The organism is Pseudonocardia sulfidoxydans NBRC 16205 (assembly GCF_007989085.1).
GTDB classification, from domain to species: domain Bacteria; phylum Actinomycetota; class Actinomycetes; order Mycobacteriales; family Pseudonocardiaceae; genus Pseudonocardia; species Pseudonocardia sulfidoxydans.
In genome coordinates this window covers 115,344-171,466 of the sequence record NZ_BJVJ01000001.1, presented here as the reverse complement: position 1 = coordinate 171,466, position 56,123 = coordinate 115,344, and the positions used below count along the sequence as shown (strand labels likewise).

Here is a 56,123-nt window from a genome sequence, read left to right as displayed (position 1 = left end):
CGCTGATCGGGCCCCTGACCTCCGGTGACCCCCTCGCGCAGAACTTCGACGCGATCCTCAGGGCGCCCTCGGCGGGGCATCTGTTCGGGACCGACGAGCTCGGCCGCGACGTCTTCGTCCGCGTCGTCTTCGGTGGGCGGACGGCGCTCGCGATCACCGTGGTGTCCGCGGTCGTCGCGTCGCTCCTGGGGCTCGTGCTCGCCCTGGCCGGGGCGCTGTTCGGTGGCTGGGTCGACGCGGTCACGAGCCGGCTCGCCGACGTCCAGCTGGCGGTCCCGTCGATCGTGCTCGCGATCGTCGTGCTGTCCTTCGTGGGCAATTCCTTCGTCCCGATCGTGTTCGTCCTGGTCCTCGGCTCGTGGGTACTCACGTTCCGGGTCATCCGTGGGCACGCCCGCGCCGTCGTCGCGCAGCAGTACGTCGAGGCGGCCCGGGTCGCCGGGGCCGGACGGTTCGGGATCGCGTGGCGGCACCTGATCCCGAGCGTCCTGCCCCTGCTCGCCGTCGCGTTCACCATCAACGCGTCGTCGGCGCTGCTGCTGGAGTCGAGCCTCGGCTACCTCGGCCTCGGGGTCCAGCCGCCCGACCCCGACTGGGGTCAGATGGTCGCCACCGGCCAGGCACAGATCTTCACCGCGCCCTGGATCGCGCTGTTCCCCGGCCTGGCCGTGGTCGCGACGGCGGTCGGCCTGCAGCTACTGGGCGACGGACTGGCGGAGCGGTTCGTGGGTGGACCTGTCACCAGGAGAGGACTCGCACGATGACCGCCGCACCACGGATGATCACCCTCGCCTCCGAGCTGCTCGGTCCGGTGCCCGCCGACGAACATGTCCTCCAGGTGGACGATCTGACGGTTGGCCTTCGGCCGGTCGCAGGCGACAGCGCTGAGTCGATCGTCGACGGGGTGTCGTTGACGGTGGCCGCCGGCCGTGCGGTGGGGCTGGTCGGTGAGTCGGGCTCCGGCAAGACGCTGACCGCCCTCGCGGTGGCCGGGCTGCTCCCGTCGGCGATCCAGGTGGTCGGTGGTCGCATCGAGCTCGCCGGCCGCGAGGTGACGGGCCTGGGGGAGCGGGACGCCAGGGCCCACCTCGCCGCTTCCGTGGGCGTGGTCTTCCAGAACCCGACCGCGTCCCTCAACCCGAGGATGCGCATCGCCGCCCAGCTGCGCGAGGCGCTGCCGGCCGGGACGATCCGTCGTCGGGCCCGGGAGCGGTCGGCCGATCTGCTGCGGGCGGTGGGCATCGCGGACGTGCACAAGACCCTCGGTGCGTTCCCGCACGAGCTGTCCGGCGGGCTGAACCAGCGCGTCGTCATCGCCATGGCGTTGGCTCGCGACCCGAAGCTGCTCGTCGCCGACGAGCCCACGACCGCACTGGACGTGTCCGTGCAGGCCCAGGTCCTGGATCTCATCGACGAGCTGCGTGAGCGGCTCGGCCTCGGTGTGCTGCTCGTGAGCCACGACATCGGCGTCGTCTCCGACCGCACCGACCACGTCTACGTCATGTCCGGCGGCCGGATCGTCGAGTCCGGGCCGACCGCCGAGGTTCTGGGCGACCCACACCACGCCTATACCCGACGGCTGCTCGCCGCGACGCCGAGCAGGCTCGAACCCGTAGGCGTCGCGGAGCGCGGGCAGCCTGTCGTGGAGCCGGCGGCGCCCGTGGCCGACCAGCTGGAGGTCCGCGACGTCCGGCGCACGTTCACGGTGCGCGGAAGCGCAGGCCGCGCACGTCACGTCGCCCTCGACGGGGTCGACCTGTTCGTCACCAAGGGGCAGGCGATAGGGCTGGTCGGGGAGTCCGGATCGGGCAAGACCACGCTCGCGCGGATCATCGTGGGCCTGGAACGGGTCGACTCCGGCGTCGTGTCCTACGAGGGGAACCCGCTCGCCCGGCACACCCGTGCGCAGCGCAGGCAGTGGCGCCGCGAGGTCCAGTACGTGTTCCAGGACCCCTACAGCTCGCTCGACCCCCGGCTGACGGTCGACCGGACGCTGCGTGAACCCCTGGAGATCAACTTTCCCGGGCTCTCGCGCGGCGACGTCGCCGCGCGTGTCGACTCGCTGCTCGACGAGGTGGAGCTGCCGCGAGCCTTCCGCGACCGGCATCCGTCCGAGCTGTCCGGCGGGCAACGGCAGCGGGTGGGCATCGCGCGGGCGCTGGCGACCGAACCGTCGGTGATCATCGCCGACGAACCCGTCTCCGCACTCGACCTGTCGGTGCAGGCCCGCATCCTCCGGCTCCTCGCGCGGCTGCGGATCGAACGCAACCTCACCTACCTGTTCATCTCCCACGACCTCGCCGTCGTCCGCTACCTCTGCGAGGACCTCGTCGTCCTGCGGGAGGGCTCGGTGGTCGAACGAGGCCCCACCGAGGACGTCCTGGAGCGACCCGCGAGCCCATACACCCGGGCGCTCGTCGACGCGATCCCCGGACGCGCCCTCGTCCGCTCGTGAACGACCCGGACACACCCACCATCCCCGGCCCGCAGCCGCAGAAGACAGGGAAACCCGTGATCCACAGACCATCCGCCCGCCGCAGGCCCGTCGTCGTGGTCGCTCTCGCGATCGCGGCGGTGCTCGCGACCGTCCTCTCCGCCTGCGGTGGCGCGGCCGGCAGCGCCGACACACCGACGGTCGGCGACGAGCTCCGGCTCGGGCTCTCCCGCCAGATCACCGGCATCAACCCGCACAAGGGCGGCTCACCCGACTCCTCCGGCTCCATCGTCGGGTCCATCTACGAGTCGCTGACCCAGATCGCCCCCGACCTGTCGGTGAAGCCCGGTCTCGCGACCGCGTGGACCAGCACCGACCCGCTGACCTGGCGGTTCACCATACGCACCGACTCGAAGTTCTCCGACGGGTCGCCGCTCACGGCCGACGACGTGGTGTGGAACTTCCAGCAGCTGCTCAACCCCGACTACAAGGGCACGTCCGGGGCGCCGCTGCGCAAGTACCTGAAGTCGGTCACGAAGGTCGACGACTCGACACTGCAGTTCAGCCTGTCCCAACCCGCGCTCGACCTGCCGGGCCGGCTCTGGACGATCTTCATCGTGCAGCCGGCGTTCGCACAGTCGCACAACCTCGACAACGAGGCACTCGGCAGCGGCCCGTACAAGCTCGACGAGCTCGACCAGGAGAACGGCGCCACCTTGGCGCTGAACACGTTCTACGCGGGTCCGAAGCCGGCGTTCGCCCACGTGACGTACACGGTGCTCGCATCGGAGGCGCAGCGCGTCGCTGCCCTGCGAGCAGGTGAGCAGGACCTGATCCTCAACCTGGACCCGCTGGACCTCGCGCAGTTCAAGGACTCCGACACCTACGACACCATCCTCGGCGTCGGCACCCAGCCGTTGACGCTCGCGATCAACGAGCGCAAGACGGGCACGCCGCTCGCCGACCCCCGCGTCCGGCAGGCACTGAACTACGCCACCGACAAGACCACGATCATCAACAGCCTGCTGCAGGGAGCGGTCGAGCCGCTGCCGGGCCAGGTCGTCTACGAGCCCTACCAGGCCCAGGACCCGTCGGTCAGCGCCTACCCGTACGACCCGGAGAAGGCGAAGCAGCTGCTCGCGGAGGCGGGTCACGCGACCGGTCTGACGCTCACCGTCGCGCTGTCCAGCGGCACCTATGTCTCCCAGGACGCGGCGACCCAGGCGATCGTCGCCCAGTGGGCGAAGGTCGGCGTCACCCTGAAGATCACGCAGCAGCCGTTCCCGGCGTGGCTGCAGAGCCAGTACGGGCCGGACGATGCAGCCGCCGACTTCTACTACATCATGTGGGGCGGCTCGTTCCGCGGCGACGTCACAGGCAACTTCGGTCCGTTCCGCAGTGACCACATCCAGAGCCACCTGCGCGCACCGGAGTTCGACGACCTGACGACGAAGGCGCAGAACGCCGCCACCGAGGCCGAGAAGACGACGTATGTCGACCAGGCCGTCGAGAACGCCCACTCGCAGGCGCACGCGATCTTCCTCTACCCCTCGCCCTTCACCGGCGTCGTGTCCAAGGGACTGCAGTGGACACCCAAGCCGAACCGCTACCTCTACGCCCAGCAGGTCGGCCGCGCCGCGCAGCCGTAGCTGTCTCCCACCCCTCCGACGAAGGCGGCATCATGACCGAACGCCAACTGTTCCTCGGCGGCTACGTGTTGTTCCCGAGCGGCCACTACGCCGGCGCCTGGCGCCATCCCTACTCCACCCGCGACTGGCTGGGGCGTGACTTCCTGCACCAGACAGCCCGCACCCTCGAGGCCGCGAAGTTCGATCTCGCGTTCATCCCCGAGACGGTGAGCCACAACCCGGACTTCACCCGGCACGGGCACTCCAACTCCATCAAGCACGACCCCGCCCAGGTGGCCGGGCAGATCGCCGCGGTCACCACGCACCTCGGCGTCGGCGTCACCCTGTCCACCAGCTTCAACGAGCCCTACAACCTGGCCAGGACGCTGCTCAGCCTCGACCACCTCTCCGGCGGCCGGGTCGCGTGGAACGTCATCCAGTCCCACGGCCCCGGGAACTATCTGAACTTCCCGCACGTCGAGGAGCTCTCGGGTGCCGAGCTCTACGACCGGGGCGACGAGTACGTCGAGGCGGTCCTGGCGCTGTGGCGGGCCTGGGAGGACGACGCGCTCGTGCAGGACCAGGAGTCGGGGCTGTTCGTCGACCCCACGAAGATCACCGTCCCCGACTACCGCGGCAAGTACCTCGCGGTGCGCGGGCCGCTCAACCTTCCGCCCAGCCCGCAGACACACCCGGTGATCATCCAGGCCGGCGACTCCCAGCGCGGGCGCACGTTCGGCGCCCGGTGGGGTGACGTGATCTTCGCGATCGAGCGGACCCGGGCCGACATGCAGGCCAAGAAGGACGACCTGAAGGCCAAGGCCCGCGCGGCAGGGCGCGACGCCGAGCGGATCCGCCTGTTCGCCGCGGTGCAGCCGATCATCGGGGAGACCCGGGAGATCGCGCTGGCGCGGCGGGACTTCCTGAGGACCCGCATCACCCCCGAGTCCGGTGTCCGGTTCTTCAGCCACTTCGCCCGGGTCGACCTCGCCGGTGTCGACCTCGACGCCCGCTACGTCGACGTCATCGAGGAACGGGCGACCGACGGACAGGCCGAAAGCCGGGCGATCGTCCAGCTCGACGAGCTGCTCGGCGCCCGCCGCGACCGCGTGACGATCGGGGAGGCCGGGGTGGAGTTCTCCACGAGCGAGCTGACCCCGCAGGTGGTCGGCACCGGCGAGGAGATCGCCGAGGAGCTCGCGGCGTACTTCACCTCGGGCGCCGCCGACGGATTCCTGATCACGCCCACGCACTTCCCAGGATCCTTCGAGGAGTTCGGGCGGGCCGTCGTGCCGCACCTGCAGCGCCTCGGGGTGTTCCGCACCGAGTACGCGGGCACCACGCTGCGCGAGAACCTGGGGCTGGCATGACGACGAGGACCGACACCGAGCTCGAGCTGACGAGTCGCTGGGGCGGCCGGCTCGCCGCCACCTTCACCCCCGGCACGGGTGACAGCGCGGTACTGCTGCTGCACGGGTTCCTGTCCGACCGGCGTGCGGGCGGTCGTTTCGACCGGCTGGCCGACGAGTACTCGGCGCTCGGGCACGCGGTCCTGCGCATCGACCTCAGCGGGTTCGGGTCGTCGGAAGGAGAGGTCGTCGACGCCGACCGGCTGCTCGACGACGCGCACGCGGCGCTCGACCACCTGGACTCGCGAGGGCTGACCCGCCAGATCCTGCACGGGCAGAGCCTCGGTTCGGCGATCGCGCTGCGGGTCGCGCCGCAGCGGCCCCACGTCGAGACCCTGGTCCTGACCGGCGCCCTCACCGGCGCCGGCAACGGGGACACGGCCTACCCGTTCCTCGACGACGAGCAGCTCGCGGCCTGGTACCGCGACGAGGACGTGCGGCTGCGCGTCGACGGTTCGGTCGACCGCACCCACGTCGTCGTCAACCGGCGCCGTCCCAAGCTCGGTGCGACCGGCACCCAGGAGGAGCTCCTGGGTGCGGTCGGCGTCCCGGTGCTGGTAATCCACGGTGACACCGGCGACCAGGAGGAGGCCCTCGCCGCGATCACGGCGGCGGGGGAGCACCTGCTGCCGGCGGGGTCGCGTGTCGTCGTGATCCCGGGGGCGACGCACACCTTCTACGAGAGCCAGGACGCCGTCGCCGCGCTCGTGTCGGAATGGGTGTCCCGACGCGTACCGGTCGCAGTACCGGACGCGACCTGATCAGCCATCGGCATCGTCGCCGACACAGTGACCGTCTCGTCGGCGGCACGGCGCCGAGAACAGCGATCTTCACGCGACTCCATCCCGCACACCCGAGAGGCGCCCGCGGCACCGCGCAGCCGTGGCACCCCGACGTTCCTCCAGGAGACCACAATGCCTGCGCCGACCCCGTCGCCCGATTCCGACCGCGCCGTGCCGCCCACGGCGGCACGGAAGGTCGAGTTCATCAGCCAGTCGCACCTCAACCCGTCGACGGAGCTGAACCCCGTCCCGACGCGCGGGATCGACCCGGCCTTCTTCCGCACCTACGTCCGGACCCTGGAGGCGGCGGGCTACGACTACACGTTGCTGCCCTATGGTTCCGCCGGCCCCGACTCGTTCGTCGCGGCGTCCGCGGTCGGGCAGCTCACCGAGCGACTTCGCCCCATCGTGGCCGTCCGGCCCAACACGGCGTTCCCGCTCGTCGTCGCCCAGCAGCTCGCCACCCTCGACCAGCTCACCGAGGGCCGGGCCGTGGTGCATCTCATCAGCGGCGGCAACGACACCGAGCAGGCCCGCCAGGGCGACTACCTGCCCAAACAACGTCGCTACGCCCGCACTGCGGAGTTCATCGACCTGCTGCGCCGGGCGTGGACCGAGCCGGCGGCATTCAGCCACGAGGGCGAGTTCTACCGCTTCGACGACTTCGGTCCGGGACTGCGGCCCCACGGGGACAGCATCCCGATCTCGATCGGGGGCCAGTCGGACGAGGCGTTCGAGATCGGCGGCCGGCAGGCCGACGTCTTCAGCTTCTGGGGCGAGCCGCTCGCCGACATCCGCGCCCAGATCGACCGGGTGCACGCCGTCGCCGACACCGCGGGCCGCCCCCGACCGCGGATCTGGGTCACCTTCCGGCCCATCGTCGACCGCACCGACGAGCTGGCCTGGCGCAAGGCCTACGCCTACGCCGAACGGATCGGCCGGACCTTCCGCGAGGGCTCCTACGGCCTGCGCCCGTTGACCGGCCCCGGCACCCCGCAGAACGTCGGATCACAGCGGGCCCTGCACTTCGCAGCCGGAGCGGACGTCTACGACCGTGCACTGTGGACCCGTACGGCCGCCGCGACGAACGCCGGCGGCGCCTCGACCGCGCTCGTCGGCACGCCGGAGACGGTCGCCGCGGCGATCCTCGACTACGTCGACCTCGGTGCGGACCTGGTCTCGATCCGCGGCTACGACAACCTGGCCGACGCCCGGGACTACGGCACACACGTCATCCCCCTCGTCCGCCAGGAGCTGGCCCACCGCGAGGCGACCGGGCTCCGTGGCGGCCTGCAGGTCGACCACCAGGGCGCGTTCGCCCCCGGCTTCGACGCCGACGCCCTGGCCGGTGTCCGGTGACGGTGTCCACGGCGGTCGCACCTCTGACCCTCCCGGTGCCGGACCTGTCCGACGACGGCCTGGCCGCGGTCACGGCCGAGGTCGCCGTCACCGCGGAGGAGTACGACCGCAGCGGCGCCGTCCCCACCCGCGGGATCGAGGCGGCGCACCGGGCGGGGCTGCTCACCGCGACCGTCGCCCAGCGCGACGGGGGACCAGGCGCGTCCCCGCTCGACGTCGCACGCATCCTCGTCGCCCTCGGCGAGGGCGACCCCTCGGTAGCGCTCCTGGCCGCGAACACCCTCGCGACCCACGCCGGTCAGGCCACCGCCCGGCACTGGCCGGCAGCCGCCTACGCAGACCTGTTGCGGCGCAGCGCAGACGGGCCCGCGCTCGTCAACGCGATCCGGGCGGAGCCGGAGCTGGGCGCGCCCGCCCGGGGTGGGCTGCCCGCCACCGTCGCCCGCCGCACCGCCGACGGCTGGTCGGTGTCCGGGCGCAAGGCGTACGCGACGGGCGGCACGGCGCTGGCCTACCACGTCGTCTGGGCCGTCGCGGACGAGCCGCACGGCGACCCGGGCCGGCCGCGAGTCGGGCACGTCGTCGTCCCCGGAGGGGCGTCCGGGATCACCTGGATCGACACGTGGGACCACCTCGGCCTGCGTGCGTCGAACACCCACGACGTCGTCTACGACGAGGTGCGCGTCCCGGACGACGCGTTCATCGAGCTCCCACGCGTCGACGGTGTGTACCGCGACCTCGCGACCGCGACCAGCCCGACGAGCTTCGGCTACCCCGCCCTCTACGTCGGCGTCGCCCGCGCGGCCCGCTCCGCGTTCGTCCGGTTCGCCCGCGACCGGGTCCCGACGGCGCTGGGCAGGCCGATCGCCGAGACCGACCGCATCCAGGCGGTCGCCGGTGAGATCGACGCCCAGATCGCCCAGGCCGAGGCTCTGCTTTTCGGGACGTTGCTGCGGATCGAGACCGGCGATACCCGCCACCTTGCGCAGCTCTCCCTGATCAAGGTGCAGATCGGCCGCTCGGCCGTCGCCGCCGTCCAGACGGCGGTCGCCGCGCTCGGCAACCCGGCGCTGAGCCGGCACCTGCCCTTCGAACGCCATCTGCGCGACGTGCTGTGCGTGCGGGTCCATCCGCCACAGGAGGACGCCGCACTGCTCGCGGCCGGTCGTCGGCTGCTCGTCCCGACCGCAGGGGGTACCGCATGACCGCGACGGCCGTCGAGCTGCCGGAGCAGCGCGTGACGACACGACTGGGGTTCAACACCCGTGTCTCCTGGACCGACGACACCGGGCCGGGGCAGGGGCTGCGCGACGGCATCGCGCTCTATCGGGCCGCCGAGGAGCTCGGGTACCAGTCCGGCTGGGCCTACCAGCGTCACTTCGACCACTACCTGTCCTCGCCGCTGCCGTTCTTCGCCGCGGTCGGGCAGCACACCGAGCGGATCGCACTGGGCTCCGCGGTGATCCCCATGCGCTACCAGGACCCGATCCTGCTGGCGGAAGCGGCAGGCACCACCGATCTGCTGGTAGGCGGACGGCTCGAGCTCGCGCTGGCCACCGGGAGCCTCGCCGGGTGGGACCCGATCTTCGGCGGAGTGGCCACCGATGCGCGGACCGAGGCCCGGCGCCGGCTCGAACGGTTCCTCGCCGCCGTCGACGGGGAGACCCTGCACGTCGTCGACGGAGCAGGGCAGGGCGCTCCCGTCGGGACGCCCATCCGGGTCACGCCGCACAGCCCGGGCCTGCGTGGGCGACTCCGGCACGGCGCGGCGAGCGTCGGGTCGGCGGCGGAGGCCGCGCGGCTGGGGCTCGGGCTGATCGTCGGCACCGTGCTGCGTGGGCTCGAGCCGGGGGAGGGCTTCTCGCAGTACCAGGCCAGGGTGATCGAGACCTACCGCACAACGTGGCGGGCCGAGCGAGGCACCGAGCCGCCGCCCGTCGCCGTCGCGGCGTCGATCCTGCCCGGCACGACCGCGGCGCTGCGGGAGACCTACGCCGCCTACGACCTGCAGCGGCGCACCGACGGGATGGCGGCCTCACGCCCGCGAGGCGCCCTCGAACCGGTGATCTCGGCCGACCTGCCCGACGGCATGTCGATCAGCCCGGTCCACCACGGCGACCCCGACGGCGTCGCCGGCGCGGTGCTCGCCGACCCCGGTCTGGCCGCTGCCGACGAGATCGTGCTGTTCCTGCCGCCGGCGTTCGGCCTCGACGCCAACGTCCGGCTGATCACCGACCTGGCCCGCGAGGTCGCCCCGGCGCTCGGCTGGTCACCCGGCTGAACCGAACCGTCGAACGGGGAGCGCGCGCGGAACGGCGGCACGGGCCCCTCGTGACGGGTGAGTCGCACCGCCCCGGCCACTGTCCGAGACGAGTTCGCATCACGACCGATCAGTGCGCGTGATCGGTCGGGACCATCGCGTCAGGCTGGGACCAGGATCGTGCCGAGCGCCCGGGCCGCGGCGTCGCGCAGCCGGGGGTCGGACCCGGGCTTCGCACGCAGGTGCAACGGTTCCGGCCGAACCGGGGGGAGGTCGTCGCGCCGTTCGAGGCCCTCCGGGACGCTGCCCGAACCTGCCAGGAGGACGACGCCGAGACCGGCGCGCGCGGCGTTGAGGACCCCGGCGAGGTAGGCGGCCTCACCCACCACCGTCGCGGACAACGCGTTGTCCGCCAACGTCTCCAGGGCACGCCGCCGGATGGTGCAGGGGCTGTCGATCACGAGGAGCGGGATGGGCGACCCCGGCGCGGGCCTGCGCCAGCCCGGAGCCGCGTACCAGGTGAGTGGCAGGGAGCCCGCCGACACGCTGTCGGAACCGCGCACGTCGCCGATGTACATCGCGAGGTCGAGCGTGCCGCGCTCGATGGCGTCGTTGAGCCGGTCGCTGCGGTCGAGCCGGAAGCGCACCGCGGAGTCGGGGAAGACCTCGCTCACCGCACCGGAGACGAGGCCGAGGAGCTCGTCGGCGGCGTGCTCGGTGGTACCCAGCACGATCGACTCGCGGGTGTCGCCGACCCCGATGCGGCGCAACGCCTCGTCGTGTACCGCGATGATCCGCCGCGCCTCCCCGACGAGGGCCTCGCCCTCCGGGGTGAACCGGCTGTTGCGGCCGACGCGCTCGACCAGCGGTCTCCCGACGGCCTTCTGCAGGCGGCGGACGTGCTGGCTGACCGCCGGCTGGGACAGGACGAGGTGCTCGGCGGCACGGTGGAAGCCCCCGCAGTCGGCGACGGCCACGAGGCTGCGCAACGCGACGATGTCGAGAACGACGGTGGGGACGGCCATTCCGCGACGCTAACACCGACCGATCGCGTCTCGTGATCGATTGTGATGCGAATTCGTCGTTGGACATCGCGGCGGGCGTCGGGTTGGCTCGTCGTATGCGGAGCACGGCACCCACGAACGACACCCGGTCGCTGCCGGGCGTCGGGGTGTCGCCGGGTGCACCGGCCGGTCCTCGCACCGGTCGCCGTGAGGATCGTGACGGGCTGACGCAGCGCCGAGTCATCGACCACGGCACTGTGCACTCCGCGATCTGTCGGCCCGCTGCCGCGTGACCGCCCGACCAGCCGGTCCGCGACCTTCCTCCTGACGAACGCCGGCGTCGGCGCGCGTCCGTTCCCGTCCCCACTCCGTGGCACCGTCGCGCCGTGCCGCGCCCTCGCGCGTCCCGTGGCGGTCCCACCTTTCGAAAGAGGTTGATCCGAGTGACTGTTGCCGGAGCAGTACCGGTCGTCGCGTCGTGGCGCGAGCCCGACGGCATCGCGCCCCGCGGAACCGTCGTGGTGGTGCCCGGCCGCGGGGAGCACGCCGGGGTCTACGAGCGTTTCGGGCGCCGGGTCGCGGCCGACGGGTACCGCGTCTGGGCCGTCTCGGACCCGACCTTCGACGAGGAGCGGTCGACAGGGCAGATCCGGGCCCTGCTCGCGGCCGACCCGGCCGGCGAGGTCGGACCGCACCCGCGGGTGCTGGTCGGCTCGGACTCCGGGGCGCTCCACGCCGCCGGTCTCGCCGCGACGGGCGGGATCGGGACCGGGATCGACGGCGTCGTCCTCGTCGGGCTGCCGTCCCGTGACGACCCGGCGCTGTCCGGGAGCTGGGACGACGAGCTGGCGGCGCGGACCTCCTGCCCCACACACCAGGGCCGCCTCGGCAACGACGACGTCGTGCGCCGCGGAGCGCTCGCCGGGCGGATCCCCGCCTCGTGGTTCGACCGGGCGCAGAGCGCTTCGATCACGGTTCCCGTCCTGGGCCTGCACGGCGAGGCCGACGCGGTGAGCCCGTTCGCTGCTGCCGCGTCCTGGTACGCCGGGGCGCCGGCGGCCGAGCTGGTCGGGATCGCCGACGGCCGCCACGATGCCCTGAACGACCAGACCCACCGCACCGCCGCCGCGACCGTCGTGCTGTTCCTCGAACGGCTGCGCCTCGGTACCGACGCACCGGCGATCGCCCGGGGGGTGACGCTGCGATGACCACATCCGTGGAGGCCGCCCGGGCGGAGCGCCGGTACGTCGTGATCGGGGCGGGCGCGGTCGGTGCGACGCTCGCCGCCGAACTGCACACCGCCGGGATCGCCACCGTGCTGGTGGCCCGCGGCGCGCACCTCGACGCGCTGCGCGCGGGCGGGCTGCGCTACCTGCGCCCCGACGGCGAGCACGTCGTCGGCGTCCCGGTCGTGTCCGGCCCGGCGGAGGTCGACCTGCGCACCGGTGACGTCCTCGTGCTGGCCACAAAGGCGCAGGACGCCGAGTCGACGATCGCCGACTGGGCCTGGCGTGCGGTCAAGGGCGGGCTGTCAGCGGCCGAGTCGCTGCCGGTCCTGGTGCTGCAGAACGGTCTGGACACCGAGCTGGTGGCGTTGCGCCGCTTCGCCACCGTCTACGGAGCGGCCGTCTGGTCGCCGTCGACCTACCTCGTGCCCGGTGAGGTCGAGTCGCCCGCGGCACCGGCCGTCGGGATCGTCTGGGTCGGCAAATTCCCCGGAGGCCACGACGCCCGCCTTGACCCGATCGCGGACGACCTGCGCGCGGCCCGGCACCTGGTCGAGGTCGTCGAGGACATCCCGCGGTGGAAGGCGGGCAAACTGCTCGGGATCGTCGTCAACGCCCTCGACGCGCTGTACCGGCCGAGCCCGCTGCGGGACCGGGTCGGCGCGGCGCTGAGCGCCGAGGCGCGGGCGGTCTACGCCGCGGCCGGTCGGCTCGCCGCCGATCTCCCCGCCGACACGACGCTGGACCTGTCCCGGTTCGTCAGCCATCCCATCCCGGACCGCCCGCCGGCGGGCCGTTCGACCTGGCAGAGCCTCCAGCGTGGGGCCTCGCTCGAGTCGGACTTCCTCAACGGCGAGATCGTGCTGCTCGCACGCCTCCACGGTGTCGACGCCCCGCACAACGCTGCTGCGCTCGCCCGCATCCGGCGCGCCGAACGGGAGGGCACCCCGGCCGGTTCCCTCGGTGACGACGACCTGCGCGTGACCTTCCCACAGCTCGACGTGTTCACCGACGCCGCGGCACTGGCGGCCGAGCTGGCGGGCCCGCGCCCGCCCGTGCTCCTCGACGTCCGGTGGGCACTCGGCGACCCCCACGGTCGCGAGCACCACCGTGACGGGCACCTCCCCGGTGCCGTCTACGTCGACCTCGACACCGAGCTCGCGGCTCCGGTCGGGGACCCCCTCGCGGGCCGTCACCCGTTGCCGGACATCACGGACCTCCAGGCCGCCGCCCGCCGCTGGGGGGTGAGCGTGGACCGGCCGGTCGTCGCATACGACGCGACCGGCGGGCTCGCCGCCGGACGTGCGTGGTGGCTGCTGCGCTGGGCCGGGCTCACCGACGTCCGGATCCTCGACGGCGGGCTGGGCGCCTGGGTCGCCGGCGGGCTGCCCCTCGAGACCGGCGCCGTGCCGGACCCCGGCACGGGCGACGTCGAGCTGAGCCCCGGCCACCTGCCCGTCCTCGACGCCGACGGCGCCGCCGACCTCGCCCACAGCGGGCTGCTCCTCGACGCCCGCGCCGCCGAGCGCTACCGGGGTGAGACCGAGCCGATCGACCCGCGCGCCGGTCACGTCCCCGGCGCGGTCAGCGCCCCCACGGGCGACAATCTCGCTCCCGACGGTCGGTTCCGCCCACCCGCGGAGCTGCGGACCCGTATCGCGGAGCTGGGAGAGGGGCCGGTCGGAGTCTACTGCGGGTCCGGGGTCACCGCCGCCCACGAGATCGCCGCGCTCGCGGCTGCCGGCATCCCGGCAGCACTGTTTCCCGGCTCCTGGTCCGCGTGGTCGTCGGACCCGGCACGACCCGTCGCGGTCGGATCCGAGCCGGACGGGGGCTGAGGTGGCCGTCGAGTTCATCAGTGCCGTCCACACGACTCCGACCACCGAGGCCACCCCCGGCGGGCGTCGCCGCGAATCCTTCGATCCCGACTACACCCGCCGGTTCGTGCACGCCCTCGACGAGGGCGGGTTCGACTGGACGCTCGTTGCCTACGGCTCCTCGTCGGTCGACGCGAACCAGCTCGCCCAGTTCGTGCTGAACCATTCGGATCGGATCGCGCCGATGCTCGCGCACCGACCCGGCTTCGTCGCGCCGACCCAGGCCGCCAAGGTCTTCGCCACCCTGGACCGGATCGGCGGCGGACGCATGGGTGTGCACGTCATCTCCGGAGGCGACGACCACGAACAACGTCGCGAAGGCGACTACCTCGACAAGTCCGAGCGTTATGCCCGCTCCGAGGAGTTCATCCGTATCCTGCGTCAGATCTGGGCGTCCGACGGGCAACCCGTGAGCCACGAGGGCCGGTACTACCGCTTCGAGGACTTCGCCACCGACATCCTGCCCGTGCAGGACGCGCTGCCGATCTCGGTCGGCGGCTCGTCCGGACAGGCGTACCGCATCGGCGGCCGGCTCGGCGACATCTTCGGGCTGTGGGGCGAGCCCCTCGCGGAGACAGCTCAGCAGATCGCGGCGGTCAACGCCCACGCGGACGCCGCCGGCCGGCCGCCCCCGCGGATCTGGGTGTCGTTCCGGCCGATCGTCGCGGCCACAGGCGAGCTCGCCTGGGAGAAGGCCCACGATGTCCTGGGGGCGGTGCGCGCCAACGGGTCCGTCGAGAACTGGCAGCCATCGAACGTCGGGTCGCAGCGACTGAGGGCCGTGGCGGCCCGCGGCGAACGGCACGACCGGGCGCTCTGGACCCCGCTCGTCGACGCCACCGCGCAGCCGGGGAGCACGACCGCCCTCGTCGGCAGCTACGAGACCGTCGCGAAGGCCCTGCTCGACTACGTCGACATCGGCTGCGAGCTGCTGTCCATCCGTGGCTGGGACCCGCTCACCGACGCGATCGACTACGCCCGCCACGTCGTGCCGTTGGTACGTCAGGAGCTCTCGCACCGGGGCGCGACCACCGTGAAGGAGCCCGCGTGACGTCACTGCTGCCCGCAGGATGGACCACCGACCGGGCCGTCCTCGACGCCCACCGGCTCGACCGGTCCGGTTTCGACCCCGGTGGGCGCCCACGTGCGGTCGTCTTCGCGGAGTCCGCCGACGAAGTCGCCGAGGTGCTGCGGATCGCGAACGCCGACGGGTACCCGGTTGTCACGCGCGGTGCGGGGACCGGCCTGTCGGGCGGCGCGGTCGCGACCGACGGCTCGATCGTCGTGGACCTGTCGCGGATGAACCGGATCCTGGAGATCTCCGCGACCGACGAACTCGCCGTCGTCGAACCGGGAGTGATCACGGCGGACCTCGACCGTGCCGTCGGCAGGTACGGGCTGCGCTACGCCCCCGACCCGGCCAGCGTCGCGATCTCGACCATCGGCGGCAACATCGCCACCAACGCCGGCGGCCTGCGCTGCGCCAAGTACGGCGTCACCCGGGACTCGGTCCTCGGGCTCGATGTCGTGCTCGCCGACGGCAGACGGATCGCGACCGGTCGGCGGACCGTGAAGGGCGTCGCCGGCTACGACCTGACCGGCCTGTTCGTCGGCTCGGAGGGGACCCTCGGCGTGGTCGTGGGAGCAACCCTGCGACTACGCCCGGCCCCTGTCCGGACCGCCACCCTCGCCGCGTTCTTCCCCGACGTCGTCGCCGCGGCCGCCGCGGCCGCCGCCGTCACCGCCGCTCGCCTGCAGCCCGCGGTCGCCGAGCTGCTCGACCGGGCGTGCCTCGACGCGATCGACGACGCCGACGGCACCGCGTTCCGCACCCGGGGCGCCGCGTTCCTCCTCGTCCAGACCGACGGACCGGGGGCGGACGTCGAGATGGACGCGGTGCGCGCAGTTGTCGAACCGCTCTCCGAAGACGTCGAGGTCACCGTCGACCCCGTGCGCGCCGAGGCACTGCTGTGGACCCGCAGGGCGGCGCTGCCCGCCTTGCAGCGCCACGGGCGCGTCCTGATCGAGGACGTGGCCGTGCCCCGGTCCCGGATGGCCGAGGCGGTCGCGGCGATCGAGGATGTCGGCGACCGGTCCGGGATCCGGATCGCGACGATGGCACACGCCGGCGACGGCAACCTGCACCCGATCCTTGTCCTCGACCACGGCCGAGCGTTCGACGAGGACGTCTGGAAGGCCGCGGGCGAGGTGTTCAGAACCGCGCTCGACCTCGGCGGCACCCTCACCGGCGAACACGGGGTCGGCCTGCTCAAACGCCGGTGGCTCGCCGACGAGCTCGGTCCCGACGTCCTCACCGTCCAGCGCAACCTCAAGGCCGTCTTCGACCCGAACTCGATCCTCAACCCAGGAAAGAAGGTCTGACCGATGACCACCACCGCGCACGTCCTGGTGCACGACAGCGACAGTGAGCTCGTGGCCGAGCGCGAGCGCCGCAAGGTCGCGCTCGCCGCGACGCTGCGGCTGTTCGCGAAGTTGGGCTACGAGTTCGGCTTCAACGGCCATCTCACCGTCCGCGACCCGGCCTCCGACGACCTGTTCTGGGCCAACCCGTGGAAGGTCCCGTTCGGCCGGGTCCGGGTCTCGGACCTGCTGCTGGTCTCCGCATCCGACGATCCGGCAGGCCGGGTCGTGCAGGGAGCCGCGGACGCTGCGGTGTCCGGGTTCGCCGGCCAGCACATCCTGCACTCCGCGCGGGAGGACGCCGTCGCCGTCGTACACGTCCACTCCCCAGCCGGGTTCACGTGGGCGAGCCAACCGCAGGTCCTCGACCCGCTGACCACGGACTCGGCACTCATCCACGGTCTGCAGGCCGTCCACGAGGACTTCGGGCTCACCGGTGAGGGACACCGGACGACCGCCGACTCGCTCGGCCCGACCGCGAAGATCCTCGTCCAGCGCGGCCACGGTTTCATCACCATCGGCCGGTCGCTGGAGGAGGCGGCGTTCTACTTCATCGCAGCCGAACGGGCAGCCCACCAGCAACTGCAGCTCGAGGCCGCGGGGCGGGGCGAGCGGATCGACGACTCGCTGCTCGCAAAGTGGGCGTTGACTCCCGACCTCGCCGAGCAGCACTACTTCCCGCACCTGCAGCAGGTCCTCCACGACGAGGTGGACATGCTGCTTTGACGGCGCGTGAGCAGCGGCAATCGACCCGCAGGTACCGAACGCGCGCACCTCGTGGAGCCCGCTGGTTGCGTGGCGTCCTGACCCACCTGTACCGGTTGTAGGCCGGTGCCGGGTCTGCAGCATTTTGCCTGTTCACGAGAGTGGGGCGGGTGGGGCTCGAACCCACGACCTGACGGATTATGAGTCCGCTGCTCTGACCAACTGAGCTACCGCCCCGGCCGCGCCACACTATCGGCTCGCCCGGGAGCCGCGGCCGGGGCGTACGAGCCGGACGGGATCGGGTCGTCGGGGTGCGGGGGCGATCTGCTCGACCAGCTTTATGTACTCGAGGAACTCGGGGCGGTCGCAGGTGAACATCGGGCTCACCGTCGGACACGTGGTGGCGATCCCCCGGAGTCGAGGGGACGCTGGGGGCATGGACGGATCCGGTCTCGACCCTGCCGCGCGGCTCGCGGCCGCGCGTGCCGACATCGAGGCGCGGATCGGGGGGTTGAGCCGGCAGGTCGCTGCGCTGGCCGACGAGCAGGCTCTCACCACCCACGACGACGAGCACGATCCCGAGGGGGTGACGATCGGGTTCGAGCGGGCGCAGCTGCAGGGGCTGCTCGCGGGGGCGCGCCGCGACCTGGAGGGGGTCGACCGGGCGGAGCGCAGGCTCGTCGACGGCACGTACGGGCGGTGCGCGCGCTGCGGCCGCCCGATCCCGCCCGAACGGCTCGACGCGCTGCCCGCGGCCGGGACGTGCGTCGCCTGTGTACCGTCCCGGCGCCGGGTCAGTCGGTTGTGACGCGTGCCGTCGAACGTTCCGAGAGGGTGAAGTAGAGTCTCGCGATCTCGTCGAGCGGCAGTTGGTGGGCGGGTGCGGCGACCTCGACGACGTCGAGCAGTCCGTGGGCCGCGGCGAGCGTCGCGACCCGGTCGGCCAGGGTTGCCGGGACGCCGAGGCCGGTGAGGGCGGCGGCGCGGTTCGCCGTCGCGACGGACTCGGCGCCGCGCAGCATCGTCCCGAGGTCGGGAAGCAGGCGGTGCACTGCGCCGGTGAACCGTTCGATCTCGGCGGGGACGTCGAGCGGGCGCGGACGGCAGGTGAGCAGCCAGCGTGCGGCGACGTCGAGGAGCCGGCGGGTCGCGACGGCGATCGCGTCGAGCGCGGCGGTCGGCACCGCCCCCGGGAGCGCGGCGACCCGGCCCCACAGCTCCGGCAGGTCGAACACGGTGGCCGCGACGCGGAACGCGCGCACGGCGTCGTCGACACTTCCGCCCGTGTCCTCGCCCAGCCGGTGGGCGAACGTGATCCCGGCCCGGTCGACCAACTCGTTGACCAGCATCGTCGCGACGATCTCGCGACGCAGCGGGTGGGCGGCGACGGCGGCGGGGAAGCGTTCGCGCAGCGGGCGGGGGAAGTACCCCGGCAGCCGGTCGGCGAACTCGGGCCGCTCGGGGAGGTCGGTCGCCAGGACGGCCGCCTTGATGTCGAGCTTGGTGTGCGCGAGCAGGACCGCGAGCTCGGGTGAGGCGAGCCCGTGGCCGGCGGCGGTCCGCTCGTCGATCTCCGCGGGGTGGGGGAGCGCTTCGAGGTCGCGGTCGAGCCCGGTGCGGGCGGCGAGCCCGTCGATCATCCGGGCGTGCACCCCGACGGTGTCCGCGGCCCGGGTACGGGCGACACCGAGGGCGGCGTTCTGGTCGATGTTGTCGGCCAGGACCAGCTCGGCGACCTCGTCGGTCATCTCCGCCAGGAGGGTGTCGCGACCGGTCCGGTCCAGCTCTCCTGCCGTCACCAGCCGGTCCAGCAGGACCTTGATGTTGACCTCATGGTCGGAGCAGTCCACCCCGGCCGAGTTGTCGATCGCGTCGGTGTTGATCCGCCCGCCCGCGCGCGCGAACTCGATCCGGCCCAGCTGGGTCAGCCCCAGGTTGCCGCCCTCCCCGACCACCCGCACCCGAAGCGCCCGGCCGTCGACGCGGACCGCGTCGTTGGCCTTGTCGCCGGCGTCGGCGTGCGACTCGGTCGAGGCCTTGACGTAGGTGCCGATCCCGCCGTTCCACAACAGGTCCACCGGCGCCGACACGATCGCCCGCACCAGCTCCGGCGGGCTCAACCGCTCGATGTCGGAGGCCAGTCCGAGGGCCGCGCGCAGCTGCGGGCCGACGGGGACCGACTTGGCGGTGCGCGACCACACCCCGCCGCCCGCGCTGATCACGGACCGGTCGTAGGCGTCCCACGACGAGCGCGGCAGCGCGAACAGCCGGGCCCGCTCGGCCCACCCCGCCGCCGGATCGGGGTCCGGGTCGACGAACACGTGCCGATGATCGAAGGCGGCCACCAGCCGTATGTGCGGGGACAGCAGCATCCCGTTGCCGAACACGTCCCCGGACATGTCACCGATCCCGACGACGGTGAAGTCCTGCGACTGCGTGTCCACCCCCAGCTCCCGGAAGTGGCGTCTCACCGACTCCCACGCGCCGCGCGCGGTGATGCCCATCGCCTTGTGGTCGTAGCCCACCGAGCCGCCCGAGGCGAACGCGTCGCCGAGCCAGAACCTGTACCCGGCGGCCACCGCGTTGGCGACATCGGAGAACCGGGCCGTGCCCTTGTCCGCGGCCACCACCAGGTAGGAGTCGTCACCGTCGTGGCGCACCACCCCGGGTGGGGCCACCGTCGCCCCATCGACGACGTTGTCCGTCACGTCCAGCAGGCCTGAGATGAAGATCCGGTAGCAGGCCTCAACCTCGGCCGGATCCGGCGCCGGCGCGGCCACCACGAACCCGCCCTTGGCCCCCACCGGCACGATCACCGCGTTCTTGACCATCTGCGCCTTGACCAGGCCCAGGATCTCGGTCCGGTAGTCCTGCGGACGGTCCGACCAGCGCAACCCGCCCCGGGCGACGGACCCGAACCGCAGGTGCACCCCCTCCACCCGCGGCGAGTACACGAAGATCTCGAACCGCGGCCGCGGCGACGGCATGTCCGGTATCGATCCCGGATCGATCTTGAACGAGAAGTACGGCCGGTCCCGGAACCAGTTCGTCCGCAGCGTCGCCGTGAGCATCGCCAGGTGTCCGCGCAGGATCCGGTCGGCGTCGAGGCCGGCGACGTCGTCGATCAGGGCCGTCGCGGTGGCGAGCGCCTCTGCGCAGCGCTGGTCCCGGCCGGCCGCCGGTGGAGCCGGGTCGAAGCGGGCCCGGAACAACGCGACCAGCGCCCGCGCCGCGTCCGGGTGGGCGAGCAGGATGTCGGCGACGTAGCGCCGCCCGAAGGGCCCGCCCAGCTGGGACGCGTAGCGCGCGTAGGCGCGCAGCATCGCGACCTCGCGCCACCCCAGGCCGGCGTGCAGCACCAGGGCGTTGAACCGGTCGGTCTCCGCGGCCCCCGACCAGGCCGCACGGAACGCCGCACAGAACCGGTCGCGGGCCGCCTGCCCACCGCGGCCCGACAGGGTGAACCGGGTCGCGGCGTCGGCCGCGAGACCGAAGTCGTAGAGCCGGCAGCCGACCCCGTCGGGCCGGACGATCTCGTAGGAGCGTTCGTCGAGGACGTCGACGCCGAGACTCTGCAGGACCGGCAGCACCGCCGACAGTGACACCGGGGCACCGGCCACGATGAGCCGGAAGTGCAGGTCGTCGGGCTCGCCCGCCAGCTCCAGGTGCGGGTCGGTGCCCAGGTCGCGCACGCGGCGCAGATCGGCGACAGCACGCACCGGGTCGGCGTCGTCGCGGTAGCCCTGGGGCAGCCCCGGCAGGTACTCCGCGATCTGCTCGGCGTCCTTGCCGGCGGCGTCGACGACCCAGTCGTCCCAGGTCAGGATCGCCGCTGCGAGCTGGGCGCGTAGGCGCTCCCCGTCCGGTGGCGGCGCGGCCGCGCCGACGTGGACGGTGAAATGGACCTGCACCGGCCCCGTCTCCCCGACGATGACGCCGTGGTCGACACGCCAGCCGTCGAGCTCGCGCAGCAGCACCCGCTGCATCGCCGAGCGCGCCTGCGGTGAGTAGCGGTCGTGGGGGAGATGCACCAGGCAGGACAGGAAACGTCCGTACGGCTCGGCCTGCACCGTCAGCAGCAGCCGCCGATCGTGGGCCAGGGTGAGCACGCCGACGGCCGTCTCGTGCAGGGTCTCCTCGCTCGTCCAGAACAGCTCCTCGCGCGGGCAGCGCGACAGCACGTCGAGCAGCTGCTGGCCGCTCCAGGACTCGACGGGGACCTCGGCCCGATGGATCGCGGCGCGCACCCGTCGCTCGACGACCGGGATGTCCAGGACGTGCTCGTGCAGGGCCGCGGTGGTGAACAGCCCGAGGAACCGGTGCGCCCCGACGGTGCGGCCGCGCTCGTCGACGATCCCGATCACGACGTCGTAGGGGTGCTCGGGGCGCAGCACCCGGCTGGGGGCGTCGGCGCGGGTGACCACGACCAGCGGCCGGTCGCCCGCCACGTCGGGGATGTCGTCGCGGATCCCGTTGTGGCGCAATACCCCCAGCCCCGACCCGGGCACGGCGCGCAGCGTGGTGTCGACGGCCTCGTACCGGCGGTAGCCGAGGAAGCTGAAGTGACCGTCGGCGAGCCAGCGCAGTAGCCGCGCCGCGTCGTCGCGGTCGGGCGAGGGGCTCGCCCCGGAAAGCTCGTCGGCCACGGCCAGGACCGTGCCGGTGAGGCGGGTGGTGTCGGCGGCGACGTCGTGCACCGCCGCGAGCACCTCGTCGAGCTCGCTTCCGAGGTCCTCGCCCTCCTCGGGCGCGGCCGGGTCGAGCTCGAGCCGCATCCACGCCTCGACGAGGGTCCCGGCGGGCGGGTCGGCCGGGTCGGCGGCGGCGTCGACGTCACGCAGCCGCCCGTCGGGGTCGCGGCGCACCACCACCATCGCGTGCACGACGTGGTGCACCTGCCGACCGACCCGCCCGATCCCGGCGAGCACCGACGGCACCAGCGCGGGGGTCTCGTCGGTGACCAGGTCGACGATCGTCGCGGACCCCGCGTGATCCCCGGGGCCGCCATGGATGTCGACGACCGAGGTCCGCGGGGCGCGGCGGACGGCGAGGCGGAGGTGCGCGCGGGCGGCGGCGTCGAGCGAGCCGGCGGGGTCGTCGAACCCGACGACGGCGGCCGCGGCGTGGCGGGCGTAGAGCCGCTGCAGGTCCTCGGGCAGCGGATCGGCCGCCGGATCCGCGGGCGCGTCCTCGGTTGCTCGGCTCATCAGCCACCCCCACCTGCGACGACGGGGTCGCTCACCTTAGCGGGGATCGGGATGGGGGGCGAGGGGTCCCGGATCGCCTCCGGCGGAGGAAGGATGGGGCCGGTGAAGGTGCGCATCGGGATCGGACTGGGTCAGGGCGACATCGGCAGCGACGACCTCGCCGAGGTCATGGCCGCCATCGACACCCACGACCTCGACTCACTGTGGATGTCGGAGATCCTGACCTCGCCCGGGCCGGACCCGTTGGTGGCGCTGGCCTCCGCGGCGCACCTGCACCCGTCGCTGCGGCTGGGGGCGACGATCGTCCTGCCCGGGCGCAACCCGGTGCGGCTGGCCAAGGCCCTCGCCACGCTCGACCGGCTGTCCGGCGGGCGGCTGCTGCTGACCTTCGTCCCCGGGCTGCCCCGCGGTGTGGAGAGCGCGGCCGTGGGGGTGCCCGTGGCGGACCGCGGGGCGGTGATGGACGCGGTGCTGCCGAAGCTGCGGCGCTGGTGGGCGGGGGAGGAGGTCGACGGCGTGCGGGTGCTGCCGCGCCCGGTCCAGGACCCGTTGGAGCCCTGGCTCGCGGGGCTCGCCCCGGCGTCCCTGCGTCGCTGCGGCCGGTTCGCCGACGGCTGGCTCGGCGCGTTCTGCACCGTCGACGAGGCCGTCGCGGCGCGCGACGCCATCAACGCCGCGGCCGACGCCGCCGGCCGGGAGATCGATCCCGAACACTTCGGGATGAGCATCGGCTACGCCGTGACCCCGCCCGACGACGCGCAGCTCGCCGCGATCGCGGCGCGGACCCGGGGGCGCGAGATCGACCCTGCCGACGTGGTGCCGGTCGGCCCGGCCGAGGTGCGCCGGCTGCTCGAGCGTTTCATCGAGCAGGGCTTCTCGAAGTTCGTGCTGCGTCCCACCCGACCGTCGGCGGCCGGGTGGGACACAGAGCTGGGGTCACTGGCCGCGGAGGTCGGCCGGTTGCAGACCTGACCGGGTCAGGAGCCGGTACCGACGGGGTTGGCGCCGGGCAGCAGCAGGTGCCCGTTGTCGACGGCGATGTTCTGCCCGGTGACGTTGGCGGCCAGGTCGGAGTTGAGGTAGAGCGCGGTGTCGGCCATGGCCTGCGGGTCGATGAACGAGGTGCCCTTGACCGCGCCGTAGTGGTGGCCGCCGGCGATGAGGTCGTCGCGGGTGCCGCCCTCGTGGCCGGCGAACCAGTCGTAGAACACCTGGTTGTCGGTCATCGCGGTGAGGGTGGCGCCTGGGCTGATCGAGTTGCAGCGGATGCCGTGCGGGGCGAGCTCGAGCGCGATGTTCTTGGCCAGGCCGATGACGCCGTGCTTGGCCGCCACGTAGTGGGTGAAGTTCGCGGTCGCCTCGAGCCCGTTCACCGACGCCGTGACGACGATCGACCCGCTGCCCCGCTCGATCAGGTGCGGGGTGGCGGCCTTGATCGTCTTCCAGACGCCGGTCAGGTTGATCCCGATCATCGCGTCCCACTGCTCCTCGGTGAGCTCCCAGAAAGGCGCGAAGGCGTGGATGCCGGCGTTGGCGATCACGATGTCGATGTGGCCCAGCTCGTCGACGGCCCGGGCGACGGCGGCGTCGAGCGCGGCCTGGTCGCGGACGTCGGCCTCGACGTCGACCACCCGACGGCCGTGCTCGCGCACGAGCTTGGCGGTCTCGGCGTGGTCGTCGGCGGTGGCGAGCCCGTAGGTCGTGTCGACGACGTCGGAGACGACGTCGACGATGACGACGTCGGCGCCCTCCCGCGCGCACGTGATCGCGTGTGCGCGGCCCTGGCCACGCGCTCCACCGGTGATGAAGGCGACCTTGCCCTCGAGCATGCCCATGCGGTCTTCTCCTCGGGTCCCGAACCTCGACCGGACGTCGTGGCCACCGAGCATGGGCGCGCGCGGGGTCCGCCGGGACCGTCCTTCCACCTGGTCCACCACGCGCTCGGGTCCCCGCACGTCAACAGGGGCGGACGGTCCGCGGCGACGGAAGTTGACCCCCGGGTGCGCTGACTCGACCGTCCGGGTGGTCGTCGTGCAGCCCGACCAGCTCGGTCGCGGCGTCGGCGAAGCACCCGGCCGCGATCTCGGCGGGTGTGATCGTCGCGGCGACGGCACGAGCCGTGTCCCGCAACGCCAGCGCGGTCCGGACGGCGCGCCGCAGCCGGGCCGGGTCGAGCCTGCGGGCGGGCAGGACGACGCCGGTGCCCGCCTGCGCGACGCGGCGCGCCACCTCGGGCTGGTCGCGGCCGAACGGCACCGCGACCACCGGCACCCCCGCCGCGACCGACTTGGCCACGATCCCCATTCCTGACGGGCACACGACGGCCGCGGCCCGGGCCAGCACCGGTGCGTGGGGCACGAACCGCTCGACGCGCACGTTCGGTGCCTGCGGCACGGTCGCGGAGTCGTAGGCGTCGGCGAGGGTGAGGAGGACGCGCACGGGTTCGTCGCGCAGCGCCTCGACGGCGGTGGCGGCCAGTGCCTCGTCGCCCTGGTAGTGCGTCGAGCAGGTGACGAGCACCCACGGTGCGCCGGGCTCGGCGAGCCAGGCCGGCTCGTCGGCGGGCGGGTCCCAGGGCTGGCCGCCGACGATGCGGATGTGCCCGGGCAGGTCGGTGCGCGGGTACTCCAGCGGCTCCCCGGTCAGGACGAGGACACGGTCGGCCCCGCCGACGTGCTGCAGCGGGCTGCGCAGCGGGGGCAGGCCCTCGGCACGGCGCACGTCGTTCAACCCGGGCAGCAGTGACCTGCCGTACGCGCGTTCGACGACCTTCCACAGCACCGCGTCGCGCAGCGCGCCGAGCGGCCCGGTCCGCGGCCGCAGTCCCAGCCCGTAGGGCGGGATCCTGGCGCCGGGGTAGGGCAGCACCGACGGCAGCACGGTCGCCCACGGCAGCCCGGTGGTCTGGGCGGCCGTCGCGGCGCCGTAGGTGTTGGCGTCGACGAGCAGCGCGTCGGGTCGTACCCGGGCGACGGACGCGTGCAGGTCCTCGGCCTCCCAGCCGGAGCGGGCCAGCAGGGCGGCCAGGTCGTCGACGCCGCGGCCGGCCGGGCCGTCGGAGGCCGCGGTGTGGGCGGTGATGCGCGGGTCGACCGGCGCCGCCTCGATGCCGCCGGTGAGCACGCCCGCGCCGGCGAGCCGGTCGACGAGCTCCGGGGACGTCCTCACGTGGATCCGGTGGCCGCGCGCCGCGAGCGCGCGCAGACCCGGGACCAGCGGGAACACGTGTCCCGCGGCGGGCGGGGTGTAGACGAGGAAGGTGCTCATGGCTCCTGCTTCTCAGTCGGTGTCCGACGCGGCGAGCGCGGCGCGCACGAGCATCGCGACGGTGGTCTCGGCCTGGCGGGCGGTGAGGCCCTCGTGCGTGGTGAGCGCGAGCCACAGCTCGATGCCGGTGACGGCGACGAGCCGGGCCCGCAGGGTGGTCCGGGCGGGGTGGGCCAGGGCGGCCAGCGGCTCCGCGAACGCCGCCTCGATCCATTCGCGGTGGGCGCGGCGCCCGCCCTCGGCGTTGGCCGCCAGGGCGGGCGAGCTGTCCTGCTGCGTGAGGGTGCGGTCGAGTGCGGCACCCCACCGCTCGTAGTGGCGGCGGAAGGCCGCGGCCACACCGTCGGGGTCGGGGCCGGGTGGGGCGCCGAGGTCGGCGGCGACCTGGGGGGCGACCCAGGCGCCGACGGCCTCGACGAGCCCGTCCTTGGTGCCGACCCGGCGGATCAGGGTCTGCAGCCCGACGCCGGCGCGTTCGGCGACCGCGGCGAGGGTGATCCGGTCGTACGGCCGTTCGACGAACAGCTCCAGCGCCGCGGCCAGGATCCGCTCGGTGTTGCGGTCCGCGGCAGCGGCGCGGGCGGCCTGCTGGTACGGGCGCGTAGATTTCACGGTAATGACGTTACCGCTAAATCTGCCCACGGGAAAGTGCGGGGCCGGCGCAGCACACGCTGCGCCGGCCCCGGGGGTGGAAGGGTCAGGAGCTCGCCGTCTCCGGGCCGAACTCGGCGGAGACCGTGACGACCAGGTCGGCCGGGAAGTCGCCGCGGCGGGCGTGCTCGCGGACGGACTCGGCGTCGTCGGTCTCGTGCACGCAGTAGATCTTGTCGCCGGCGACGTAGCTGCGGTGCCAGGTGTAGGCGACCCCCAGCTTCTCGACGACCTCGTTCGACGTGATCGCGATGTCGCGCAGCTGCTGCGGCGTCAGTGTCGACGCGCCGGGGATGTTGCGCTCGATCAGGAAGGTGGACATGGCGGGCTCCGTTCGGCGTTCGGTGCCGGGCTCTCCGACCCATCGGACGCTAGGAACCGACGACCACCCGATGCGTCGGGAGCGCTCCCCATCTCGCGCCCCACGACCCCCTACGCCGGCACCTGCGACGGCGCCGCGACGCAGATGGGGAGTTCTCCCGATGTGCCCCCTCACCGGTGCTGCCTAGCGTTCCGGCCACCAACCGAACCTGGAGGACATCGTGAACAGCCACGACATGGCACACGAGCCGGCACTGCGGGCCGTCGAGCTCCGCCGCGCCGCGCAGGAGTACCGACGAGGACGTCGCCGCGCGCCGCGGTCGATCCGGACGCTGCTGCGCGAGGTGCTCGCGCCACCGGGGGCCGGCGTGCCTGCCCGCGACGGGTCGTAGGGGCGATCGTGTCCATCGCGTTCCTGCAACCGCTCGCCATCGCCGCGCTGGTCGTCCTGGAGGTCGGCGTCTGGCAGGTCCGGATGGCGGTGGCCGCACGCGGCCGTCGCCGGGCGGCCGCCGTACTGGGCGCACTGGGTGCCGTCATCCAGGTCGTCGCGCTCGCCCAGGTGGTCACCGACCTCGACAACCCGGCGAACGTCGCGGGATACGCCGTCGGTGTCGCGGCCGGGGTCTACCTCGGTGTCGGGATCGGCGGGCGGCTGGCGGCGGACCCGGTGGAGCACCGGGTCGTCGTCACCGGCGACGGGGCGGAGATCGCCGCCCAGCTGCGTGCCCGGGGCCGCCCGGTGACGACACAGCCCGCGGTCGGCGTCGACGGCCCGGCGACGATCCTGTTCGTGGTGGCCTGCGCCGGGGCGGACGCCGAGGTGGCACGCGAGCTGCGCCGGCTCGCCCCCGACGGGTTCCACACGAGCAGCGTGCTGCGGTCGGCGTCGGCGACACCGCTGCCGCTGGGGTTCGTCCAGGTCGCGGCGGCCCGGGCCGCCCGGGCCGCGGCACGACCGGAGCTGGTCAGGTCGCGGTGACGGCCGGCAGGCCGAGCACGCGGGCCGCCGCGGCGGCCTCGGCACGCGACCGGACGCCAAGCTTGGCGAGGATCGCCGACACGTGATGGTCGGCGGTCTTGGGGGAGATGACGAGCCGCGCCGCGATGTCGGCGTTGCTCAGGCCGTCGACGAGCAGGGCCAGCACGTCGAGCTGGCGGGCGGTGAGACCGGCCGGGTTGGCGCGCGTCGTGGCCTGCGCGCCGCGCGGCACGCTGCGCACCCCCTGCGCGCGCAGCCGGGCGCGGAACCGGTCGGCCACCGCGCGGGCGCCGAGCCCGTCGAGCACGGGCAGCGCGGCCAGCAGGTCGTCGGTCGCGCCGGTGTCCCAGCCGCGCAGCGCGTCGTCGTAGGGCAGGCCCGACGGGGGATCGGTGGGCCCACCGCGACCGGTGCCACCGAGCCGGGCCAGCCACCGGCGCAGCAGGACCAGCGTCGCGTCACGGCCGGTCCAGTCGCGGGTGAACAGCCCGGCCACCAGCGGGTCGTCGAGGCGCGGATCGGGGGTGCGGGTGATCCAGGCGTTCTCCGCCAGCGCGGCCGCCGCCGGGGCGACCATGCCGGGATTGTCCAACCGCCCGACCAGCTCCCACAGCTCGTCGAGATGCGGGTTGTCGGGCGGGGCGTCACGACGGGCCAGCAGCAGCCCGAGCACCAGCCGCGGCCACAGGTGACTCAGCGGCAGGTCGCGTGAGGTGAGGACCGACGGCGCGTCGGTCTCCGCGTCCGCCCAGCGGCCCTGCAGCAGCCGCAGCCGCGACCGGACGCCGAGCTGCTAGGCCGCGCAGATCGGGGTGTCGCGCTCCTCGCTGATGCGCAACGCGTGGGCGAGGGACTCCTCGGCCTGCTCGTAGCGGCCCTGCTCGACGTCGAGATGGCACAGGTTGCTCATCGGGGTGGTCGCGAGGTCGTCGAGGCGGAACCGCAGCCCGACGTCGGTGGCGGCGATCAGGTCGGCCCGGCCCCCGACGTCGCCGTCGATCAGCCGGGCCACCGCCACCCCCACCGACGCCGTGCTGCGCAGCACCTCGTCGTCGCCCAGCTCGTCGGCGATCCGGGCGGCGCGGGCGCCCGATCGGTGGGCGCCGGGGGTGTCGCCGCGGTGGGCGGCGAGGAACGCGTCACGGGCCAGCGCGAACCCGAACGCCCGCGGGTCCCCGGCGTCGCGCAGGATCGCCAGGGCCTCCCCGACGTGGCGCTCCGCGCCGGCCCGGTCGGCCGCGTACCAGGCGAAACCGGCGATGGCGGTGTGCGCGGCGCCGACCGCGGCGGCCTCGCCCGCGCTGCGGCGCAGGTCGAGCGCGCGGGCCCGGGACGTCATGGCGTCCGGGAGCCGGTCGGTCAGGTAGAGCTCGGTGGACAGGTGCTCGAGCAGGTCGGCGCGGACGGCGGGCTCGTCGTCGCCGACGTGGTCGAGCGCGGTCTCGTAGAAGGCGACGGCCTCGCGATGGGCACCCGCGCGGGCCGCGTGCGACGCCGCCTCACGCGCATACCGCAGGACCCGCGCCGCGTCGCCGGCGGCCACGGCGTGGTGGGTGAGCACGCTCGACCCGGCCCCGACCGACTCCATGGCGTCGAGCATCGCGGCGTGCAGGCCCGGTCCGGAACCGGGTGTCATCGCCTCCAGCACCGCGGACCGGGCGATCTCGTGCCGGAACGCGACACCGCTGCCGTACCGGTCGAGCAGCCCGGTCCGCCCCAGCGCCTCGACCGTCGCGGACGTGACGCCCAGGGCCGCCAGCAGCGGTCCGTCGACGGGTTCGGGCGTGCACGACAGCAGCTCCAGACAGCGCCGCGCCGACGCGTCGAGCCCGGCCGTGCGGGCCAGGACGGCGTCGCGGACGCTGCCGGGCATCGGCGAGTCGGGCTGGGCGAGGATCTGGCTGACGAAGAACGGGTTGCCCGCCGTCCTGCGGTGCACGGTCGCGGCGTCGAGACCGAGGTCGGCGACCAGCTCCAGCACCGCCGACCTGCTCAGCGGGGTCAGCTGCAGCCGGGTCGAGTCGGGGCTGGTCACGAGGTCGCCCAGCACCGCCCCGAGCGGGTGCGCGGCACCCAGGTCGGTGCGGTAGGACAGCACGAGCAGCAGGGGCAGCGTCGCGATCCGCCGGGCCAGGAACCGGACGAGGTCGAGCGTCGCCTCGTCGGCCCAGTGCAGGTCCTCGACGACGAGCACGTGCGGGCGCGGTGCCAGCGCGTCCAGCACGGCGGTGAAGATCTCGTGCTGCGCGGTCGCGCCGCGCAGCAGCGCGGGCAGCTGCGGGTCGAGCCGGGCCGCGACGTCGTGCAGCGGCCCCAAAGGGCGGGGCGTGCTCAACGAGTCGCACATGCCCCACAGCACCGGCACCGCCGACCGCGCCTCGCCGGCGAACGCGCGCAGCAGCACCGTCTTGCCGATGCCGGCCTCGCCGGTCACGAGCGCGACGCAGCCCTCGCCGCGGGCACAGCGCTGCGCCCGGCCGAGCAGCACCGACAGTGGATGCTCGCGTTCGAGCAGCTGCATGCCGTCGAGAGTAGGAGGCGCCCGTCCCGGTCCGACAGGTCCGTTCGCACCGTCCCGGCCCGGAACGTCCCCTCCGTCACCGCCGTGCCGTTCCTCTGCCGGCGGCAGCCGACCCCGCTGCTCCGAACGGCCGTGCCGCTCGACGACCGTCGGCGCCCGGCCGGAGGACTCCGGGCCCGAGCGGTGTGGCGGCGCATCCCGCACTGACCCACTGCGAACATCCGGGCGCAACCTCACGGTCGTCCCACCGGCGGAATGCAGCAGTGAGGTTGCGCGCGGTTGTCCGTCAGCCGGGGGAAGCGCGGCGTCCACGAAGGACGCACACGACCACCCCTGCGGGGTGAGCTCCGCCGCCGTCGGCGGCCCGACACTCGACGGCGACTGGCGGGCGGCGTGCCGCACCGCGAGCGGAGGAGGCGCGAATGGCACAGCCCGCCGGCGAGCCCGGCCCCGTGTTCCTGCGGCCCGTCGTCCGGGTCGCCCGCCCGCACCCGCCGCGGCCGGCCCCCGGCCTGGTCGGCGACCGCGCCGGCGCACTGCTCTGCAGGCTGCAGGCCGAGATCGAGGCGGCGGTCGACCGTGGTGTCGTCACGCGGGGGGAGGGGCAGGAGGTGCTGGCCCGGCTCGCGATCGTCGTCGACCAGGCGGTGCACGGGCGCTGACGACGCCGGTCCGGCCCGGATTCACCCGTCCCGGATGGGACGCGGACCCCGGCGGCGGTCGATGGTCACCCCGACACCGGCACGTCCGGCGAGCCGGTCATCGGACAGAGCCGAGAGGGGTCGTGATGAGCAGCCAGACCACGTCGCACCGGACCGGTCCCGCCCACCCGGCCGCGGCACCCGACAGCGGATGGGCGACGTCGGCGGCCGTGTTCGCCGCGATCCTGATGATGCTCGCCGGCGTGCTGGGGGTGCTCGTCGGCGTCGCCGCGATCCTGCGCGACGAGATCTACGTCGTGACCCCGCAGTACGTCGTCGGTCTCGACGTCACCGTGTGGGGCTGGGTCCACCTGGGCCTCGCCGTGCTGCTGGGCGCCGCGGGTGCGGGGGTCGTGTGGGGCCGGGACTGGGCGCGCGTCGTCGGCGTCGGGGTGGCCGGGCTCAACCTGATCGCGCACTTCGCGTTCCTGCCGTTCTACCCGGTCTGGTCGCTGGTGATCATCGCGCTCGACGTGCTCGTGATCTGGGCGCTCGCCGTGTACCCCGGCGAGCCCGACTGAGAGGGAGAGAAGCGGATGTCAATACTGCTCGCACAGTCCGAGTACCCGCTGCTGGACGTGTTCTGGACCGTACTCGTCCTCTTCGGCTGCATCGTGTGGTTCTGGCTGATGTTCCAGATCCTCACCGACGTGTTCCGGCGCACCGACATCAGCGGCTGGTTCAAGTCGCTCTGGGCGATCCTCGTCCTCGTGCTGCCCATCATCGGGTCGCTGATCTACCTGGCCGCGCAGGGCCGGCACATGGGTGAACGCCACCGCGACGACGTGACCGCCGCACGCACGGCCTACGAGCGCGACGTCCGCCGCATCGCCGGCTCCAACGGCAGCACCGGCACCGCGACCGGCCAGATCGCCGAGGCGAAGCAGCTGCTCGACCAGGGCGTCATCACCGAGGACGAGTTCGAGTCGCTCAAGGCGACCGCACTCGGGCGCTCCTTCGGCGAGCACGCGCGCTGAGCGCACCGCGACAGGGGAGGACGAGGGTGGGTACCGACGGGGACGCCGCCGCGCAGGAGCCGGGCCGACGCGAGCGGCTGCTGGGGCTGCTGCTCGCGATGGCCATGTTCGTCCTGGTGGTCGACACCTCGCTGATGAACGTGTCGATCTCCGCGGTGGTCCGCGACCTCGGCACCACCGTCAGCGGTGTGCAGTCGGCGATCGCGCTCGAGGCGCTGGTGTCGGCGGCGTTCATCCTGATCGGCGGCAAGGTCGGCGACCTGATCGGGCGCAAACGCGCCTACCTGGTCGGGCTGCTCGGCTACGCCGTCGGCGCGACCGCGATGACGCTCGCGCAGAGCCTGACCGCGGTCGTCGTGTTCTGGGCCGTGGTCGGTGGGCTCGGGGCGTCACTGCTGCTGCCCGCCATGCAGTCGCTCATCCACGGCAACTTCGAGGGGGCGGCCCGCCGCAAGGTGTACGCCCTCGTCGGGGCCGCGGCGGCGATCGCGGCCGCGGTGGGCCCGCTGCTCGGCGGGTTCATCACGACGTACCTGTCGTGGCGCGTCGGGTTCGCGCTCGAGGTCGTCATCATCATCGTGGTGCTGGTGGGCGCGAAGCTGGTGCGCGACGTGCCCTACACCGGCCCCCGCGGTGTCGACGTCGTCGGCGCGGCACTGTCGGTCGTCGGCATGGGCGGGCTCGTGCTCGGCATCCTGGTGTGGCAGGAGGGCGGCGAGCGGGTCGGGCTCGTCCTCGCGATCGGCGTCGCCGGGATGCTGGGCCTGATGTTGTGGCTGCGGCGCCGCGCCCGCCGCGCCGAACCCGCGCTGCTCGACCCCGGGCTGTTCTCGTCCGCGCACTTCCGGGTCGGGGTCTCGCAGCAGATGCTGCAACAGGTCGCGTTGGGCGGCACCATGATCGTGCTGCCGATCTTCCTGCAGATGGTCCTGGAGTACGACGCCATGGGGGCCGGTCTGACGATCGCCCCGCTGTCGCTGAGCATGTTCGCGATCGCGCTGCTCGCCGGGCGGCGCAGCGGCCGCCGCCGGCCCGCCACCCTCGTGGCCGCGGGCTTCGGCCTCGTCGTCGTCGGGATCGCGGTCCTGCTGCCGCTCGTGCCCCGCGCGGACAGCGGCTGGGTGCTCGTGGCCCCGCTCGTCGTCGCCGGTGCCGGGCTCGGCCTGCTCGTGTCGCAGCTGAACAACTACACGCTCTCCCCGGTCGCGGAGGAACGTGTCAGCGAGGCGGCCGGGGTGAACTCCGCGGCCGGGTCGTTCGGGCTCTCCTTCGGCCTCGCGTTCGCGGGCGCGATCATGCTGGCGGTGCTGTCGGGGACGTTCACCGCGCAGGCCCAGGCCAGCACGGTCCTGCCGCCTGCCGAGAAGCAGCAGGTCGCGCAGGTCCTGGAGACCGACGCCGAGCTGATGAGCAACACCAAGCTCACCGAGCTGCTCGCCGGCCAACCGGAGGCGATCCAGCAGGAGGTCGTCCGGATCAACACCGAGTCACGCCCGTTCGCCCTGCAGATCGGGCTGGTGGTGCCGTTGCTCGCCGCCGCGCTGGGGTTCGTGAACTCACTGCGCATGCGGCGTCTCCCCGATCCCGAGCCGTCGGGCGCGGCGGAGACCACGTTGGGCTGAGCACCGGGCGCGGCCCCGGGGGAGCGTGACCACCCGGTTCGGGCGATGACGGCCCCGGGGCACCGGCTTACGTTGCGCTGCATGGGGATGACGGCGAGTGCGGAACGTGCGGCCGGCCGGCGGACGACGCAGTGGGCCGAGGGCCCGATCCTGTTCTCGGGCGGGATGCTGGTGATCACCGGGATCTTCCAGGTCTTCACCGGTGTCATGGCGCTGGCGCACGACAGGATCTACGAGGGCACGCCCGGGTACCTGTTCGCCTTCGACCTGACCGTGTGGGGCTGGGTGCTGTTCGCGATGGCGATCCTGTCGATCGCCGCCGGTTTCGGGGCGCTGCGGGGCCTGACGTGGGCGCGCGTCGCCGGTATCGCCGCGGCCGCGCTGAGCACGGTCGTGCAGTTCATGTTCCTGCCCTACTACCCGGTGTGGTCGGTGATCGTGATCGTGGTCGACGTCCTGATCGTCTGGGGGCTCGCGTCCTATCGTCGTCCGGCGGTGTGACCACCGGTGTGACCCCTGCGCCGGGCCGCGAGCCGGACCCAGCGCTCGTCCCCGGCGCCCGGCAGGTCCGCTGCCGGGTCGCCGACCGCGACGGTCACGGCCTGGGCGAACAACGCCGCGAGCTCGGCACGGGGGAGGGCGTAGCGCATCCCGCAACGGTCGGCGCAGTAGAACCGGGGTGCGTCGGGCGCGGCCGGCCCGCGGGGCCGGCCGCCGCACGGCACGGTCGGGGCAGGCCGTAGGTAGCGGACACCGCCGCGGGTGTCGGCGCCCTCGACCGTGTGCAGCCGCCCGGTCGCGTCGCCCACCAGGTGTCCGAGCGTGCGGCCGCAGCCCCCGCACAGCAGCGTCACTCGCGTGACGCTGCACGTCGTCCTCGCCGGCATCGTCGGTGGCTATCAGACGCGTGACGCCCGTGGGCGCTGTCCCGCACCGGACCGCAGCCACGCCTCGGCGCGCTCCCAGGCCGCGCGGCGGGCGGGCATGCCGAGGTCGAGGGCCGCGACGGCGACGGGGTCGTCCGCGCGCCGGCGGCGCACCTCGGCCATGCGGGCGTCGAACGACACCGGCCTGCCGCTCGGGTCGGTGCTCATGTCGGCGTACCAGAGCAGGTCACGGACGAGGGTCTGTTCATCGCAGAACTCGGCCATCTGGTCGGTGAGGCCCAGCAGGTCGGCCTTGACCGCGGCGGCCGAGTGGTAGGCCACCAGGTGCGCGACGCGGTCGGGGAAGCCCAGGTCGTGGGCGTACCGGGCGCCGTCGAGTGGGTGGAAGCCGGTCCGGGCCACGGTCGGGGCGTACCCGACGTCGTGGAGCCAGGCGGCCGCGACGAGCGTGGCCGCGTCGGCGGGCGGCAGGCCCACGGCGAGCGTGCGCGCCCGCCGGGCGACGCCGCGGGCGTGCGCCCAGCGTCGGGGCAGCGGACCCGCCAGGGCGGCCCGCGCGGCGGCCGCCGCCGCTGACCCGTCCGCGTTCATCAGCTCGGCCCTTCTTCGGGACCGGGCGGGGTGGCGTCGGCGGCGACGGTCGCCGCGAGGACCCGTGGCGGATCGCCGTCGTTCCCGGACTCGCCGTCCCCGGACCTGCCGTCCCCGGAGCCGGTGGTGGCGGGGGAGGGCTGGTCGAGGAGCTCGACGACGCCGAGCAGTACCAGCAGCACGAGCACGACACCGAGGACCGTCCAGCCCGACGGCCGGTCCCACAGCACGACGACGAGGGCGGCGAGGACGACCAGGGCGGTCCGCAGCGCGACGCGGTGGTCGTGGACCCACGGCCCGACCGGCCCGGAGCCGACCGTGCGGGCGAACCCGCCCCGGCGCATCCGTGCGATGCCGCCTCCGACGGTGCCGCGCAGCCGCACGGCCGTCGCCGACGGTCTGGTGACCCACGCCGCGAGCGCCACGACGAGACCGACCACGAACAGCGTCCGCAGGGCCGCCCGCACGAAGCGCACCACGATGTCGAACGTCGACGCCGCCGCGGCGGCCGACTGCGGGGCGGCGGCCCCGACCACGATCCCACGCACCGCGAGCAGGGCCGCGGCCAGCACGAGCATCGTCGCCATCACCGCGAGCCCGACGACGAGGGTGGCGCGGCGGCGCCGCTTCGCCAGCATGACCCCGGCGATGAGCAGCACGAGCGTCACCCACGGCAGCCAGGTCGCCGCGACGTCGAGCACGGTGTAGAGCGACTGGGCGCGGACGAGCGTGCTCGCCGGGAACAACGCGACCGTCGGATGGATCTCCGGCAGCCGGGCGGCGAGGGAGAACCCCGAGGCCACGAGCTGCTGCTTCGCCGCCTCGATGAACGGATACAGGTCGAGGACGGTCTCGCCGCCCGCAACGGTGAGCGCGGACGGGTTCCCGGCGAGCGCGGCCGCGATCTGCTGGTGGGTCACGGCGAGGGCCCGTTCCCCGGCGGCGACGAACGCGGGGCTCGCGACGAGCTCGTCGACCTTGTCGCCGACGAAGGTGCGGGTGCCGTCGGCCAGCGGCCCGGTCAGCCCGTGGAGGCGGTCGACGACACCCGCCGGCACACCCTGGGCGGCCAGGGCGTCGACGGCCTCGTTCGCGAGCCCCTGCACGTCGACCTGGGCGAAGATCTCCGCGGTGACCCGGTCGGCCAACGTGGACCGGACGGCGGGGTCGGCCAGGATCGGGCTGGTGGTGGCCACGAACCGCTCGGTGTCGGACAGCTGGTTGTGCGCCCACACCGACAGCACGGAGACGGGGACCAGCAGCAGGCCGAGGACGAGCAGGACCGCCGAGGCGACCGACGCCCACCGGGTCGGTGCCCGCGGCGGCGCCGGGGGCGGCGGGGTGGACCTCAACGTGGCGAGCTCGGTGCGCAACCGCTCCAGCTCGGCGCGTTCGTCGATGGTCAGGGCCGCAGCAGCGCTGCTGCTGTCAGGGCTGTCGACGACGGGCATCGTGGCTGCTCCTCCCGGACGAGGGGTGCCGACGACACTTCGCCGCCCCGGGACGCCCGGCATCACCTCGTGAGGGCGAGGTGGCCGATCCGGATGCGACGCACGCTCCCCCGGCGGTCCCGTCATCCGGCGGCCGTAGGACGAAGGAGACGACGATGACGATCGGTCCGGTGCAACTGCTCGTGCTCGGCTTCGACCACCCGAACTTCCAGGGGCGCATCCGCGCCGAGCTGGAACGGCTCCGCGACGACGACATGATCCGGGTGATTGATTTCCTGGCCGTGCACAAGGACGTCGGCGGAGAGGTGTCGGTGCTCAAGGAGAGCCAGCTCGACGAGGCCGAGCGCATCGAGTTCGGGGCCGTCGTGGGCGCGCTGGTCGGGATCGGCGCCGGCCTCACCGCCGAGGAGGGCGCCGAGATCGGGATCGAGGTGATGACCGAGGAGGACGACTCCGTCGACGACCTGTCCTGGGACGCGGTCGCGGAGATCCCGGAGGGATCGGCCGCCGCGCTGGTGCTGCTCGAGCACCGCTGGGCGATCCCGCTGCGCGAGGCGCTCGCCGACGCCGGGGGAGTGCGGCTCGCGTCGGAGTTCGTGAGCCCGCTCGACCTGGTCGAGGTCGGGCTGGTCGCCGCGCAGGAGGCCGAGGCGCTCGCCGCCCGGTCCCAGGACGCGATCTGACGGCCGGGGAGGAGAACACCGATGCTGGGACGTCATCGCAGGATCGCCCGCCGCAGCGGGCGGCGCTCCGGTCGCCGGGTCGCGCGGCGGCTGATGCGCCGCCGCGGCGACTGACAGATCGCCACCGCACTCCGGGCGGTCGGCGCCGCACCACCCGCTCGGGGTGAGGCGCGGCGGCGGGGCCCGGGCCACCGTCGGCGGCCGCGGGGGACGCCCCCGCGGCCGGGGAACCGTGGTGGACGGAGGGGCCGATGGTGCTGGCTGCGTTCGTGGTGCCGGTGCTGGTGATGATCGTCGCGATGACGTTGGAGCGGATCGAGGACCGCCTGCTGGGGCGTCGCCCACCGTCACGGGCCGGGTCCGGTGCGCCGGCGCACGGCGACCTGGACCGCCTCCAGCAGCAGCTTCGCGACGACGCCGACGGCCAGCAGGCCGACGACCATCTGGCTCATGGTGAGGATGCGGGTGAGGCCGGTGGCGGGCGCGATGTCGCCGAAGCCGACCGTCGTGAAGACGGTCATCGTGTAGTACAGCGCGCCGGTGCGGTCCAGTGGCTGGCTGAAGCTCGCGGGGGCGACCTGCGACAGCACCGCGTACGTCGCCGCGTACAGCAGCAGCAGGATCGGCACGCCCGTCGCCACCGTCTGCGCCGCCCGCAGCCGCGGCGTGTCCGAGGTCATGATCATGCGTACCTGCCAGGCGAGCGCGGCGACGAGGGCGACGAGGCCGATGCCGAGCCAGATCACCACGTCGCGGTCGAGCCGGCCGTCCAGGGGTGCGCGGTAGTAGACGACGACCAGCAGCGCCGTGGTGAGGACGGCACGGATCCCGGCCGTGACGAGCATCCGCCGGGTCACCACCCGTGTGTCCGCGTCGTCCATCGCCCCTCCTGTCCGCGTTCCGCAGGGTGGCGGGGGTCCGGCCGGTTGTGCTCACCCTCGCCGGGCGAGCGTCAGTCGTCCGGAACGGGTGATGCCACCGTCGCCGACAGACCGCACCGTTCCTCCTACCGACGACGACAGGAGCCGAGATGGCGACGCTGACGGTGTGGAAGTTCGAGACGGCGGGTGGTGCCCGCGACGCGCTGCACGTGCTGGAGCGGTTGCAGAAGGAGGAGCTCGTCCAGATCGTGGACGCGGCCGTGGTGACCTGGCCCGAGGGTCGGAAGAAGCCGAAGACCGAGCAGCTGCGCAACCTCACCGGTGCGGGGGCGCTGGGCGGCAGCTTCTGGGGGCTGCTGTTCGGGCTGTTGTTCTTCATCCCGTTGCTGGGCATGGCGATCGGCGCCGCGATGGGCGCGCTGAGCGGGTCGATGGCCGACGTCGGCATCGACGACGGGTTCATCAAGAAGGTGCGTGGCGAGATCACCGAGGGCACGTCGGCGCTGTTCGTCATGACCGGCAACGTGGTGCCCGACAAGGTGCTCGGCGAGTTCCGCGGCACCGGCGCCCACCTGGTGTCGACGAACCTGTCCGCGGAGCAGGAGGCGAAGCTGCGCGAGGTCTTCCAGGAGGAGCCGGCCGGGTCTCCCGCCTGACCTGGGGGGAGGGGAGGAGCCGGTTCCGGGGTGACGGCCCCGGAACCGGCTCCTCGTGTTCCCCCGGGGTGGCTCAGCCGTCGACGGACCGCCACTGCGCGCCCGTCCGCTCGCGGAAGGCGTCGACGGCGGCGTCGATCGTCGGGTAGAGGTGCGCCGAGTCGAAGGCCGTGGTGAGCCCGGCCCGTTCGACGTCCTGGCGCACCGGGTCCTTGAGTTCGGCGAACACGAGGTGCCGCTCGTTGCGGTGCAACGCCTCGGCGAGCTCGCGCAGCATGTCGACCGCGGTGGTGTCGATGTCGGTGACCGGTTCGGCGGCGACGACGACCCAGCGCACGTCCGGGTCGTCGCGGACGAGGCCGTCGATCCACTCGCGGAAGGTGCGGGCGTTGGCGAAGAACAGCGGCGCGTCGTGGCGGACGAGCAGGCAGCCGGGGAGCTGCTCGGCGTCGGGGTGACTGCGCAGGTCGTGGAACCCCGGCAGGCCCGGCACCCGGCCGAGGACGGCCCGGTAGGGCCACCAGGCCCGGCGGAACACGTTGGCCGCGGACAGCGCGACCGTCACCGCCATCCCGGGCAGCACCCCGAGCACCACCACGCCCAGCGCCGCGGTGGCCGACAGGACGAACTCGGTGCGCCGCACCCGGAACAGCCGGCGGGTGGCGGGCAGGTCGGTCAGCGACAGCGACGCGGCGATCACGACGACGGCGAGCGTCGGCTGGGGCAGGTCGCGCAGCAGGCCCGGCACGAACAGCAGGATCAGCGTGATCGCCGCGGCGCCGACGAGCCCGGTCAGCTGGGTCCGTGCCCCCGCCCCGCCTGCCTGGCGACGGCGGTGCGGGAGCCGCTGGTGCTCACCGGGAACCCGCCGAACAGGCCCGCGGCCATGTTGGACGCGCCGATGGCCGTCATCTCCCGGCCGCCGTCGATGGTGCGGCCCTCCCGCGCGGCGAACGACGACGACGTCGAGATCGTGTCGGTGAGCGCGACGACCGCGATGCCCAGCGCACCCGGAACCAGCAGCGCCAGGTCCGACAGCCGCACGTCGGGCAGGCTCAGCGGGGGGAACCCCTGCGGCAGCGGACCGACGACGTCGACGCCGCGGGCGGCCAGCCCCAGCAGGGCGGTGGCCCCGATCGACAGCACGACGACCACGAGCACGGCGGGCACCTTCGGCAGGAACCGTTGCAGCACCAGGATCAGGACGAGCCCGACGGCGCCGACGGCGAGTGCGGCGGGCACGGTGGCCCCGAGGCCGGAGAAGAACCCGGTGACCTCGCCGAGGAACCCGTCGGCGTCGACGGAGAACCCGAAGAGCTTCGGCAGCTGTCCGACGAGAATGGTGAGTGCCAGGCCGTTGAGGTAGCCGATCATCGCCGGTCGTGAGATCAGGTCGGCGACGAAGCCGAGCCCGGTGATCCCGGCGACGACCATGATCGCCCCGGTGAGCAGCGCCAGCGCCGACGCCAGCGCGATCGCCCGCGCCGGGTCCCCCTCCGCACCGGCCAGCGGGAGGATCGTGGCCGCGATGAGCGGTCCGAGCGAGGAGTCCGGGCCCAGCACGAGCACCCGTGACGGGCCGAACAGCGCGTACCCGACCAGGCACAGGATCGATGTGTACAGCCCGGTGATCGCAGGCAGGCCGGCCAGCTCGGCATACGCCATGCCCTGTGGGACGAGCAGCGCGGTGAGCACCAGCCCGGCCGTGACGTCCTTGCCGAACCAGCGCACCCGGTAGGAGAGCAGGTCCGCGAGACCGGGGGCGACGGCCGCGACCCGCTCGCGCGACGGCCGCGGCCCGCTCACCGGACGCGGGCCGTGCGACGCGCGAGGGTCTTGCCCAGCTCCCAGCACAGCAACAGGGCGAGCGCGGGCAGGCAGGCCCAGCCGAACTGCGCGAGCGAGATGTCGACGGTGCCCAGCAGCCGCTGGAACACGTCCATCTGCGTGACCAGCACGGCGAGGACGAGCTCGGCGAGGATCGTCCAGTTCAGGTTGCGGCTGTCGAACGTGGCGGTGGTCAGGACGCTGCCGGTCGCGTCCCGGCACTCCAGCGCCGCGACGACCAGGCACAGGGCGAACGCCGTGAACGCCACCGACCGGCCGACCTCGACGTCGCCGAACAGCGCCGGTCCCGCGGCGATCAGCACGAGCAGGCAGACGCTGATCAGCAGACCGGTGAGCGCCACCGTGACCACCAGGTCGCGGGTGAGCACGGACTGCCCGCGCGGGCGCGGGTGCAGGCGCATCAGCCCGGGGGTCTCGCGGTCGAAGCCCAGCGCGATCCCGAACGCGGCGTTGACGAAGAAGTGGATCCACAGCACCTGGGCCGGGTTGAACGGCTCCCCGCCGGCCAGGTCGAACAGGGCGGCGCCGAGGAACGTCAGCACGAACACGACGAGCAGGATCAGGACGAACCGAATGTACTTGGTGAGGTTGTCGAAGATCTTGCGGCCCTGCTCGACGGCGTACACGATCGTCGCGAAGTTGTCGTCGGACAGGACCATCCGGCCGACGTTCTTCGCGACCTCGGTCCCCGACCCCATCGCGATGCCGATGTCGGCAGCCTTGATGGCGGGCGCGTCGTTGACACCGTCGCCGGTCATGGCGACGACCTCGCCCTTGCGTTTGAGGGTGTCGACCAGCATCACCTTGTGCTCGGGGGCGACGCGGCCGACGACGCCGATCGTGTCGATGCGGCGCAGCCGCTCCTCCTCCGACAACGCGGCGAAGTCGGCGCCCAGCACGGCGTCACCGGGGATCCCGAGCTGTTCGGCGACGGCCGCGCCGGTCGTGACGTCGTCGCCGGTGACCATGCGGACCCGGATGTGCGCGGCCTGCGCCGCCGCGACCGCCTCGCGCGACTCGGCCCGCGGTGGGTCCACCATGCCGACGAGGCTCGTCAGCCGGATCCCCTCGACCAGCGCCAGCAGGTCGCCGGACGCGTCGAAGTCCTCGGGCGCGATGTCACGCACGGCGGCGGTCATGACCCGCCTGCCGTCGTGCTCCATGCGTTCCCGCTGCCCGGTCAACCAGCGCGTCATGGTGGGGTCCAGGGCCCGCGGCCCGGCCGGGGTGAGCGCGTCGAGACACCGCGCGACGACGGCGGGGGCGGCGCCCTTGACGAAGCACCGGATCACCGCGCGCCCGTCGGCGGCGGTGGCGGTGTGGAACGTCGCCATCAGCTTGTAGGTCGGGTCGAAGGGCAGCGTGGCGAGCCGGGGCAGCCGGTCGCGGGTGGAGTCGACGTCGACACCCGCCTTGTGTCCCAGCACCAGCAGCGCACCCTCGGTCGGGTCGCCGACGACCTTCCCGTCGACGAGCCGGGCGTCCGACGCCAGCAGGTACGGCAGGACCGCGTCCTCCACCGACGGCGCAGCGCCCGCGGTGTGGTGGACCTTCCCGTCGAGCTCGTAGCCCGACCCGGAGACCGTGTAGCGGTCGGTCGGGGTGACGACCTCGACGGCCGTCATCTGGTTCATGGTCAGCGTGCCGGTCTTGTCGGAGTTGATCGCCGACGTGAACGCCAGCGTCTCCACCGACGGCAGCTCCTTGACGATCGCGTTGCGTTTCGCCAGGTCGACCCCGCCCAGCGACAGGATCATCTGGGTGACGGTCGGCAACGCCTCGGGGATGGCGGCGATGGCGAGTGCGACCGCGCTGACGAACAGAACGTCCCACGCCTCGCCCCGGGTGCGCCCGAGCACGAACATCACCAGCATCGTGACACCGGCCGCGGCGGCGATCCACAGCGTCAGCCGGTCGAGCTCGCGGGTCAGCGGCGTCTTCTCCACCGAGGTGCGCGACAGCATCGCCGAGATCCGGCCCACCTCGGTGTCGCCGCCGGTCGCGGTGACCAGCAGCACCCCGCTCCCGTGCGTCACCGGGGTGTTCATGAACGCCATGTTGCGCTGTTCCCCGGGACCGAGCGGGCGTTCGCGGGTGCCGCCCTGCAGCGGCTCGGCGTGCTTGCCGACGGGCGTGCTCTCGCCCGTCAGGGCCGACTCGTCGATCTGCAGCGCCGCCGCCTGGACCAGCCGCCCGTCGGCGGGCACCTGGTCGCCCGCCGAGATCAGCACGACGTCGCCGACGACGACCTCGTCGGCCGGGACCGCGCGGTCGCTGCCGTCGCGGCGCACCCGCGCGGTGGTGAGCATCAGCGACCGGAGCGCGTTCATCGCGCTCATCGCCTTGCCCTTCTGCCGGATCCCGATGACCGCGTTGAGCACGGTCAGGACGAGCAGCAGCACCGCCGTTCCCCACTCGGCCACGACGGCCGAGACGACGGCCGCCGCGAGCAGGATGATCTGCATGTAGCTGCGGTACTCGTCGAGGAAGCGCCGCCAGCCCGGCTCCGGCGCCTCCTGCGGCAGGGCGTTGGGGCCGTTGGTACGCAGGCGCTCGCCGGCGGTCGACGAGGGCAGCCCGGCGGCGGGGTCGACGCCGAGCACCTGCGCGACGTCCTGGCCCGACAGCGCCGTCCACCGCGGCTGCGGCCCCGCCGCGTCCGGGGTCGTCTGCGCGGTCTGCACCTAGACCGCCGCCCCGTGTCGTGCCGAGGTGGGCGCGCGGTGGTTGCGTCGCCCGGCCTCGCCGGGTGCCTGCGCCATCAGCTCGGTGCGGGCGTCGGCGAGCCGGGCCCGAGCCTCGTCGCTCACCGTCGGGAACTGCGGGTCGAGCTCGATCAGCGTGTGGGCGAGGATCGCGGCCGTGCAGATGCGGCCCATCCACTTGCGGTCGGCGGGCACCACGTACCAGGGCGCCCAGCTCGTGCTCGTGTGCGACAGCATCTCCGAGAACGCGTCCTGGTAGTCCTTCCAGCGGCGGCGTTCCTTCACGTCGGCGGCCGAGAACTTCCAGTTGCGTTCCGGCACGTCGATGCGGCGCAGGAACCGTTGCCGCTGCTCCTCGTAGGACAGGTTCAGGAACACCTTCACGACGCGGAATCCGTTGTCGACGAGGTAGCGCTCCCAGTCGTTGATCTCCCGGTAGCGGCGGTGCCAGATCTTCTTGCGGCTCTCCGGGGGCAGCTTCTGGCGGTCCAGCAACTCCGGGTGCACCCGCACGACGAGGACCTCCTCGTAGTGCGACCGGTTGAAGATCCCGATCTCGCCGCGGGCGGGCAGCCGCGCCGCGTAGCGCCACAGGTAGTCGTGGTCGAGCTCCTCGGCCGACGGGACCTTGAACCCGGCGACGTGCACGCCCTGCGGGTTCACCCCGCTCATGACGTGGCGGATCGTCCCGTCCTTGCCACCCGCGTCGAGGGCCTGCAGGCACAGCAGCACCCCGTGGGTGTCCTGGGCGGCGAGCCGGGCCTGGTAGTCGGCGAGGATCGTGATGCCGGTCTGCAGCAGCTCCCTGCCCTCCTTCTTCTTCCGCACGGCCTTCGACCGCGCGCGGGGGTCGAAGTCGTGGCGCAGGTGCACCGACCGGCCGGGCCGGACCCGCAGGGGCTCGATGAACTCGGAGATCCGCCGGGTGCGCTCGTCGGCCATGTCGTTGCCCTCCTCGTCGACCGGCCCGTGATCGATCGGGTGCGAGCGAGCGTCGGCGGTCGGTCCGCGACGCGCCTCACCTGACAGGGATGAGGCCCCGCCCGCGACGGCGGCTCACCCTGACGGCTCGACCCGACGAGGGAGGCCACGGTGGACGCGAGGACCGGGAGGCTGCTGCTCGGAGCGGGGAGCGGTGTCGCCAAGCTGATGTGGGCGTCGGCGCGTCCGGTCCGCGCGGTGACGTCGACGGTGCTGCAGGGCGGGGTCGCGGTGGTCACCCTCGTCGCGCCGCGCACCAGCGCCGCGCTGGTCCGGGAGGGCAGGCGTGAGCGGGTCCGGCTCCTGCGCCGCTGGAACGGCCTGTTGGAGGTTCTCGTCGGAGAGGTCCTGGACGCGTTCCTGCGGTCGATCGACCTGACCGGCCTCGTCCGCGACCAGGTGGACGTCGACGCGCTCGCCGGGGGCCTCGACGTCGATGCCGTGGTGGCCGGGGTCGACCTGGACGCGGTGGTCCGCCGCCTCGATCTCGACGCGATCGTCGCCCGCGTCGATCTGGACCGGGTGGTCGCCGGGGTCGACCTCGACGCCGTCGTCGCGCGGGTGGACCTCGACGCCGCGGTCCGACGGGTGGACCTCGACGCCGCGGTCCGACGGGTGGACCTCGACGCCGTGGTGCGGCGAGTCGACATCGAGCCCGTGCTCGCCGAGCTCGACGTCGACGGGGTCGCCGCCCGGATCGACCTCGACGCCGTCATCGCCCGCCTCGACCTCGTCGGCATCGCCCGTACCGTGATCGACGAGCTGAACCTCCCCGAGATCATCCGGAGCTCCACCGGTGCGCTGACCTCCGACACCGTGCGCGCGGTCCGCACCGAGGCGATGACGGCCGACGGCGTCGTGTCCGGCGCGGTCGACCGGCTCCTCCGCCGCGGGGGAGCGGCGCAGCCACCGGTCCCGCCGTGACCGACGGCCGCCGGGACGGGCCCGAGGTCGCGGCGGCCGCCACGGCCGGGATCGTCTCCCGCACGCTCGCCGCGGTCGTCGACCTGGTCGTCGTCGTCGCCCTGATGGGCCTTGCCCTGCTCGCGGTCGCCGGCGCGCGGTTCCTCGTGTCACCGGTGGGTTTCCGCTGGCCCAGCCCCGACTGGACGGTGTCGCTCGTCGTCGGTGCCCTGCTCGCGACCGGCTACCTCACCGTCGCCTGGGCGACCGCCGGGCGCAGCTGCGGCGCGGCCGTCCTGGGGCTGCGGGTCCTGTCGGTCCGCGGCTCCCGGCCCGGCTGGTTCCGTGCGGCCGTGCGCGCGGCCCTGTGCGTGGTGTTCCCGCTGGGCCTCGCCTGGTCGGTACTGGGCAGGCGGCGCCGGTCGCTGCAGGACCTGCTCGTCGGCACCGTCGTCGTCTACGACTGGAGCCCCGGCGACGGGCACCTTTCACCCCGTGGGGGTGTCCCCTGACGGGGCGGGTCGGGCCACCGTCTGCGGACCGAGTCGAGGAGGAACCACGATGACCACCCGGGCCGAGGACACCTACACGACGGCGGCGCCCGCCGAGAGCACGACGCACAAGGGCCTCGTGCTCTTCGGCGGAATCATGATGATCGTGGCCGGCGCATACCACGCGCTCAGCGGCGTGGCCGCGATCCTGCGCGACCAGGTCTACCTCAGCACCCCGAACTACACCTTCGAGTTCGACCTCACCGCCTGGGGCTGGACCCATCTGATCCTCGGCGCGATCCTCGTCGTCACCGGGATCGCGATCGTGCAGGGCGCGACGTGGGGCGCGATCGTCGGCATCGCGCTGGCGAGCCTCAGCCTGATCGCGAACTTCCTGTTCCTGCCGTACTACCCGCTGTGGTCGATCCTGCTCATCGCCATCGACGTGGTGATCGTCTACGCCCTGGTGTCCCGGCTGCGCAACGGCTGACCTCGGGGAGCGCGCTCCTGCACGTCACCCGGTGCGGGCGACGTGCAGAGCCGCGGCCGGATGCGAGCGTTCGTGCGTGACCGAATCGGACTCCGCACCGACCCGTGCCGGCGCGGCTGCTGCAGGTCACGAGGCCGGTTTGGGCGGCACCACGTGCCCCGCGACGGGGTCGCGCGGATCGAGCGGCTCCGCCCACACCAGCCGCAGGCCGTGGGTGCGGAACAGCGCCATGATCGCGTGCAGGTGCGACTCGTCGATGACCTCGCCCCGCAGGATCAGCCCCGGCGGCACCTCCTCGACGTCGAGGTCGCCGAACGCGTCCAACGCCGGCTCCGGCACCCGTCCGTCCACCCGGAACTCGTACATCCGCGGAGACATCGAACCTCCCTGTGCCGCTGCCCGGCCCCTGACACAGGACATCCTCCGCATCCGCTCCGTATCCGCCTCCCCCCAACGGGATGACCCGAGAACCTCCAACAGGCGGTGCAGTCCTGTTTGTGGTAGTGGCACGATTGCCCGCTTGCGGAGGAGGTGAGCCGTGCGCGACACATGTCCGTCCACACTGTCCCCGCCGGCATTGCCGCGTGACCTCGTGTCCCGGCCCGACCTGCGCGCCGAGCTCGACTCCGGCGCCGGCCGTGCCCTCACCCTGGTCTGTGCGCCGCCCGGTTTCGGCAAGACCGTCGCGGTCGCGGAATGGGTCCGCCGCGGTGCCGCGACGCCGTTCGTGTGGCTGTCGCTGACCGCGGAGCACGACGACCCGTCGACGCTCTGGGCCGCCGTGCTCGCCGCGCTGCGGGCCACCGGCGCCGCGCCACCGACGGACCCGCGCCGAACCCCGGCGCCACCCGGTGGCCGGCCCCGGCTGCTCGACGAGGTGCTCGCCGCCGTCGACGCCCTGCCCGGCCCGGTCCGGCTGGTCCTCGACGACGCCCACCACCTGCGTGGCCGTGAGACCGCGGAACACCTGCGCCTGCTCGTGCGCGACCACGGGCCGTCGGCCCAGGTGGTGCTGGTGAGCCGCATCGACCCGCCCCTGGCGCTGGCCCGGATGCGGCTGACGGGCGAGCTGTGCGAGCTGCGGACCGACCGGCTGCGGTTCAGCGAGCGCGAGACCGTGCAGATCCTGCGCCGCAACGGCCTCGACCCGACGCGCAACCAGGCGGCAACGCTGCACCGGCGCACCGGGGGCTGGGCCGCCGGGCTGCGGCTCGCCGCGTGCTCGTTGCACCGGGTCCACGACCCCGACCGCTTCCTGGCCGACTTCTCCGGCGACGACCACTCCGTCGCCGACTACCTGGTGGGGGAGGTCCTCGCCGGGATCGGCGAGGACCGTCGCGAGGTGCTGCGCCGCGTCAGCATCACCGACCCGGTCCCGGCGGCGCTCGCCGTCGAGCTATGCGACCGCGAGGACGCCGCGGACGTTCTCGACGAGCTGGGCCGCGAGATCGGGCTGATCAGCGTCGCTCCCGACCGGGCCGACTTCCGCGTCCAGGAGCTCCTGCGTTCCTACCTGGAGGCCGACCTGCACCGGCGCTCCGCCGGATCGGTGTCGGCCCTGCACCGCCGGGCCGCCCTGTGGTGGGACGGCCGGGGCAGGCCCGCCGAGGCCATGCGCCACGTCGGGCGCACCGGGGACCCGACGTTCGCGGGCGGGATGCTCGTCCGCCGTGGCGCCCGGCTCGTCGCGATCGGCGACCGGGCGGCGCTGCGCGACGCGCTGCGGCTGTCGGGCACCACGACCGTGGCGCGGACGTGGGCCGCGGCGCTGTCGGCCCAGGACAACCTCGTGCGCGGTGACCGCGACGCCGTGGCCGCCGACGTCGAGCGAGCACTCCGGGAGGGGCACCCCGCAGCGGGCTCCGAGCTGGCGGTGCTGCTGACGGCCACCGCGCGGCTCGCCGGGCTGGCCGGGTCGGTGCCCACCACCCCCGAACCGCTGCCCGACGACCCGTCCCTCGCAGCGCTGGCCCTCGCCGGGCGCGGCGCCGTCGAGTGTCTCACCGGCACGTTCGACGCGGGGCGCGCCGACCTGGCCACCGCGCTGGACACGGCCCGGCGCTGGCACCTCCAGCTGCTGGAGGCCCAGTGCCTGCTCCTGCTGGGAGGGGCCGCCTGGGCGGTCGGCGACCTGCGCGAGGCCGCGGCCACGTCCGCCGCCGCGCTGCACGCGGTCGCCGACGGCGGCTGGGCCGGCTCCGGACTCGCCGTCGGCGCCACGGCGGTGGCCGCGCTCACCGCGGTGGAACGGGGGCGCCCCGAGGCCGCGCTCGCCGCCCTCGACGGGGTCGCCACCTGCGAACCCGGCGACCTCGACCCGGTGCTGAGCCTCGCGCTCGGTGTCTCCCGGGGCGCGGCGCTGTTCGACTCCGGCGAGCGTGCCGCGGGTCTGCTCGCACTGCAGCAGGCCCGCTCCGACGGGGCCGGGCACGACGTTCCCGCCGCCCTCGCCACCACCTCGGCCCTGATCGAGAACCACGTCGCGCTGCGACTGGGCTACACCCGCGCGGCGGCCACCGCGGCCGGCCGTATCGAGGGGACCCCGGGCGCCCGCGGCGAGCGGCTGCTGCTGCGCGCCTGGGCCGAGACGGCGGCGGGGTCGTTCGGTTCCGCGCAGCGCTGCGCCGAGAAGATCCTCGACCCCGGCGTGCCGCGGGCGCGGCCGGCCACACTGGTCGAGGCGTCGCTCGTCGTCGCGAACGTCGCCGTTCGCCGCGGCGACCGCCCCGCCGCGCGGTCCGCCGTGCGCGACGCGCTCGACCGCGCGGCCACGATGGACCTGGTGCGCCCGTTCGTCGTGACGTCGTCGTCGGTGCGTGCGCTGCTCGTCGACGAGCTGATGGGGGAGGGCGTCCGCGCCCGGTTCGCGGCCCGGGTGCTGGCGGTGCCCCGCGGCGGCAGCCGGCCCGTCGCGACGACGCTCACCGAGCGCGAGCAGGACGTCCTCGCGCTGCTGCCGTCGCTGCTCAACCTCGACGAGATCGCCGCCGAGCTCACGGTGTCGGTCAACACCGTCAAGAGCCACGTGCGGTCGATCTACGACAAGCTCGGGGCCTGCTCGCGTCGCCGGGCCGTGCTGGCCGCGCACGAACGCGGGCTGCTGCGGCGCACACCGTCGCCGACACACTCGCGCCGCACCCGGAACCCGCACGTCACCCGGCCGGGATGAGGCCCGCCCACACGCCTGAGATCCCGGCTAGCACGATCGCCCTGCCGGGGCTGCCCGCGAGATCGGCGCCGCGGCCGCACCTGATGGAGCTGCTCGACCAGGCCGGGCCGGGGCAGCTGGTGACGGTGGTCGCACCGCCCGGCTACGGCAAGACCGTCGTGCTCGTCCAGTGGATCCGGTCGAGCCGCGAACCACGGACGGCCTGGGTGTCGCTCGACCGGACCCTGGACGCGAACCGGTTCCGGGCGGCCGTCACCGCGGCACTCGCCGGCGCGGGCCTTCCCCCCGGCCGCCTCCTGCACCACCTCGCTGGCGCGGCCGGCGCTCGCCCGGGATCCGACGTCGTCGACGAGCTGCTCGCTGCGCTCGACGACGTCGCGCCCCCGGTCCGGCTGGTTCTCGACGACGTCCACGAGCTCACCGACCCCGATGCGCTGCGTGACCTCGCCCGGCTGGTCCGTAGCCGGGCGCGTGGGCTGCAGCTCGTCCTCGCCAGCAGACAGGACCCGCCACTGCTGCTGCCGCGGCTGCGCGGGGAGGGCCGGACCCACGAGCTGCGGGCCGAGCACCTGCGGTTCAGCCTCGCCGAGACCGCCACGCTGATGGAGCTGTCCGGCCTCGAGCTCACCCCGCGCCAGGTCGCGGCGCTGCGCTCCCGGACCGGGGGATGGGCCGCCGGGCTGCGCTTCGCCGCCATCGCCCTGCTGTCCACCGACGACCACCAGGGCTTCATCGACCAGTTCTCCGGCAGCGAGCACTCGATGGCCGACTACCTCGCGGGCGAGGTCATGGCGAGCCTGCCGGCGTGGTCGCGGGACCTGCTGCTGCTCGAGTCGGTCTGCGACCTCCTGCCGGTGGGTCTGGCGTCGGCGCTGTCCGGGCAGCCCGATGCCGACCGGGTGCTCGGCGAGCTGGCCGAGATCACCGGGCTCGTCGACCGGCTCGACGAGTCGACCTACCGGATCCACCCGCTCCTGCGGACCTACCTCGGCGCCGAGCTGGAACGGCACCTGCCCGCGCGCTACCGCAGCTCGCACGCCACCGCGGCCCGGTGGTGGCTCGCCGCCGGGGACGCGGTCCACGCCCTGTTGCACGCCGAACGCGCCGAGGACCCGGATCTGCTGCGCAGCCTGCTGCCCGCCATGGGGCTGCGGCTCGTCGCGACCGGCGGGTTCGCCGCGCTGCGCAGACTGCTCGACGAGGCGCGCGGCGCGGGCGGACCCGACGATCCCTGGGCGCTGCTGCTCGAGGCCTACCTCGAGTACCGCCTCGGCTCGGGCACGGACCGGGCCGCGCTCGCCGCCCTCGAACAGGCCGTGCGGGCGTGGCCGGCCGCCCCCGAGCCGGCGCTGGCGCAGCTGCGCGGATCCGTCGAGCTCCTGCTCACCGGGCGGGTCCGGGCCGAGCCGCGGCCGTCGGCCGCCGGGACGCCCGAGCAGGAGATGCTGGAGCGGCTGGCCCGCACGACGCTGGAGGTCGCGTCCCCCGACGTCGACCCCGTCCGGACCCGTCAAGGTCTGGAGGAGCTGGTCCTCGGCGCGCGCGAACACGGGTTCGGCTGGTTCGAGGAGTGGGCGTGGTACCTGCTGGCGGTCGTCGAGCTCGCCGCCGGCCGCTACCGCGAGATGTCGGGCGCGGCCCGCTCCGCCATCACGGTCGCCACGATGCAGGGACGCCCGATCTCGTCCGCCGCCTCGTCGGTCGCGGCGCTCGCCTTCGCCGACGTGCTCGGCGGTGATCCGGTCGCGGCCCGGGACCGGGCGGCGGCCGTCCTCGCCGACGAGACCCGCGGGGAGCCGGAGCGGGCCCTGCGCGTCGTCCACACGGTCGCCTGCAGCGACCTCGGTGAGACGGCGATCGGGCTGGCGCGGTGCCGGTCCGCGCTGTTCGAGCTCGCCGCACCCGCGGTGGTGCTCGCGGGCCTCGCCGTCCTCGAGCACCGCGTCGAACTGGTCCACGCCGGCGTGGACAGTGCCCGCCGCACCACGGAGTGGCTCGAGGAACACACCGGCGACGTCGCCGAGATCCTGCTCATGAACGCCCGCGCCGGCCAGGCCACCGGCCGCCACGACATCGCGCGCGCCGCCGCCGAGTCCGTCGTCGCGCAGGTCGCGCCCCCGCTGCTCGCCCACACCACCGCCGAGGCGCACCTCGTCCTGGCGGAGTGCGCGCTGCACGACGGGGAGCCCGCCCGCGCCCGCGCCGAGCTCGTCGACGCGGTGCACGGCGCGTCGCACCTCGACGTCGTCGGGACGCTGGCGCTGGCTCACGGACCCCTCGGGGACATGGTCGAGGAGGTCGGCGCGGAGGTCGCGGACCTGGTGTGGCACGCCCGGCTCCTCGCGGCCCGCGCGATGGTGCACGGCGGTTCCCGCACCGCGCTCAGCGAACGCGAGCTGGCCGTCCTCGCCCTGCTCCCGTCACTGCTCAGCGCCGCCGAGGTCGCCGACGAGCTCACGGTGTCGGTCAACACCGTCAAGACGCACATCCGGTCGATCTACACCAAGCTCGGAGTGGGGAACCGGCGCGACGCGGTCCTACGGGCCCGCGAGCTCGACCTGCTGCCCTGACCGCCCGCGCCCGTCCGGGCCTGTTCACCTCCTCCGGGTGACGTGACGACGGGCCCGCCGCGCCACCGTGGGGACGGATCGAGCAGCGAGGCGGGGAGGCCGATCGAATGGGGTTCGGGACCAGCGGCCCGCCGGACGGCCACTACGAGTTCCGGATCATCGGCCGGTTGTCGGACCGGGCCCGCGCCGCGTTCCCCGGCATGGACGTCCGCGAGGTGCCCGCCGAGACGATCATCTCCGGCGACGTCGCCGACGACGGCGGCCTCCAGGACGTGCTGTCGCTCATGCAGTCACTCGGTCTGGAGGTCGTGTCGGTACGGAGAGCCACCTGAGCGAGGGGAGGCCGGCGCGATGATGAGCCGGGAAGATCGACGCAGGCTCGACGCCATCGAGCGCCACCTCGCCCAGGAGGACCCGGACTTCGTCCGCCGGCTCCGCCGCCGGGGCGCCGCGGTGCGCCGGACCGACCGGTTCCCGTCGCTGCACGCCGGCGGGGCGTCGCGGATGGTGTGGGTGGGGGTGCTGACCGGCCTCGTCGTCCTCGTCGTCGGCCTCGTGGCCTCGGCACTGCCACTGACCCTGACCGGGGTCGTGTTCCTGATGGTGTCGGTGTGGGTCGGACGGAGGATCAGCACCCACCGCGGACCCCACGAATGACACCGGCACCGGCCGGGCCGGCCAGGGTGACGAGCCGCGACCCGGCCGGCGCGGACCGGGTCGCGGCGATCTCACCCGCGCGCCCGATGCACGCGTCGACGGGTCTGGGCCTCTCGGCACCGCTACAGCAGCCCGTGCGCGCGGGCGTTGGTGATGACCTGGGCGCGGTTGCGGGCGTCGAGCTTGCGCATGACGTTGTGCAGGTAGCTCTTGACCGTGTTGAGCGAGAGCCCGAGCTCGTCGCCGATCTCGCCATTGGTGTGCCCGGACGCGACGAGCCGCAGGACGTCGTACTCACGTGGGGTGACGGGTGCGTCGGGAGATCCGGAGGCGGAGCCGTAGGGAGAACCGGTGGGGGAGCCGCGGTAGGCGCCGGTGCGCGAGACCTGGCGCAGCGCGTCGCGCAGGGTCGTGCCGGAGGCGTCCTTGACCAGCAGCCCGCAGGCCCCGGCGGCGAGCGACGGGCCGACGGCGGCGTGCTCGGGGAACGCCGTGAACAGCAGCACCCGGCTGGTGGGGGAGACCGCGCGCAGCCGGGGCACGACCTCGGCGGCCAGCGCGTCGGGCAGCCGGACGTCGAGGAGCACGACGTCGGGCCGTTCCCGGCCGCAGAGCCGGACGGCCTCGGCGGCGTCGGCGGCGTGCCCGACGACGGTGATGCCGGAGCGGCCGGCGAGCTGGGTCACGACCCCGTCGCGGACGACGGGGTGGTCGTCGACGATCGCGACGCGGATGTCGGGGGTCAGCACGGCAGCTCGATCCGCCAGGTGGTTCCGCCGTCGGGGTCGGTGGCGACGTGGACGGCACCGCCGAGGCGGCCGACGGCGTCGGCGGTGTGGGACAGCCCGAGGCCGGGGGTGTGGCCGGGGGCGAGGCCGGTCCCGTCGTCGGTGACGGCGACGACGATCCCGCCTGCACGCCGCCGCCCCGCGGTGACGACGACGGCGGTGGCGTCGGCATGCTTCTCGACGTTGAGCAGCGCCTCGCGCACCGCGGCGACCAGGACCTGGGTGCGGGCGGGGGAGAGCTCGGCGGGGTCGTCGTCGAGGACGACCAGCTCGGCGGGGACGCCGGTGCGCTCGGTGAACGCGGTGCAGTCCCCGCGCAGCGCGACCGACAGCGCGAGCGCCGCGGGCGACGCGCGCAGCGTCCGCAGCGAGTCCCGCAGCGCCGACGACGCCTCGGCGGCCTGGTCGCGCAGCCGCTCCAGCCGGTCCGCCAGCTCCGGGTCCGCGGAGCCGGCCGACGAAGCCAGGCCGGCGACCCCGGACCCGATCGCGAACAGCAGCGCGCCGACGCTGTCGTGCAGTTCCGCGGCGAGCCGGCGGCGTTCCTCGTGGACCGCGACCTCGCGGGCCAGCCGGGCCCGTTCGGCGACGGCGACGGCGAGCGCCGCCTCGTCGGCCACCTCGCGGGCGTGGGTGACGGCCCGGTCGCCGAAGGCGCCGTCCTCGCGGGCGCCCACGGCCAGCACCCCGAGGACCCGGCCGTGGCGGTGGACGGGGACGGCGAGCAGCCGGCGCACCGCCTCGGCCTCGATGTGGCGGTCGAAGGTGTGGGTGATGTCGGTGGCGCCGAAGTAGTCGTCGACCCAGGCGGGAGCGCCGCTGTCGTGCACCTTGCCGGTCAGCCCCAGCCCGGTCGGCACCGTCAGCCCGCGCAGCAGCCCGGTCCGGTCGCCGCGGACCTGCCCCAGCACCAGGTCACCCGCGTCACCGGGTGCCTCCGCGATCCACGCGACGTCCCCGTCGGCGGCGAGCAGGTCGAGCGCCGCGCGCAGCGCCGCCCGCCGGTCGAGCAGCTCCACGAGCTCGGCGTGCTCGCGCGCGACGGGGCCGAGCGGGTCCATGTCCCGATTCAACCCTGGCCACCCCGAACCGTCACGTCCTCCTCAGAACTGCTTGATGAGCTCGCGGCGCATGATCTTCCCGGTCGACGTCGCGGGCAGGGTGTCGACGAACCGGACCAGCCGCGGCCGCTTGTAGGCGGCGAGCCGGCTGCCCGCGTAGGCGATCAGCTCCTCCTCGGTCGTCTCCGTCCCGGCGGCGCGCACGACGTAGGCGCAGGCCAGCTCACCCCGCACCGCGTCCGGGACCGGGCCGACGGCGACGAGCGCGACGCCGGGGTGCGCGGCGAGGACACGCTCGACCTCGGCCGGGTACACGTTGTAGCCGCTGGTGATGATCATGTCCTTGCGCCGGTCGACGACGAACACGTGCCCGGCCGCGGTCATGGTGGCGATGTCGCCGGTGTGCATCCAGCCGTCGGGCTCGATCGTCTCGGCGGTGGCCTCGGGGTTGCCGTGGTAGCCGAGCATCACGACGGGGCCGCGCACCATCAGCTCGCCCGGCTGCCCGGGCTCCGCGTCCCGGGTGACGTCCTCAAGGTCGGCGATCCGCACCTGCACCCCGGGCAGCGACACCCCGATCGATCCCGGGACCCGCGGCGCGTGCACGGGATGCGTGGTGCCGAGGCCGGCGATCTCGGTCATGCCCCACAGCTCGATCAGCGGGGCACCCGAGCGCTCCTCCCAGCGTTCGATCGTGGCCGTGGCGATCGTCTGCCCGCCCACCGTCGACCGCGTCAGCGACGACAGGTCGGCCTGCTCCAGCGCCGCGTCGGCCAGCAGCATCGAGTACATCGCGGGCACGCCCTCGAACAGCGTCGCACGGTGCTCGGTGATCAGCCGCAGCGTCTCGCCGGGGTGGAACCGTTCCATCAGCACGACGGTGCCGCCGGCCAGGAAGGTCCCGTTGATCACGACGTTGCCGTAGACGTGCGGGGCGGGCAGCGCGGTGACGACGACGTCGTCGGCGGTGCGGCCGTGCATGGTCGCGGTGGCCGCGCAGTTCCACAGCACGGCCCGGTGGCTCTGCACCGCGCCCTTGGGGTGACCGGTGGTGCCGGAGGTGTAGCCGATCGTCGACGGTGAGTCCGGGTCGGTCTCGACCTGGGGAACTGGCCCGTCGCAGGCCAGCAGCTCGGCGAAGGGCACGGCGCCCTCGATCGCCTCGCCGAACGTCACCACCGTGTCGAGGTCGGCGAGGTCGCGGGTCAGCCCGACGACGGTGGCGGCCTGTTCGCCGCTGGTGAGGACGACGGCGGTGCCGCAGTCGCGCAGCACGAACGCCAGCTCCTCGGGCGTCAGCATCACGTTGACGGGGTTCACGACCGCGCCCGCCTTCAGCGCCCCGTGGTAGGCGACGACCCACTCCCACCGGTTCTGGGCGTAGAGCGACACCGGCCGGCCGGGCTCGACGCCGCGGCCCGCGAGCCAGGCCGCGACCCGGTCGCTCGTCGCGTCCAGCTCGGTGAAGCTCAGCGTGCGGGCCGCCGTCACGAGCGCCGGCTTGTCGCCGAACCGCGCCGCCGAGGCGCGCAGGATCTCACCGGGACCGTTCACGGGCCGTCCTCTCCGTCGAAGTGGGACAAGCAGACCGCGTTCGGGCACGTCGGCGGCACACCCGAACGGGCGGGGCGGGGTGGGAAGCGGTATTCGACGCGTCGCGACACGCGGCGCCGACCTGCGCCGACGCCGACCACCCGCCCGGGCGGCGCGCCGACATCACGTCGGGTTCGTGACCTTTCGAGGACCCGCACCGATTACTCTGCTCGTGGCAGTGACGCCGGGAACAGACTCGTCGACGACGTCGACGCTGCGAAGTCCATCGCCCGAGCGCTCCGGCTGTTGACCTTCGTCGGCGACGGACCACGCCCCACGGGCCCCATGCTTGCGGGCCGGCCCACACACAGGAGAGTGAATGCGCGACACCATCCAGGACGCCGAATCCCCACCGTCCGCCGCC

The 56,123-nt window shown here is 73.8% G+C and carries 52 protein-coding genes and 1 tRNA gene (2 of these 53 cut by a window edge); 32 read left to right on the top strand and 21 right to left on the bottom strand.

Annotation, left to right across the window (positions count from 1 at the left end; translation table 11 throughout):
- From PSU4_RS00765 to PSU4_RS00730, 8 genes are all read left to right on the top strand, one after another.
- Positions 1-764 carry the 3' portion of an ABC transporter permease gene (locus PSU4_RS00765; RefSeq protein ID WP_186816667.1) on the top strand. 157 nt of this gene lie to the left of the window's left edge, so 764 of the gene's 921 nt are visible here — the last part of the coding sequence; the start codon falls outside the window, past its left edge; the stop codon is at positions 762-764.
- Positions 761-2,455, top strand: a complete 1,695-nt coding sequence (locus tag PSU4_RS00760) for a dipeptide ABC transporter ATP-binding protein (protein ID WP_147101628.1) — start codon at positions 761-763, stop codon at positions 2,453-2,455. The genes PSU4_RS00765 and PSU4_RS00760 overlap by 4 nt, the downstream gene beginning before the upstream one ends.
- Positions 2,452-4,083: an ABC transporter substrate-binding protein gene (locus tag PSU4_RS00755; protein WP_186816666.1), complete on the top strand. Its 1,632-nt coding sequence runs from the start codon at positions 2,452-2,454 to the stop codon at positions 4,081-4,083. The genes PSU4_RS00760 and PSU4_RS00755 overlap by 4 nt, the downstream gene beginning before the upstream one ends.
- Before the next feature lie 32 nt (positions 4,084-4,115).
- Positions 4,116-5,432, top strand: a complete 1,317-nt coding sequence (locus tag PSU4_RS00750; protein WP_147101622.1) for an NtaA/DmoA family FMN-dependent monooxygenase — start codon at positions 4,116-4,118, stop codon at positions 5,430-5,432.
- Positions 5,429-6,232 carry an alpha/beta hydrolase gene (locus PSU4_RS00745; RefSeq protein ID WP_147101619.1) on the top strand — a complete coding sequence of 268 codons (804 nt, stop codon included), beginning with the start codon at positions 5,429-5,431 and terminating at the stop codon, positions 6,230-6,232. The genes PSU4_RS00750 and PSU4_RS00745 overlap by 4 nt, the downstream gene beginning before the upstream one ends.
- A 153-nt stretch (positions 6,233-6,385) precedes the next feature.
- Complete coding sequence (locus PSU4_RS00740; RefSeq protein WP_147101617.1) at positions 6,386-7,612, top strand: LLM class flavin-dependent oxidoreductase; 1,227 nt, start codon at positions 6,386-6,388, stop codon at positions 7,610-7,612.
- Positions 7,609-8,817 carry an acyl-CoA dehydrogenase family protein gene (locus tag PSU4_RS00735; RefSeq protein ID WP_147101614.1) on the top strand — a complete coding sequence of 403 codons (1,209 nt, stop codon included), beginning with the start codon at positions 7,609-7,611 and terminating at the stop codon, positions 8,815-8,817. Before PSU4_RS00740 ends, PSU4_RS00735 begins: the two co-directional genes overlap by 4 nt.
- Positions 8,814-9,893, top strand: coding sequence for an LLM class flavin-dependent oxidoreductase (locus PSU4_RS00730; RefSeq protein ID WP_147101609.1), 1,080 nt, complete (start codon positions 8,814-8,816; stop codon positions 9,891-9,893). The genes PSU4_RS00735 and PSU4_RS00730 overlap by 4 nt, the downstream gene beginning before the upstream one ends.
- Positions 9,894-10,033: 140 nt before the next feature.
- Here PSU4_RS00730 and PSU4_RS00725 read toward each other — a convergent pair whose 3' ends face one another.
- Positions 10,034-10,897, bottom strand: a complete 864-nt coding sequence (locus PSU4_RS00725; RefSeq protein ID WP_147101606.1) for a LysR family transcriptional regulator — start codon at positions 10,895-10,897, stop codon at positions 10,034-10,036.
- A gap of 422 nt (positions 10,898-11,319) precedes the next feature.
- Here PSU4_RS00725 and PSU4_RS00720 point away from each other — a divergent pair, with 422 nt between their 5' ends.
- From PSU4_RS00720 to PSU4_RS00700, 5 genes are read left to right on the top strand one after another with little or no spacing between them, the layout of a single operon-like run.
- Entirely contained in the window at positions 11,320-12,084 is a 765-nt protein-coding gene (locus PSU4_RS00720) for an alpha/beta hydrolase (RefSeq protein ID WP_147101603.1), read from the top strand.
- The gene (locus PSU4_RS32875) at positions 12,081-13,940 is read left to right on the top strand and encodes a rhodanese-like domain-containing protein (protein ID WP_147101601.1); all 1,860 of its coding nucleotides are present in this window, start codon (positions 12,081-12,083) and stop codon (positions 13,938-13,940) included. Before PSU4_RS00720 ends, PSU4_RS32875 begins: the two co-directional genes overlap by 4 nt.
- A gap of 1 nt (position 13,941) precedes the next feature.
- Positions 13,942-15,030, top strand: a complete 1,089-nt coding sequence (locus tag PSU4_RS00710) for an LLM class flavin-dependent oxidoreductase (RefSeq protein ID WP_147101597.1) — start codon at positions 13,942-13,944, stop codon at positions 15,028-15,030.
- Positions 15,027-16,361, top strand: coding sequence for an FAD-binding oxidoreductase (locus PSU4_RS00705; protein WP_147101594.1), 1,335 nt, complete (start codon positions 15,027-15,029; stop codon positions 16,359-16,361). The genes PSU4_RS00710 and PSU4_RS00705 overlap by 4 nt, the downstream gene beginning before the upstream one ends.
- Positions 16,362-16,364: 3 nt before the next feature.
- Complete coding sequence (locus PSU4_RS00700; RefSeq protein ID WP_147101592.1) at positions 16,365-17,126, top strand: class II aldolase/adducin family protein; 762 nt, start codon at positions 16,365-16,367, stop codon at positions 17,124-17,126.
- 141 nt (positions 17,127-17,267) lie between these two features.
- Here PSU4_RS00700 and PSU4_RS00695 read toward each other — a convergent pair.
- A tRNA-Ile gene (locus PSU4_RS00695) sits at positions 17,268-17,342 on the bottom strand.
- A 199-nt stretch (positions 17,343-17,541) separates the two neighbouring features.
- Between PSU4_RS00695 and PSU4_RS00690 the strand changes: the two genes are divergently transcribed.
- Positions 17,542-17,913 (top strand): TraR/DksA family transcriptional regulator, encoded by a 372-nt coding sequence (locus PSU4_RS00690; protein ID WP_147101589.1) that lies wholly within the window; start codon positions 17,542-17,544, stop codon positions 17,911-17,913.
- Here the strand turns inward: PSU4_RS00690 and PSU4_RS00685 are convergent.
- Complete coding sequence (locus PSU4_RS00685) at positions 17,900-22,312, bottom strand: NAD-glutamate dehydrogenase (RefSeq protein ID WP_147101585.1); 4,413 nt, start codon at positions 22,310-22,312, stop codon at positions 17,900-17,902. The two genes, PSU4_RS00690 and PSU4_RS00685, sit on opposite strands and share 14 nt — an antisense overlap.
- Positions 22,313-22,414: 102 nt before the next feature.
- Here PSU4_RS00685 and PSU4_RS00680 point away from each other — a divergent pair, with 102 nt between their 5' ends.
- Positions 22,415-23,284: an LLM class flavin-dependent oxidoreductase gene (locus PSU4_RS00680; RefSeq protein ID WP_186816665.1), complete on the top strand. Its 870-nt coding sequence runs from the start codon at positions 22,415-22,417 to the stop codon at positions 23,282-23,284.
- A 5-nt stretch (positions 23,285-23,289) separates the two neighbouring features.
- On the opposite strand, the gene PSU4_RS00675 is transcribed toward PSU4_RS00680, so the two are convergent.
- From PSU4_RS00675 to PSU4_RS00660, 4 genes are all read right to left on the bottom strand, one after another.
- Positions 23,290-24,147 (bottom strand): mycofactocin-coupled SDR family oxidoreductase, encoded by an 858-nt coding sequence (locus tag PSU4_RS00675; RefSeq protein ID WP_147101580.1) that lies wholly within the window; start codon positions 24,145-24,147, stop codon positions 23,290-23,292.
- A 121-nt stretch (positions 24,148-24,268) separates the two neighbouring features.
- Positions 24,269-25,579, bottom strand: a complete 1,311-nt coding sequence (locus tag PSU4_RS00670; protein WP_147101577.1) for a glycosyltransferase — start codon at positions 25,577-25,579, stop codon at positions 24,269-24,271.
- A 12-nt stretch (positions 25,580-25,591) separates the two neighbouring features.
- Positions 25,592-26,191 (bottom strand): TetR/AcrR family transcriptional regulator, encoded by a 600-nt coding sequence (locus PSU4_RS00665; RefSeq protein WP_147101575.1) that lies wholly within the window; start codon positions 26,189-26,191, stop codon positions 25,592-25,594.
- Between the two features lie 85 nt (positions 26,192-26,276).
- Positions 26,277-26,552, bottom strand: a complete 276-nt coding sequence (locus PSU4_RS00660; RefSeq protein WP_147101572.1) for a DUF4242 domain-containing protein — start codon at positions 26,550-26,552, stop codon at positions 26,277-26,279.
- Between the two features lie 220 nt (positions 26,553-26,772).
- Between PSU4_RS00660 and PSU4_RS31080 the strand changes: the two genes are divergently transcribed.
- Together PSU4_RS31080 and PSU4_RS00655 are read left to right on the top strand one after the other, a co-directional pair.
- Complete coding sequence (locus tag PSU4_RS31080; protein ID WP_186816664.1) at positions 26,773-26,943, top strand: hypothetical protein; 171 nt, start codon at positions 26,773-26,775, stop codon at positions 26,941-26,943.
- 8 nt (positions 26,944-26,951) lie between these two features.
- On the top strand, positions 26,952-27,533 hold the full coding sequence (locus PSU4_RS00655) for a DUF5698 domain-containing protein (protein WP_147101569.1): 582 nt from the start codon (positions 26,952-26,954) through the stop codon (positions 27,531-27,533).
- Here the strand turns inward: PSU4_RS00655 and PSU4_RS00650 are convergent.
- Positions 27,520-28,206 carry a helix-turn-helix domain-containing protein gene (locus PSU4_RS00650; protein WP_147101566.1) on the bottom strand — a complete coding sequence of 229 codons (687 nt, stop codon included), beginning with the start codon at positions 28,204-28,206 and terminating at the stop codon, positions 27,520-27,522. The two genes, PSU4_RS00655 and PSU4_RS00650, sit on opposite strands and share 14 nt — an antisense overlap.
- Before the next feature lie 120 nt (positions 28,207-28,326).
- Positions 28,327-30,054: an ATP-binding protein gene (locus PSU4_RS00645; protein ID WP_147101564.1), complete on the bottom strand. Its 1,728-nt coding sequence runs from the start codon at positions 30,052-30,054 to the stop codon at positions 28,327-28,329.
- Between the two features lie 422 nt (positions 30,055-30,476).
- Here PSU4_RS00645 and PSU4_RS00640 point away from each other — a divergent pair, with 422 nt between their 5' ends.
- The 5 genes from PSU4_RS00640 (at position 30,477) to PSU4_RS00620 (ending at position 33,855) form a co-directional block, all read left to right on the top strand.
- Complete coding sequence (locus PSU4_RS00640) at positions 30,477-30,716, top strand: hypothetical protein (protein ID WP_147101561.1); 240 nt, start codon at positions 30,477-30,479, stop codon at positions 30,714-30,716.
- Positions 30,717-30,841: 125 nt separating this feature from the next.
- A complete protein-coding gene (locus tag PSU4_RS00635) occupies positions 30,842-31,276 on the top strand; it encodes a DUF7144 family membrane protein (RefSeq protein ID WP_147101558.1) in 435 nt (144 codons plus the stop codon).
- 15 nt (positions 31,277-31,291) lie between these two features.
- The gene (locus PSU4_RS00630; RefSeq protein ID WP_246114875.1) at positions 31,292-31,732 is read left to right on the top strand and encodes an SHOCT domain-containing protein; all 441 of its coding nucleotides are present in this window, start codon (positions 31,292-31,294) and stop codon (positions 31,730-31,732) included.
- Between the two features lie 26 nt (positions 31,733-31,758).
- Positions 31,759-33,354, top strand: coding sequence for an MFS transporter (locus tag PSU4_RS00625; RefSeq protein WP_246114874.1), 1,596 nt, complete (start codon positions 31,759-31,761; stop codon positions 33,352-33,354).
- Positions 33,355-33,435: 81 nt separating this feature from the next.
- Positions 33,436-33,855 (top strand): DUF7144 family membrane protein, encoded by a 420-nt coding sequence (locus PSU4_RS00620; protein WP_147101555.1) that lies wholly within the window; start codon positions 33,436-33,438, stop codon positions 33,853-33,855.
- Here PSU4_RS00620 and PSU4_RS00615 read toward each other — a convergent pair.
- From PSU4_RS00615 to PSU4_RS00605, 3 genes are read right to left on the bottom strand one after another with little or no spacing between them, the layout of a single operon-like run.
- Complete coding sequence (locus PSU4_RS00615) at positions 33,834-34,208, bottom strand: hypothetical protein (RefSeq protein ID WP_147101552.1); 375 nt, start codon at positions 34,206-34,208, stop codon at positions 33,834-33,836. The genes PSU4_RS00620 and PSU4_RS00615 overlap by 22 nt on opposite strands.
- A gap of 45 nt (positions 34,209-34,253) precedes the next feature.
- Positions 34,254-34,832: an HD domain-containing protein gene (locus PSU4_RS00610; RefSeq protein ID WP_147101549.1), complete on the bottom strand. Its 579-nt coding sequence runs from the start codon at positions 34,830-34,832 to the stop codon at positions 34,254-34,256.
- Positions 34,832-36,283 (bottom strand): hypothetical protein, encoded by a 1,452-nt coding sequence (locus PSU4_RS00605; protein ID WP_186816663.1) that lies wholly within the window; start codon positions 36,281-36,283, stop codon positions 34,832-34,834. The genes PSU4_RS00610 and PSU4_RS00605 overlap by 1 nt, the downstream gene beginning before the upstream one ends.
- Positions 36,284-36,438: 155 nt before the next feature.
- On the opposite strand from PSU4_RS00605, the gene PSU4_RS00600 reads away from it, so the two are divergent.
- Positions 36,439-36,966 (top strand): DUF6325 family protein, encoded by a 528-nt coding sequence (locus PSU4_RS00600; RefSeq protein ID WP_147101547.1) that lies wholly within the window; start codon positions 36,439-36,441, stop codon positions 36,964-36,966.
- 347 nt (positions 36,967-37,313) lie between these two features.
- Here PSU4_RS00600 and PSU4_RS00595 read toward each other — a convergent pair whose 3' ends face one another.
- On the bottom strand, positions 37,314-37,847 hold the full coding sequence (locus PSU4_RS00595; protein ID WP_222596121.1) for a potassium channel family protein: 534 nt from the start codon (positions 37,845-37,847) through the stop codon (positions 37,314-37,316).
- Between the two features lie 149 nt (positions 37,848-37,996).
- On the opposite strand from PSU4_RS00595, the gene PSU4_RS00590 reads away from it, so the two are divergent.
- Positions 37,997-38,503 (top strand): DUF1269 domain-containing protein, encoded by a 507-nt coding sequence (locus PSU4_RS00590; RefSeq protein ID WP_147101544.1) that lies wholly within the window; start codon positions 37,997-37,999, stop codon positions 38,501-38,503.
- A gap of 73 nt (positions 38,504-38,576) precedes the next feature.
- Here the strand turns inward: PSU4_RS00590 and PSU4_RS32105 are convergent, their stop codons facing one another.
- From PSU4_RS32105 to PSU4_RS00575, 4 genes are read right to left on the bottom strand one after another with little or no spacing between them, the layout of a single operon-like run.
- Positions 38,577-39,257: a SulP family inorganic anion transporter gene (locus PSU4_RS32105; protein WP_281290651.1), complete on the bottom strand. Its 681-nt coding sequence runs from the start codon at positions 39,255-39,257 to the stop codon at positions 38,577-38,579.
- A 38-nt stretch (positions 39,258-39,295) separates the two neighbouring features.
- Positions 39,296-40,309, bottom strand: coding sequence for a SulP family inorganic anion transporter (locus PSU4_RS32100; RefSeq protein ID WP_281290650.1), 1,014 nt, complete (start codon positions 40,307-40,309; stop codon positions 39,296-39,298).
- Positions 40,306-43,035, bottom strand: a complete 2,730-nt coding sequence (locus PSU4_RS00580; RefSeq protein ID WP_147101541.1) for a cation-translocating P-type ATPase — start codon at positions 43,033-43,035, stop codon at positions 40,306-40,308. Before PSU4_RS00580 ends, PSU4_RS32100 begins: the two co-directional genes overlap by 4 nt.
- A complete protein-coding gene (locus PSU4_RS00575; RefSeq protein ID WP_147101537.1) occupies positions 43,036-43,998 on the bottom strand; it encodes a polyphosphate kinase 2 family protein in 963 nt (320 codons plus the stop codon).
- A gap of 150 nt (positions 43,999-44,148) precedes the next feature.
- Here PSU4_RS00575 and PSU4_RS00570 point away from each other — a divergent pair, with 150 nt between their 5' ends.
- From PSU4_RS00570 to PSU4_RS00560, 3 genes are read left to right on the top strand one after another with little or no spacing between them, the layout of a single operon-like run.
- Complete coding sequence (locus PSU4_RS00570) at positions 44,149-44,961, top strand: hypothetical protein (RefSeq protein WP_147101534.1); 813 nt, start codon at positions 44,149-44,151, stop codon at positions 44,959-44,961.
- Positions 44,958-45,452 carry an RDD family protein gene (locus tag PSU4_RS00565; protein ID WP_147101531.1) on the top strand — a complete coding sequence of 165 codons (495 nt, stop codon included), beginning with the start codon at positions 44,958-44,960 and terminating at the stop codon, positions 45,450-45,452. Before PSU4_RS00570 ends, PSU4_RS00565 begins: the two co-directional genes overlap by 4 nt.
- Positions 45,453-45,501: 49 nt before the next feature.
- Positions 45,502-45,921 carry a DUF7144 family membrane protein gene (locus tag PSU4_RS00560; protein WP_147101527.1) on the top strand — a complete coding sequence of 140 codons (420 nt, stop codon included), beginning with the start codon at positions 45,502-45,504 and terminating at the stop codon, positions 45,919-45,921.
- A gap of 126 nt (positions 45,922-46,047) precedes the next feature.
- On the opposite strand, the gene PSU4_RS00555 is transcribed toward PSU4_RS00560, so the two are convergent.
- Positions 46,048-46,299: a DUF8691 family protein gene (locus tag PSU4_RS00555; RefSeq protein ID WP_147101524.1), complete on the bottom strand. Its 252-nt coding sequence runs from the start codon at positions 46,297-46,299 to the stop codon at positions 46,048-46,050.
- A gap of 160 nt (positions 46,300-46,459) precedes the next feature.
- Here PSU4_RS00555 and PSU4_RS00550 point away from each other — a divergent pair, with 160 nt between their 5' ends.
- The 4 genes from PSU4_RS00550 (at position 46,460) to PSU4_RS00535 (ending at position 52,317) form a co-directional block, all read left to right on the top strand.
- On the top strand, positions 46,460-49,090 hold the full coding sequence (locus PSU4_RS00550) for a helix-turn-helix transcriptional regulator (RefSeq protein WP_147101521.1): 2,631 nt from the start codon (positions 46,460-46,462) through the stop codon (positions 49,088-49,090).
- 83 nt (positions 49,091-49,173) lie between these two features.
- A complete protein-coding gene (locus PSU4_RS31075; protein WP_186816662.1) occupies positions 49,174-51,660 on the top strand; it encodes a winged helix-turn-helix domain-containing protein in 2,487 nt (828 codons plus the stop codon).
- 107 nt (positions 51,661-51,767) lie between these two features.
- Positions 51,768-51,992, top strand: coding sequence for a DUF8691 family protein (locus PSU4_RS00540; RefSeq protein ID WP_147101518.1), 225 nt, complete (start codon positions 51,768-51,770; stop codon positions 51,990-51,992).
- A gap of 19 nt (positions 51,993-52,011) precedes the next feature.
- Positions 52,012-52,317 (top strand): DUF3040 domain-containing protein, encoded by a 306-nt coding sequence (locus PSU4_RS00535; protein WP_147101515.1) that lies wholly within the window; start codon positions 52,012-52,014, stop codon positions 52,315-52,317.
- 122 nt (positions 52,318-52,439) lie between these two features.
- Here PSU4_RS00535 and PSU4_RS00530 read toward each other — a convergent pair whose 3' ends face one another.
- Genes PSU4_RS00530 through PSU4_RS00520 form a run of 3 tightly spaced genes read right to left on the bottom strand, consistent with a single transcriptional unit; the run spans position 52,440 to position 55,720 of the window.
- Positions 52,440-53,066 carry a response regulator transcription factor gene (locus tag PSU4_RS00530; RefSeq protein ID WP_147101511.1) on the bottom strand — a complete coding sequence of 209 codons (627 nt, stop codon included), beginning with the start codon at positions 53,064-53,066 and terminating at the stop codon, positions 52,440-52,442.
- Positions 53,060-54,166 (bottom strand): GAF domain-containing sensor histidine kinase, encoded by a 1,107-nt coding sequence (locus PSU4_RS00525; protein WP_147101508.1) that lies wholly within the window; start codon positions 54,164-54,166, stop codon positions 53,060-53,062. The genes PSU4_RS00530 and PSU4_RS00525 overlap by 7 nt, the downstream gene beginning before the upstream one ends.
- 42 nt (positions 54,167-54,208) lie before the next feature.
- Positions 54,209-55,720, bottom strand: coding sequence for a class I adenylate-forming enzyme family protein (locus PSU4_RS00520; RefSeq protein ID WP_147101503.1), 1,512 nt, complete (start codon positions 55,718-55,720; stop codon positions 54,209-54,211).
- Positions 55,721-56,078: 358 nt separating this feature from the next.
- Between PSU4_RS00520 and PSU4_RS00515 the strand changes: the two genes are divergently transcribed.
- A protein-coding gene (locus PSU4_RS00515; RefSeq protein WP_281290649.1) for a Re/Si-specific NAD(P)(+) transhydrogenase subunit alpha crosses the window boundary here: on the top strand, positions 56,079-56,123 show its 5' end (the start). It continues 1,551 nt past the right edge of the window; only the first 45 of its 1,596 coding nucleotides appear in the window; the start codon lies at positions 56,079-56,081; its stop codon lies beyond the right edge, outside the window.

Bases quoted from the DNA above. Each gene is read 5' to 3' on its own strand.
- PSU4_RS00760 (WP_147101628.1), top strand. From the start codon at position 761: ATGACCGCCGCACCACGGATGATCACCCTCGCCTCCGAGCTGCTCGGT.
- PSU4_RS00750 (WP_147101622.1), top strand. From the start codon at position 4,116: ATGACCGAACGCCAACTGTTCCTCGGCGGCTACGTGTTGTTCCCGAGC.
- PSU4_RS00745 (WP_147101619.1), top strand. From the start codon at position 5,429: ATGACGACGAGGACCGACACCGAGCTCGAGCTGACGAGTCGCTGGGGC.
- PSU4_RS00740 (WP_147101617.1), top strand. From the start codon at position 6,386: ATGCCTGCGCCGACCCCGTCGCCCGATTCCGACCGCGCCGTGCCGCCC.
- PSU4_RS00730 (WP_147101609.1), top strand. From the start codon at position 8,814: ATGACCGCGACGGCCGTCGAGCTGCCGGAGCAGCGCGTGACGACACGA.
- PSU4_RS00725 (WP_147101606.1), bottom strand. From the start codon at position 10,897: ATGGCCGTCCCCACCGTCGTTCTCGACATCGTCGCGTTGCGCAGCCTC.
- PSU4_RS32875 (WP_147101601.1), top strand. From the start codon at position 12,081: ATGACCACATCCGTGGAGGCCGCCCGGGCGGAGCGCCGGTACGTCGTG.
- PSU4_RS00700 (WP_147101592.1), top strand. From the start codon at position 16,365: ATGACCACCACCGCGCACGTCCTGGTGCACGACAGCGACAGTGAGCTC.
- PSU4_RS00690 (WP_147101589.1), top strand. From the start codon at position 17,542: ATGGACGGATCCGGTCTCGACCCTGCCGCGCGGCTCGCGGCCGCGCGT.
- PSU4_RS00685 (WP_147101585.1), bottom strand. From the start codon at position 22,312: ATGAGCCGAGCAACCGAGGACGCGCCCGCGGATCCGGCGGCCGATCCG.
- PSU4_RS00675 (WP_147101580.1), bottom strand. From the start codon at position 24,147: ATGGGCATGCTCGAGGGCAAGGTCGCCTTCATCACCGGTGGAGCGCGT.
- PSU4_RS00670 (WP_147101577.1), bottom strand. From the start codon at position 25,579: ATGAGCACCTTCCTCGTCTACACCCCGCCCGCCGCGGGACACGTGTTC.
- PSU4_RS00660 (WP_147101572.1), bottom strand. From the start codon at position 26,552: ATGTCCACCTTCCTGATCGAGCGCAACATCCCCGGCGCGTCGACACTG.
- PSU4_RS00645 (WP_147101564.1), bottom strand. From the start codon at position 30,054: ATGCAGCTGCTCGAACGCGAGCATCCACTGTCGGTGCTGCTCGGCCGG.
- PSU4_RS00640 (WP_147101561.1), top strand. From the start codon at position 30,477: ATGGCACAGCCCGCCGGCGAGCCCGGCCCCGTGTTCCTGCGGCCCGTC.
- PSU4_RS00635 (WP_147101558.1), top strand. From the start codon at position 30,842: ATGAGCAGCCAGACCACGTCGCACCGGACCGGTCCCGCCCACCCGGCC.
- PSU4_RS00630 (WP_246114875.1), top strand. From the start codon at position 31,292: ATGTCAATACTGCTCGCACAGTCCGAGTACCCGCTGCTGGACGTGTTC.
- PSU4_RS00620 (WP_147101555.1), top strand. From the start codon at position 33,436: ATGGGGATGACGGCGAGTGCGGAACGTGCGGCCGGCCGGCGGACGACG.
- PSU4_RS00610 (WP_147101549.1), bottom strand. From the start codon at position 34,832: ATGAACGCGGACGGGTCAGCGGCGGCGGCCGCCGCGCGGGCCGCCCTG.
- PSU4_RS00605 (WP_186816663.1), bottom strand. From the start codon at position 36,283: ATGCCCGTCGTCGACAGCCCTGACAGCAGCAGCGCTGCTGCGGCCCTG.
- PSU4_RS00600 (WP_147101547.1), top strand. From the start codon at position 36,439: ATGACGATCGGTCCGGTGCAACTGCTCGTGCTCGGCTTCGACCACCCG.
- PSU4_RS00595 (WP_222596121.1), bottom strand. From the start codon at position 37,847: ATGGACGACGCGGACACACGGGTGGTGACCCGGCGGATGCTCGTCACG.
- PSU4_RS00590 (WP_147101544.1), top strand. From the start codon at position 37,997: ATGGCGACGCTGACGGTGTGGAAGTTCGAGACGGCGGGTGGTGCCCGC.
- PSU4_RS00575 (WP_147101537.1), bottom strand. From the start codon at position 43,998: ATGGCCGACGAGCGCACCCGGCGGATCTCCGAGTTCATCGAGCCCCTG.
- PSU4_RS00560 (WP_147101527.1), top strand. From the start codon at position 45,502: ATGACCACCCGGGCCGAGGACACCTACACGACGGCGGCGCCCGCCGAG.
- PSU4_RS00555 (WP_147101524.1), bottom strand. From the start codon at position 46,299: ATGTCTCCGCGGATGTACGAGTTCCGGGTGGACGGACGGGTGCCGGAG.
- PSU4_RS31075 (WP_186816662.1), top strand. From the start codon at position 49,174: ATGGAGCTGCTCGACCAGGCCGGGCCGGGGCAGCTGGTGACGGTGGTC.
- PSU4_RS00540 (WP_147101518.1), top strand. From the start codon at position 51,768: ATGGGGTTCGGGACCAGCGGCCCGCCGGACGGCCACTACGAGTTCCGG.
- PSU4_RS00535 (WP_147101515.1), top strand. From the start codon at position 52,012: ATGATGAGCCGGGAAGATCGACGCAGGCTCGACGCCATCGAGCGCCAC.
- PSU4_RS00525 (WP_147101508.1), bottom strand. From the start codon at position 54,166: ATGGACCCGCTCGGCCCCGTCGCGCGCGAGCACGCCGAGCTCGTGGAG.